51 protein-coding genes and 1 tRNA gene (1 of these 52 only partly in view) are annotated in these 57255 nt (G+C 70.7%); 32 read left to right on the forward strand and 20 right to left on the reverse strand.

Features of this window, described 5'->3' with window-relative positions; all coding sequences use genetic code 11:
* Nucleotides 1–136: 136 nt before the first annotated feature.
* The 16 genes from ABZ477_RS18365 to der all read left to right on the forward strand — a co-directional run bounded on the left by ABZ477_RS18365 (nucleotide 137) and on the right by der (nucleotide 16397).
* A complete protein-coding gene (locus tag ABZ477_RS18365) occupies nucleotides 137–1807 on the forward strand; it encodes a primosomal protein (RefSeq protein ID WP_360136148.1) in 1671 nt (556 codons plus the stop codon).
* Nucleotides 1807–2844, forward strand: a complete 1038-nt coding sequence (locus ABZ477_RS18370) for an HAD-IIA family hydrolase (protein ID WP_360136150.1) — start codon at nucleotides 1807–1809, stop codon at nucleotides 2842–2844. Before ABZ477_RS18365 ends, ABZ477_RS18370 begins: the two co-directional genes overlap by 1 nt.
* A gap of 39 nt (nucleotides 2845–2883) precedes the next feature.
* Nucleotides 2884–3045 carry a hypothetical protein gene (locus ABZ477_RS18375; protein ID WP_360136152.1) on the forward strand — a complete coding sequence of 54 codons (162 nt, stop codon included), beginning with the start codon at nucleotides 2884–2886 and terminating at the stop codon, nucleotides 3043–3045.
* Entirely contained in the window at nucleotides 3042–3842 is an 801-nt protein-coding gene (locus ABZ477_RS18380) for a TlyA family RNA methyltransferase (protein WP_360136154.1), read from the forward strand. Before ABZ477_RS18375 ends, ABZ477_RS18380 begins: the two co-directional genes overlap by 4 nt.
* A complete protein-coding gene (locus ABZ477_RS18385; RefSeq protein WP_360136156.1) occupies nucleotides 3839–4792 on the forward strand; it encodes an NAD kinase in 954 nt (317 codons plus the stop codon). The genes ABZ477_RS18380 and ABZ477_RS18385 overlap by 4 nt, the downstream gene beginning before the upstream one ends.
* Complete coding sequence (gene recN / locus ABZ477_RS18390; protein WP_360136158.1) at nucleotides 4789–6486, forward strand: DNA repair protein RecN; 1698 nt, start codon at nucleotides 4789–4791, stop codon at nucleotides 6484–6486. The genes ABZ477_RS18385 and recN overlap by 4 nt, the downstream gene beginning before the upstream one ends.
* A 17-nt stretch (nucleotides 6487–6503) precedes the next feature.
* Nucleotides 6504–8198 (forward strand): CTP synthase, encoded by a 1695-nt coding sequence (locus tag ABZ477_RS18395; protein ID WP_360136283.1) that lies wholly within the window; start codon nucleotides 6504–6506, stop codon nucleotides 8196–8198.
* Nucleotides 8191–8760, forward strand: a complete 570-nt coding sequence (locus ABZ477_RS18400) for an NUDIX hydrolase (RefSeq protein WP_360136160.1) — start codon at nucleotides 8191–8193, stop codon at nucleotides 8758–8760. Before ABZ477_RS18395 ends, ABZ477_RS18400 begins: the two co-directional genes overlap by 8 nt.
* A 4-nt stretch (nucleotides 8761–8764) precedes the next feature.
* Nucleotides 8765–9688, forward strand: coding sequence for a site-specific tyrosine recombinase XerD (xerD, locus tag ABZ477_RS18405; RefSeq protein ID WP_360136162.1), 924 nt, complete (start codon nucleotides 8765–8767; stop codon nucleotides 9686–9688).
* Between the two features lie 148 nt (nucleotides 9689–9836).
* Complete coding sequence (locus ABZ477_RS18410) at nucleotides 9837–10721, forward strand: ParA family protein (protein WP_360136164.1); 885 nt, start codon at nucleotides 9837–9839, stop codon at nucleotides 10719–10721.
* 67 nt (nucleotides 10722–10788) lie between these two features.
* The gene (locus ABZ477_RS18415) at nucleotides 10789–11592 is read left to right on the forward strand and encodes a ScpA family protein (RefSeq protein WP_360136285.1); all 804 of its coding nucleotides are present in this window, start codon (nucleotides 10789–10791) and stop codon (nucleotides 11590–11592) included.
* Nucleotides 11582–12178: an SMC-Scp complex subunit ScpB gene (gene scpB / locus ABZ477_RS18420; RefSeq protein ID WP_360136166.1), complete on the forward strand. Its 597-nt coding sequence runs from the start codon at nucleotides 11582–11584 to the stop codon at nucleotides 12176–12178. Before ABZ477_RS18415 ends, scpB begins: the two co-directional genes overlap by 11 nt.
* The gene (locus tag ABZ477_RS18425) at nucleotides 12175–12981 is read left to right on the forward strand and encodes a pseudouridine synthase (RefSeq protein WP_360136168.1); all 807 of its coding nucleotides are present in this window, start codon (nucleotides 12175–12177) and stop codon (nucleotides 12979–12981) included. The genes scpB and ABZ477_RS18425 overlap by 4 nt, the downstream gene beginning before the upstream one ends.
* Nucleotides 12978–14087: a prephenate dehydrogenase gene (locus tag ABZ477_RS18430; RefSeq protein ID WP_360136170.1), complete on the forward strand. Its 1110-nt coding sequence runs from the start codon at nucleotides 12978–12980 to the stop codon at nucleotides 14085–14087. The genes ABZ477_RS18425 and ABZ477_RS18430 overlap by 4 nt, the downstream gene beginning before the upstream one ends.
* Entirely contained in the window at nucleotides 14080–14874 is a 795-nt protein-coding gene (cmk, locus tag ABZ477_RS18435) for a (d)CMP kinase (RefSeq protein ID WP_360136172.1), read from the forward strand. Before ABZ477_RS18430 ends, cmk begins: the two co-directional genes overlap by 8 nt.
* Entirely contained in the window at nucleotides 14871–16397 is a 1527-nt protein-coding gene (gene der / locus ABZ477_RS18440) for a ribosome biogenesis GTPase Der (protein WP_360136174.1), read from the forward strand. The genes cmk and der overlap by 4 nt, the downstream gene beginning before the upstream one ends.
* Before the next feature lie 24 nt (nucleotides 16398–16421).
* Here the strand turns inward: der and ABZ477_RS18445 are convergent, their stop codons facing one another.
* Nucleotides 16422–16841 (reverse strand): GNAT family N-acetyltransferase, encoded by a 420-nt coding sequence (locus ABZ477_RS18445; protein WP_360136176.1) that lies wholly within the window; start codon nucleotides 16839–16841, stop codon nucleotides 16422–16424.
* Between the two features lie 122 nt (nucleotides 16842–16963).
* Here ABZ477_RS18445 and ABZ477_RS18450 point away from each other — a divergent pair, with 122 nt between their 5' ends.
* Complete coding sequence (locus tag ABZ477_RS18450; protein WP_360136178.1) at nucleotides 16964–17866, forward strand: NUDIX hydrolase; 903 nt, start codon at nucleotides 16964–16966, stop codon at nucleotides 17864–17866.
* A 221-nt stretch (nucleotides 17867–18087) separates the two neighbouring features.
* Here the strand turns inward: ABZ477_RS18450 and ABZ477_RS18455 are convergent, their stop codons facing one another.
* From ABZ477_RS18455 to ABZ477_RS18465, 3 genes are read right to left on the reverse strand one after another with little or no spacing between them, the layout of a single operon-like run.
* Entirely contained in the window at nucleotides 18088–18459 is a 372-nt protein-coding gene (locus tag ABZ477_RS18455; protein ID WP_360136180.1) for an RNA-binding S4 domain-containing protein, read from the reverse strand.
* The gene (locus ABZ477_RS18460) at nucleotides 18456–19151 is read right to left on the reverse strand and encodes a lysoplasmalogenase (RefSeq protein ID WP_360136182.1); all 696 of its coding nucleotides are present in this window, start codon (nucleotides 19149–19151) and stop codon (nucleotides 18456–18458) included. The genes ABZ477_RS18455 and ABZ477_RS18460 overlap by 4 nt, the downstream gene beginning before the upstream one ends.
* A gap of 44 nt (nucleotides 19152–19195) precedes the next feature.
* A complete protein-coding gene (locus ABZ477_RS18465) occupies nucleotides 19196–19780 on the reverse strand; it encodes a GNAT family N-acetyltransferase (RefSeq protein ID WP_360136184.1) in 585 nt (194 codons plus the stop codon).
* Nucleotides 19781–19890: 110 nt separating this feature from the next.
* Here ABZ477_RS18465 and ABZ477_RS18470 point away from each other — a divergent pair.
* Both ABZ477_RS18470 and ABZ477_RS18475 read left to right on the forward strand, forming a co-directional pair.
* Nucleotides 19891–19967: transfer RNA gene (locus ABZ477_RS18470), tRNA-Pro, on the forward strand.
* Nucleotides 19968–20066: 99 nt separating this feature from the next.
* Entirely contained in the window at nucleotides 20067–21530 is a 1464-nt protein-coding gene (locus tag ABZ477_RS18475; RefSeq protein WP_360136287.1) for a SulP family inorganic anion transporter, read from the forward strand.
* A 39-nt stretch (nucleotides 21531–21569) separates the two neighbouring features.
* Here ABZ477_RS18475 and ABZ477_RS18480 read toward each other — a convergent pair whose 3' ends face one another.
* Nucleotides 21570–22394: an expansin EXLX1 family cellulose-binding protein gene (locus tag ABZ477_RS18480; RefSeq protein ID WP_360136186.1), complete on the reverse strand. Its 825-nt coding sequence runs from the start codon at nucleotides 22392–22394 to the stop codon at nucleotides 21570–21572.
* Nucleotides 22395–22962: 568 nt separating this feature from the next.
* On the opposite strand from ABZ477_RS18480, the gene ABZ477_RS18485 reads away from it, so the two are divergent.
* A complete protein-coding gene (locus ABZ477_RS18485) occupies nucleotides 22963–23172 on the forward strand; it encodes a hypothetical protein (RefSeq protein WP_360136188.1) in 210 nt (69 codons plus the stop codon).
* 16 nt (nucleotides 23173–23188) lie between these two features.
* Here ABZ477_RS18485 and ABZ477_RS18490 read toward each other — a convergent pair whose 3' ends face one another.
* Complete coding sequence (locus ABZ477_RS18490) at nucleotides 23189–23833, reverse strand: TetR/AcrR family transcriptional regulator (protein ID WP_360136190.1); 645 nt, start codon at nucleotides 23831–23833, stop codon at nucleotides 23189–23191.
* Between the two features lie 73 nt (nucleotides 23834–23906).
* On the opposite strand from ABZ477_RS18490, the gene ABZ477_RS18495 reads away from it, so the two are divergent.
* Complete coding sequence (locus ABZ477_RS18495) at nucleotides 23907–25340, forward strand: cytosine permease (RefSeq protein WP_360136192.1); 1434 nt, start codon at nucleotides 23907–23909, stop codon at nucleotides 25338–25340.
* Nucleotides 25337–26947, forward strand: a complete 1611-nt coding sequence (locus ABZ477_RS18500) for an amidohydrolase (protein WP_360136194.1) — start codon at nucleotides 25337–25339, stop codon at nucleotides 26945–26947. The genes ABZ477_RS18495 and ABZ477_RS18500 overlap by 4 nt, the downstream gene beginning before the upstream one ends.
* Nucleotides 26948–27385: 438 nt before the next feature.
* Here ABZ477_RS18500 and dinB read toward each other — a convergent pair whose 3' ends face one another.
* Entirely contained in the window at nucleotides 27386–28582 is a 1197-nt protein-coding gene (gene dinB / locus ABZ477_RS18505; RefSeq protein WP_360136196.1) for a DNA polymerase IV, read from the reverse strand.
* A gap of 96 nt (nucleotides 28583–28678) precedes the next feature.
* On the opposite strand from dinB, the gene ABZ477_RS18510 reads away from it, so the two are divergent.
* The 3 genes from ABZ477_RS18510 to ABZ477_RS18520 all read left to right on the forward strand — a co-directional run bounded on the left by ABZ477_RS18510 (nucleotide 28679) and on the right by ABZ477_RS18520 (nucleotide 31789).
* Nucleotides 28679–30142, forward strand: coding sequence for a glutamate--cysteine ligase (locus ABZ477_RS18510; RefSeq protein ID WP_360136198.1), 1464 nt, complete (start codon nucleotides 28679–28681; stop codon nucleotides 30140–30142).
* An 83-nt stretch (nucleotides 30143–30225) separates the two neighbouring features.
* Nucleotides 30226–30951 (forward strand): histidine phosphatase family protein, encoded by a 726-nt coding sequence (locus ABZ477_RS18515; protein ID WP_360136200.1) that lies wholly within the window; start codon nucleotides 30226–30228, stop codon nucleotides 30949–30951.
* Complete coding sequence (locus ABZ477_RS18520) at nucleotides 30935–31789, forward strand: ADP/ATP-dependent (S)-NAD(P)H-hydrate dehydratase (RefSeq protein WP_360136202.1); 855 nt, start codon at nucleotides 30935–30937, stop codon at nucleotides 31787–31789. The genes ABZ477_RS18515 and ABZ477_RS18520 overlap by 17 nt, the downstream gene beginning before the upstream one ends.
* 50 nt (nucleotides 31790–31839) lie before the next feature.
* Here the strand turns inward: ABZ477_RS18520 and ABZ477_RS18525 are convergent, their stop codons facing one another.
* From ABZ477_RS18525 to ABZ477_RS18545, 5 genes are all read right to left on the reverse strand, one after another.
* Complete coding sequence (locus ABZ477_RS18525; RefSeq protein ID WP_360136204.1) at nucleotides 31840–32505, reverse strand: class I SAM-dependent methyltransferase; 666 nt, start codon at nucleotides 32503–32505, stop codon at nucleotides 31840–31842.
* A 75-nt stretch (nucleotides 32506–32580) separates the two neighbouring features.
* Nucleotides 32581–33609 (reverse strand): alpha/beta fold hydrolase, encoded by a 1029-nt coding sequence (locus tag ABZ477_RS18530; protein WP_360136206.1) that lies wholly within the window; start codon nucleotides 33607–33609, stop codon nucleotides 32581–32583.
* Nucleotides 33610–33870: 261 nt separating this feature from the next.
* Nucleotides 33871–34974, reverse strand: a complete 1104-nt coding sequence (locus tag ABZ477_RS18535; RefSeq protein ID WP_360136208.1) for a hypothetical protein — start codon at nucleotides 34972–34974, stop codon at nucleotides 33871–33873.
* The gene (locus ABZ477_RS18540; RefSeq protein ID WP_360136210.1) at nucleotides 34971–36032 is read right to left on the reverse strand and encodes a hypothetical protein; all 1062 of its coding nucleotides are present in this window, start codon (nucleotides 36030–36032) and stop codon (nucleotides 34971–34973) included. The genes ABZ477_RS18535 and ABZ477_RS18540 overlap by 4 nt, the downstream gene beginning before the upstream one ends.
* 1 nt (nucleotide 36033) lies before the next feature.
* On the reverse strand, nucleotides 36034–37092 hold the full coding sequence (locus ABZ477_RS18545) for a hypothetical protein (protein WP_360136212.1): 1059 nt from the start codon (nucleotides 37090–37092) through the stop codon (nucleotides 36034–36036).
* Here ABZ477_RS18545 and ABZ477_RS18550 point away from each other — a divergent pair.
* Entirely contained in the window at nucleotides 37091–37519 is a 429-nt protein-coding gene (locus ABZ477_RS18550) for a hypothetical protein (RefSeq protein WP_360136214.1), read from the forward strand. The two genes, ABZ477_RS18545 and ABZ477_RS18550, sit on opposite strands and share 2 nt — an antisense overlap.
* Here the strand turns inward: ABZ477_RS18550 and ABZ477_RS18555 are convergent.
* From ABZ477_RS18555 to ABZ477_RS18585, 7 genes are all read right to left on the reverse strand, one after another.
* Nucleotides 37467–39245, reverse strand: coding sequence for a hypothetical protein (locus ABZ477_RS18555; protein WP_360136216.1), 1779 nt, complete (start codon nucleotides 39243–39245; stop codon nucleotides 37467–37469). The genes ABZ477_RS18550 and ABZ477_RS18555 overlap by 53 nt on opposite strands.
* Before the next feature lie 14 nt (nucleotides 39246–39259).
* Entirely contained in the window at nucleotides 39260–41554 is a 2295-nt protein-coding gene (locus tag ABZ477_RS18560) for a hypothetical protein (protein WP_360136218.1), read from the reverse strand.
* A gap of 25 nt (nucleotides 41555–41579) precedes the next feature.
* Nucleotides 41580–44168: a hypothetical protein gene (locus ABZ477_RS18565; RefSeq protein WP_360136220.1), complete on the reverse strand. Its 2589-nt coding sequence runs from the start codon at nucleotides 44166–44168 to the stop codon at nucleotides 41580–41582.
* A 73-nt stretch (nucleotides 44169–44241) separates the two neighbouring features.
* Nucleotides 44242–44757 carry a hypothetical protein gene (locus ABZ477_RS18570; protein WP_360136221.1) on the reverse strand — a complete coding sequence of 172 codons (516 nt, stop codon included), beginning with the start codon at nucleotides 44755–44757 and terminating at the stop codon, nucleotides 44242–44244.
* Between the two features lie 4 nt (nucleotides 44758–44761).
* Nucleotides 44762–47110, reverse strand: a complete 2349-nt coding sequence (locus tag ABZ477_RS18575; protein WP_360136223.1) for a hypothetical protein — start codon at nucleotides 47108–47110, stop codon at nucleotides 44762–44764.
* A gap of 10 nt (nucleotides 47111–47120) precedes the next feature.
* The gene (locus ABZ477_RS18580) at nucleotides 47121–49442 is read right to left on the reverse strand and encodes a hypothetical protein (RefSeq protein WP_360136225.1); all 2322 of its coding nucleotides are present in this window, start codon (nucleotides 49440–49442) and stop codon (nucleotides 47121–47123) included.
* A gap of 124 nt (nucleotides 49443–49566) precedes the next feature.
* Nucleotides 49567–50442: an LLM class flavin-dependent oxidoreductase gene (locus tag ABZ477_RS18585; protein ID WP_360136227.1), complete on the reverse strand. Its 876-nt coding sequence runs from the start codon at nucleotides 50440–50442 to the stop codon at nucleotides 49567–49569.
* 185 nt (nucleotides 50443–50627) lie between these two features.
* On the opposite strand from ABZ477_RS18585, the gene adhE reads away from it, so the two are divergent.
* Nucleotides 50628–53402 (forward strand): bifunctional acetaldehyde-CoA/alcohol dehydrogenase, encoded by a 2775-nt coding sequence (adhE, locus tag ABZ477_RS18590; RefSeq protein ID WP_360136229.1) that lies wholly within the window; start codon nucleotides 50628–50630, stop codon nucleotides 53400–53402.
* Between the two features lie 169 nt (nucleotides 53403–53571).
* Nucleotides 53572–54792, forward strand: a complete 1221-nt coding sequence (locus ABZ477_RS18595) for a globin domain-containing protein (RefSeq protein WP_360136231.1) — start codon at nucleotides 53572–53574, stop codon at nucleotides 54790–54792.
* Nucleotides 54793–54844: 52 nt separating this feature from the next.
* Here ABZ477_RS18595 and ABZ477_RS18600 read toward each other — a convergent pair whose 3' ends face one another.
* A complete protein-coding gene (locus ABZ477_RS18600) occupies nucleotides 54845–55015 on the reverse strand; it encodes a DUF4287 domain-containing protein (RefSeq protein ID WP_360136289.1) in 171 nt (56 codons plus the stop codon).
* 156 nt (nucleotides 55016–55171) lie between these two features.
* On the opposite strand from ABZ477_RS18600, the gene ABZ477_RS18605 reads away from it, so the two are divergent.
* The 4 genes from ABZ477_RS18605 to ABZ477_RS18620 all read left to right on the forward strand — a co-directional run.
* Nucleotides 55172–56074, forward strand: coding sequence for a L,D-transpeptidase (locus ABZ477_RS18605; RefSeq protein WP_360136233.1), 903 nt, complete (start codon nucleotides 55172–55174; stop codon nucleotides 56072–56074).
* Between the two features lie 5 nt (nucleotides 56075–56079).
* The gene (locus tag ABZ477_RS18610; protein WP_360136235.1) at nucleotides 56080–56655 is read left to right on the forward strand and encodes a mismatch-specific DNA-glycosylase; all 576 of its coding nucleotides are present in this window, start codon (nucleotides 56080–56082) and stop codon (nucleotides 56653–56655) included.
* 110 nt (nucleotides 56656–56765) lie between these two features.
* Nucleotides 56766–57086 carry a hypothetical protein gene (locus ABZ477_RS18615; protein ID WP_360136237.1) on the forward strand — a complete coding sequence of 107 codons (321 nt, stop codon included), beginning with the start codon at nucleotides 56766–56768 and terminating at the stop codon, nucleotides 57084–57086.
* A 66-nt stretch (nucleotides 57087–57152) separates the two neighbouring features.
* Nucleotides 57153–57255, forward strand: the 5' portion of a protein-coding gene (locus tag ABZ477_RS18620) for an aldo/keto reductase (RefSeq protein ID WP_360136239.1). 884 nt of this gene lie beyond the right edge of the window; the window shows 103 of its 987 coding nt (coding positions 1–103); its start codon is at nucleotides 57153–57155; the stop codon falls past the right edge of the window.

Raw genomic sequence — 57255 nt, forward strand, 5'->3', positions numbered from 1 at the left:
GGTACTGCAGGGGGGACCCTGTGGGAGAGTAGGACACCGCCGGACTTCTTTCGAGAAATGGCCACCCAACGCTGGGTGGCCATTTCACGTTAACGACGTGGTCGCCCGCCAGGCCAGCAGCCGGGAGGACCCAGACATGACAGATTCACATTCGGCAGGCGACGAGCGCGAGCCTCGCCCCCGGACGAATGATCGCGCCGATCGCGCGTCGCGTCCGTCGGGCTCGACGGGCGGACAGAAGCGCCCGTACGGGAAGAGCAGCGGCGACAAGAAGCCGTATCCCAAGCCCGACGGCGATCGGAAGCCGTACGGCGCACGAGACGCCGACCGCAAGAGCTACCCCAGGCGCGATGGCGATTCGAAGCCGTACGCCAAGCGGGATGGCGAGCGTCCTTACGGCAAGCGCGACGACGATCGGAAGCCGTACCCGAAGCGCGACGGCGAATCGAAGCCGTACGCGAAGCGCGACGGCGAATCGAAGCCGTACGCCAAGCGGGACGGCGACCGCAGGCCCTATGCCAAGCGGGATGGTGACTCCAAGCCGTATGCCAAGCATGACGGCGACCGTCCCTACGGCCGGCGCGACGACGACCGGAAGCCTTACGCGAAGCGCGAGGGGGACCGCCCGTACGCGAAGCGGGACGGCGACCGTCCGTACCGCCGGCGCGACGACGACCGGAAGCCTTACGCGAAGCGCGAGGGAGACCGCCCCTACGCGAAGCGCGACGGCGCTGCGCGCGACGGCGCTGCGCGCGACGGCAAGCCGCCGCGCCCGACGCGCGGCGGCGCGGACCGTCCCGACCGCGCGACCAGACCGGAAGAGCTGCGGCCGATCCGCGAGCGGCACGACGATCCCGTCATCCCCGAAGAGATCACACCGAAGGACCTGCACCCGAGCGCCCGCAACGAGCTCAAGACGCTGAGCAAGGAGAACGCGGAGTGGGTCGCCCGTCATCTCGCGATGGCGGCACAGCTGATCGACGAGGACCCCGAGCTCGCCCACCGCCACGCCATCTCGGCGTCGCGCCGCGCCGGCCGCATCGCTGTCGTCCGCGAGACCGTCGCGATCACGGCGTACGCGACGGGCGACTACGCCCTGGCCCTCCGCGAGCTGCGGACCTACCGTCGCATCTCCGGACGCGACGACCAGATCGCGCTCATGGTCGACAGCGAGCGCGGCGTCGGCCGCGCCGATCGGGCGCTCGAGGTCGGTCGCGCGGTTGACCGCAGCGCGCTCTCGCTCGAAGTGCGCGTGCACCTCGCCATCGCGATGTCGGGTGCGCGGCTGGATCTCGGCGAGCCCGAGCGCGCCCTCGCCGAGCTCGACCTTCCCGAGGTCGACCCGGACCGCGCCTTCGAGTGGAGCCCCGCGCTCTTCGCGGCGCGCGCGTCCGTGCTCGAGGAGCTCGGTCGCCAGGACGAGGCGCATGAGTGGCAGCGGCGCGCGGTCGTCGCGGCCGACGCGCTCGACGAGGCGTCCGGCGCCGGCGATCTCGAGGTCGTGTTCGTCGACGAAGTCTTCGAGGAGTCGGACGACGACGCCTCGGCCGAAACCGACGGTGAAGACGACGAGGCCTCGGGCGAAACCGACGGTGAGGACGACGAGGACGAGGACGAGGGCGGGGCCGAGGACGAGGACGAGGACGAGGGCGAGGCCGAGGACGAGGGCGCACTCCAGGAGCCCGAACACGAGGACGCGGCCGGGGGACAGCATCCGTCCGCCCCTGAGCCTGAGCCGTCGATCGAGGACGAGGTGCACGAGCTGCTCGTCGAGGCGGGCGTCGAGGACGCCGACGAGGAGGACTGATGGCGCTCTTCTCGCGCCGGGCCGCCGAGCGCGCCCCGCTCGACGATGTCGACGTCGTGCTGGCCGATCTGGACGGCGTCGTCTACGCGGGAGCGGGTGCGCTTCCCCACGCCGTCGAGAGCCTCAATCGCGCGCGCGACGGCCGGCGCCTCGGGTACATCACGAACAACGCATCCCGCACCGATGCCTCGGTCGCGGCGCACTTGAGCGAGCTCGGTCTCCCGACCGCCGCAACCGAAGTCGTGACGAGCCCGCAGGCGGCGATGCGCCTGCTCGTGCCGCTCGTTCCCGCCGGCTCGACGATCCTCGTCGTAGGCGGCGAGGGCCTGGTGAGCGAGGTCGAGAAGGCGGGATTCGTCGTGACGCGCAGCGCCGACGACGCTCCGGCGGCCGTCGTGCAGGGGTTCGCACCCGAGGTCGGCTGGCTGCAGCTGGCCGAGGCTGCCTACGCGCTGAAGGTCCCCGAGGACGAGGGCGGCATCCCGTGGATCGCGACGAACACGGACTGGACGATCCCGCAGGCGCGGGGCGTCGCACCGGGGAACGGCACGCTCGTGTCCGCCGTGCACACGGCCGTCGGCCGGCTCGCGACCGTCGCGGGAAAGCCGGAGACCCCCATCTTCGATGAGGCCGTCGCCCGCTTCGGCGCGGCCAACCCCCTGTTCCTCGGCGATCGGCTGGACACCGACATCCTCGGCGCGAATCGTGCGGGGCTGCCCTCCGCCCTCGTGCTGACGGGGATCGACCGGCCGAAGCACATCCTCGCCGCGGGGGCCGACTCGCAGCCGACGTATCTGCTGAGCGACCTGCGCGAGCTGCACGAGCCGTACCCCGAGGCGCGGGTGCGCGACGGGGTCGTGACGGTGCGCGGTGCGAGCGTGCGGATCGACGGGCCCGATGTCCGGATCCTCTCCGAAGGCGACCGGCCGATCGATCTGCTGCGCGCGGGTGCCAAGGCGATCTGGGACACGGGTCGCGCGATCTACGGGTTCCGCGTTCCCGAGCGGCTCTACGCGGATCCGTTCCACCGCCCGTGACTCCCCGGCGATCGGGGGCGGGCCACGTATCCTGAACGCATGGACCATCCCGAGCCTCCGTCCGATGCGCGCGCCGATCTGGTCTCGGCGCTCGAGGTGATCGAGGCGCAGCCGCTGGCGACCCGGGCGACGGCGTACGAAGCGCTGGCCGAGGGGCTCGCACGGCAGCTCGACTCGGGGCCGACAGCATCCCGTCCATGACACGACGTCTGGATGCTGCGCTCGCGGAGCGCGGTCTCGCACGGTCGCGCACGCACGCAGCGACGCTGATCAGCGGTGGACTCGTATCGGTCGACGGCCGAGTCGTCGTCAAGGCCTCCACTCCCGTCGCCGACGACGCGGAGCTCGTCGTCGCGGGTGCCGACCACTACGTCAGTCGCGCCGCGCACAAGCTCATCGCGGGGCTCGACGCATTCGAGGTCGACCCGCGCGGGCGGCTCGCGCTGGACATGGGCGCCTCGACGGGCGGCTTCACGCAGGTGCTGCGCGAACGCGGCGCTGACCCCGTCATCGCGGTCGACGTCGGGCACGGCCAGCTCGCGCCCGAGATCGCGGAGGATGCCGGGGTCATCTCGGTTGAGGGGTTCAACGTCCGGTACATGACGCGCGAGGCACTCGCGGAGTCGAGCGGCATCGAGGGACCGCCGTCGGTCGTGACCGGCGATCTGTCCTTCATCTCGCTCGAGCTCGTCCTTCCCGCCGTCGCGGCGGTCTGCGCCGAGAACGCGGATGTCGTGCTCCTCGTCAAGCCGCAGTTCGAGGTCGGGCGCACAGCCGTCAAGGGCGGCCTGGTGACCGACCCGACGCTGCGCGTCGACGCGGTCGAGCGCGTCCTGTGGGCGGCGTGGGATGCCGGCCTGGGCACGCTCGGCCTCGTCTCCTCCCCGATCGCCGGGACGCACGGCAACTCCGAGTACGTCGCCCACCTCGCGCCGGGGCGGGGGAGCAATCCGACAGAATGGTTGAGCACGGTGAACCGACTGGCGGGAGCCCGATGACCGACGCAGATCGCAGCATCCTCGTCGTCGCGCATGCCCATCGGCCGGAGACCGTGGAGGCCGCCCAGCGCGTCCTGACGGCGCTGCGCTCGGCGGGCGCTCGACCCGTCCTGGCGCCCGAGGACGGGGCCGAGCTCGGCCCGCTGCTCGACGATCTCGACGGTGTGGCGACGCTCGGCGAGGACGTCCGCATCGACGAGATCGAGCTCGCGATCGTCCTGGGCGGCGACGGCACGATCCTGCGGGCCGCCGAGCTCGTGCGCGAGGGCACCGCGCCCGTGCTGGGCATCAACATGGGACACGTCGGCTTCCTCGCCGAGATCGAGCGCGACGACATGGACGACGCCGTGCGGCGCGTCATCGCGCGCGACTACAGCGTCGAGGAGCGCATGGCGCTCCAGGTGCGGGTGAAGGATGCCTCGGACCGGGTCCTGTACGAGACGTGGGCTCTCAATGAGGCGACGGTCGAGAAGGCGAGCCGGGAGCGCATGCTCGAAGTCGTCATCGAGATCGACGGCCGGCCGCTCTCGACATTCGGGTGCGACGGCGTCGTCGTGTCGACCCCGACAGGCTCGACCGCCTACAACTTCTCGGCGGGCGGACCCGTCATCTGGCCGACCGTCGAGGCGATCGCCGTCGTGCCGCTCTCGGCGCACGCCCTCTTCGCCAAGCCGCTCGCGGTCGGGCCCGAGCACGCCGTCGCGATCGAGCTCCTCCAGCGCAACCTCGGCATGGGGGTCCTGTGGTGCGACGGGCGCCGCTCACTCGACCTGCCCCAGGGTGCCCGCGTCGTCGTGCGCCGCTCCGAGCGACCCGTGCGACTGGCACGGCTGCACCCTGCGTCGTTCACCGACCGGCTCGTGCGCAAGTTCCGGCTCCCCGTCGAAGGCTGGCGCGGCCCGTCGGCCCTCACCGCCCCCGTCTCCACGGAGCAGGAGGGGCGCGAGTGATCGAGGAGATGCGCCTGCGCGACCTCGGCGTCATCGCAGAGGCCACCCTGCCCATCGGCCCCGGGTTCACCGCGATCACGGGTGAGACCGGCGCCGGCAAGACGATGGTCGTGACTGGCCTGGGCCTGCTCCTGGGGCAGCGGGCCGACTCCGGCGCCGTGCGCGCCGGGGCGGGACAGGCATCCGTCGACGGCGTGTGGCTCGTGCCTGCCGAGGGGGCCGTCGCCGATCGCGTCCGAGAAGCCGGCGGCGACCTCGAGCCCGTCGGCGCCGACCGCGCCGAGCTCCTCGTCGGGCGCACGATCTCGAGCGAGGGCCGCAGCCGCGCGACCGTCGGCGGACGGTCGGCTCCGGCGGGAGTGCTCGCCGACCTCGCCGACGAGCTCGTCGTCGTGCACGGCCAGTCCGACCAGCTGCGGCTGCGGTCCGCGACGGCGCAGCGCGACGCGCTCGACCGCTTCGGCGGCGACGCCGTGCAGCGGAGCGTCTTGGCGTATCGCGGCGCGTACGAACGGTTCCGCGCGGTCGACCACGAGTTGCATTCCCTCACGACGGACCGCGACTCGCGTGCCCGTGAGGCGGACGAGCTGCGCTCGGCGATCGCCGAGATCGAGCAGGCGGCACCTGTCGCCGGCGAGGACGCCGAGCTCGCGGCTCGCGCCGAGCGGCTCGCGAACGCCGAAGAGCTGCGCCTTGCCGCGGCGACCGCGCACGACGCCCTGTCGGGCGAGCGGGACGAGCCCGATGTCGGCACGCTGCTCGCGGAGGCGCGCCGCGCGCTCGAGCGGGGCGCCGCGAGCGACCCCGCACTCGACGAGCTCTCGTCGCAGGCCGCCGAGCTCGGCTACCGCGCTGCCGACCTCGCCGCGTCGCTCGCGGGCTACCTCGCCGACCTCGACGAGTCCGGCCCGCACGAGCTCGCGGCCGTCGAGGAGCGTCGTGCCGTGCTCGGGGCGCTCGTCCGCGCGCACGGGTCGCTCGACGCCGCGATCGCGCTCCTCGAGACCGGCTCCGCCCGGCTCGCCGAGCTCGACGACGACGGTGATCGCGTCGAACGGCTCACGGCGGAGCGGGATGCCGCGGCATCCGCTCTCGACGAGGCCGCAGCGTCGCTCACCGCGGCGCGCACGGAGGCCGCGGAGCGCCTCGGCGCCGCGGTCACGACCGAGATGCGCGCGCTCGCCATGCCCGACGCTCGGGTCGTCGTCGCGGTCACGCCCGGGCCCGAGTCCTCGTCCGGGCGCGACGACGTCGCGATCCTCCTCGCCCCGCATCCGGGGTCCGAGCCGCGCCCCGTCGCGCGCACGGCGTCCGGCGGCGAACTCAGCCGCGTCATGCTCGCGATCGAGGTCGTCATCGCCGGGGTGGACCCCGTCCCGACGTTCGTCTTCGACGAGGTCGACGCCGGGATCGGCGGCGCCGCGGCGATCGAGGTGGGCCGGCGCCTCGCGCGCCTGGCCGAGGCATCCCAGGTCATCGCCGTGACGCACCTCGCGCAGGTCGCCGCCTTCGCGGGCAACCACCTGACGGTCGTCAAGGCGAGCGACGGGTCGGTGACAGCATCCGATGTCCGCCGCATCGACGGCGCCGACCGCGAAGCCGAGATGGCTCGACTGCTGTCGGGCATGCCCGATTCGGATGCCGCGCTCACGCACGCCCGTGAGTTGCTCAGCCTTCGCACGGACTCGGCCTGATAGGGTAAAAGCCCGTGATGCAGACTTCAGGCGCAACGGGAACGACTTCGAACGACACCACCAAGCACATCTTCGTGACGGGTGGTGTCGTTTCCTCGTTGGGCAAGGGTCTGACCGCGGCGAGCCTCGGCAACCTCCTCACGGCGCGCGGTCTCCGGGTCGTCATGCAGAAGCTCGACCCCTACCTCAACGTCGACCCCGGAACGATGAATCCGTTCCAGCACGGCGAGGTCTTCGTGACGGACGACGGCGCCGAGACCGACCTCGACATCGGCCATTACGAGCGCTTCCTGGACATCGAGCTGAGCCAGGCCGCGAACGTCACGACGGGCCAGATCTACTCCCAGGTCATCGCGCGCGAGCGCCGCGGCGAGTACCTCGGCGACACCGTGCAGGTCATCCCGCACATCACGGACGAGATCAAGCGCCGCATGCGCCTGCAGGCCGACGAGACGCCCAAGCCGGACGTCATCATCACCGAGATCGGCGGCACGGTCGGCGACATCGAGTCGCAGCCCTTCATCGAGTCGGCGCGTCAGATCCGCCACGAGCTCGGCCGCGCGAACGTCTTCTTCGTGCACGTCTCGCTCGTCCCGTTCATGGGCGCGTCGGGGGAGCAGAAGACGAAGCCGACGCAGCACTCCGTCGCGGCGCTGCGCAGCATCGGCATCCAGCCGGACGCGCTCGTCCTGCGCAGCGACCGGCCCGTCACCGAGGCCAACAAGCGCAAGATCGCGCTCATGTGCGACGTCGACGAGGACGCGGTCGTCAACGCCGTCGACGTCCCGAGCATCTACGACATCCCGTCGATGCTCAACGAGCAGGGCCTCGACGACTACATCGTGCGCGCGCTCGGCCTGTCGAAGGCGGACGACGTCGACTGGTCGCGCTGGCAGCGCGTTCTCCAGGCCGTGCACAACCCCAAGCACGAAGTGACGATTGGCCTCGTCGGCAAGTACATCGATCTTCCGGATGCCTACCTCTCGGTGACCGAGGCGCTCAAGGCCGGCGGGTTCGCGCAGGAGACCCACGTCAACATCCGCTGGATCCCCTCGGACGAGTGCGAGACGCCCGAGGGCGCCGAGAAGGCCCTGGGGACGCTGGACGGCATCGTCATCCCGGGCGGGTTCGGCATCCGCGGCATCGAGGGCAAGATCGGCGCGCTGAAGTTCGCGCGCGAGCAGGGCATCCCGACCCTCGGCATCTGCCTCGGCCTCCAGTGCATCGTCATCGAGTACGCGCGCCATGTCGCCGGGATCGAGGGGGCCTCGTCCAGCGAGTTCGACCCTGACACCGAGCATCCCGTCATCGCGACGATGGAGGAGCAGGTCGACATCCTCGAGTCGGGCGACATGGGCGGCACGATGCGCCTGGGCCTGTACCCCGCGGCGCTCGCCGAGGGTTCGATCGCTGCCGAGGTGTACGGCTCGACGACAGCATCCGAGCGTCACCGCCACCGCTACGAGGTCAACAACCGGTACCGCGACCAGATCGCCGAGGCCGGGCTCGTGTTCTCGGGCCTGAACCCCGATCTCGACCTGGTCGAGTACGTCGAGCTGCCGCGCGACGTGCACCCGTACTACATCGCGACGCAGGCGCACCCCGAGCTGCGCTCGCGTCCCACCGACGCGAACCCGCTTTTCCGCGGTCTCGTGGGCGCCGCCCTCGAGCGCCACCGCGCGAGCGAGCTGTTCGAGGTCGAGAGTGACTGAGGCGCTGCGCGACGAGCCGGTCGAGGCCGAGGTCACCGCCAGCGACCTCGTGTACGAGGGCCGGGTGTGGGACGTCCGCAGCGACTCGTTCCGGTACAACGGCGCGGAGCTCGTCCGGCAGTACGTCGACCATCCGGGCGCCTCGGCGATCGTCGCGGTCGATGACGACGAGCGCGTGCTGCTCATCCAGCAGTATCGGCATCCCATCCGCCATCGCGACTGGGAGATCCCGGCCGGACTGCTCGACATCGACGGCGAGACGCCGCTCGAGACGGCGCAGCGCGAGCTCGTCGAGGAGGCGGACCTCCACGCCGACGACTGGCAGGAGCTCGTGAGCATCTTCACGACCCCCGGCGGCAACGACGAGGTCGTGCACCTCTTCCTGGCGCGGGGACTGCGACCGGTCGGAGAGGCGCACGCGCGCGAGGCGGAGGAGGCCGACATACGCGTCGAGTGGGTGCCGCTTCAGGATGCTGTCACCGGCGTGCTCGAGGGGCGCTTGCGCAACGGCATCCTGTCGGTCGGAGTGCTCGCGGCCGCGGAGAAGCTCCGCCGGGGCTGAGTCGGTGAGGCTCGAGCGCGCGGTCGACACGTATCTGCGGCACGTCGCGATCGAGCGCGGGCTGTCCGACAACACCGTCGGCGCCTACCGACGCGATCTCGCGGCGTACGTCGAGTGGCTCGCGGCCCGCGGGTGCGAGGACTCCGACGACATCACGCCGACGCTCGTCGCCGAGTTCGTCGCCGACCGGGCGTCGGCGCTGCCCCGGCCCGCGGCATCCTCTGTCGCCCGCCTGCAGTCGTCGGTGCGCGGCCTGCACCGCTTCCTCGCGCGGGAGGGCATCGAGACCGACGATCCGGCGGCGCGGCTGCGGCCGCCGAAGCTCCCGCGGCGACTGCCCAAGGCACTGACGATCGAGCAGGTCGAGCGCCTGCTGAACGCGTCGGGGCCTGCCCCGTCGGAGGGTGTCCTGAGCGATGTGATCGGCATCCGGGATCGCGCGCTGCTCGAGCTGCTCTACGCCACCGGCGCGCGGGTGTCCGAGGCGGTGCAGCTCGACGTCGACGATCTCGCGCACGGCGACGTGCTCCGTGTGCGCGGCAAGGGCTCGAAGGAGCGGATCGTCCCGATCGGGTCGTACGCGCGCGCCGCCGTCGACGCGTACCTCGTGCGGTCGCGGCCCGAGCTCTCGCGAAGGGGGACGGCGACGCCCCGGCTGTTCCTGGGGGCGCGCGGCGCACCGCTGTCGAGGCAGAGCGCGTGGCTCGTCATCCAGCACGCCGCCGACCGCGCACAGCTCACGGCGCACGTCTCGCCGCACACCCTGCGCCATTCGTTCGCGACGCATCTGCTGCAGGGCGGGGCGGACGTCCGGGTCGTGCAGGAGCTGCTCGGCCACGCCTCGGTCGCGACGACGCAGATCTACACGCACGTCTCGGTCGACGCCTTGCGCGACGTCTACGCGACGTCGCACCCTCGCGCACGCTGACCGCGCCCGCGCGGGCTGAGCACCTCTGCCGCGAGACTTCGCGAATGTCACGCGCCGGGCGCGATTCGCGGACATTCGTGAAGTCTCGCGGGCGGTGAGCGGCCGCGTGGGTAGAATCAACCGGATAACCGTGAGAGCAGGAGATTCGGTGGCGGGCACAAAGACGGGCGCAGCGAAGGCCTTGAAAGAGGACACGCCCATCGGCCCCACCGGTCGCCCCTATCAGGGCTTCCCCACGCCCCCGAAGCTCGACTCCCACGGCCCCGCCCGCATCATCTCGCTGTGCAATCAGAAGGGCGGCGTCGGCAAGACCACGACGACGATCAACCTCGCGGCCGCGCTCGCCGGCTATGGCCGCAAGGTGCTCGCGGTGGACTTCGACCCGCAGGGTGCGCTGTCGGCGGGTCTCGGCATCCCGACGCATGACGTTCTGACCGTGTACGACCTGCTCGTCGACGGCAAGCGCGACCCGCGCGACGCGATCGTCTCGACGGCGACGCCGAACCTCGACCTCATCCCGGCGAACATCGATCTGTCGGCCGCCGAGGTCCAGCTCGTCAACGAGGTCGCGCGCGAGACGATCCTGTCGCGGGTCCTGCGCAAGGTGTCGCCGGACTACGACGTCATCCTCATCGACTGCCAGCCGTCGCTGGGCCTGCTCACCGTCAACGCCCTGACCGCGAGCCACGGCGTGGTCATCCCGCTCGAGTGCGAGTTCTTCGCGCTGCGCGGCGTCGCGCTGCTCATCGAGACGATCGACAAGGTGCGCGACCGCCTCAACCCCACCATCACGCTGGACGGCCTGCTCGCTACGATGTACGACCCGCGCACGCTGCACTCGCGCGAAGTGCTCGAGCGCGTCGTCGAGGCGTTCGGCGACGATGTGCTCGAGACCGTCATCGGGCGCACCGTGAAGTTCCCGGACGCCTCGGTCTCGGGGATGCCGATCACGGAGTTCGCGCCCGAGCACGCGGCCGCCCAGGCCTACCTGAGGCTGGCCCGGGAGCTGGTCGCTCGTGGCGCTGTCGCCTGAGGACCCTTCGACGAGCTCAGAGACCGAGGACTCGCGCGGCGCCGAGGACGCGCCCGCTGTCGAGGGTGTGCCCGGCGCGGGCGAGGACGACCGCGGTTTCCGCGTCTCGCTCGGCGTCTTCGACGGACCGTTCGATCTGCTGCTGACCCTCATCTCCAAGCACGAGCTCGACATCACCGAGGTCGCGCTGTCGAAGGTGACGGACGAGTTCATCGCGTACCTGCGCCAGCTCGATCCGGAGGAGGAGCTCGAGCGGGCCTCCGAATTCCTCGTCGTCGCCGCGACGCTCCTCGACATGAAGGTCGCGGGGCTGCTGCCGCAGGGCGAGCTCGTCGATGCGGAGGCCGTCGCGCTCCTCGAGGCGCGCGACCTGCTGTTCGCCCGGCTCCTGCAGTACCGCGCCTTCAAGGAGGTGTCGGCGTGGTTCGAGCGGTGCCTGCGGCGCGAGGACCGGCGGCACACCCGTTCGGTGCGACTCGACGCGAAGTACCGGAACGCCCAGCCCGAGCTCGTCTGGACCCTGAGCGTCGACGACTTCGCCGCCCTCGCCGTGCTCGCGATGACGCCGAAGGAGGTGCCGCACGTCGGACTCGATCACCTGCACGCGCCGCTCGTGAGCATCCGCGAGCAGGCTGCGGTCGTCGTGACGCTGCTGCGCGGTGCGGGAGCGATGAGCTTCCGCGAGCTGATCGCGGGCGTGTCGCAGCCGGGCGTCGTCGTCGCGCGCTTCCTGTCCGTGCTCGAGCTGTACCGGCATTCCGCTCTGTCGTTCGAGCAGCTGGAGCCGCTCGGCGAACTCACGCTGCGCTGGACCGCCGACCGGTGGTCCGACGAGAACCTCGCGACCCTGGGAGCCGACTATGACCGATGACGCCGTGCCCGACGAGGCGGTGACGGATGCCGCGACCTCCGTCAGTCGCCGGCTCGAGGCGATCCTGCTGATCGTCGACGAGCCGCAGAGCCTCGTGGCTCTCGCGACCGCCGTCGGCGCACCGGTGCCGGCCGTGCGCCAGGCGATCGAGGCGCTCGTGGAGGACTACGACGGCCTCGCGGGCGGCCCGCGCCGCGGGTTCGAGCTGCGCGAGGTCGGCGGCGGGTGGCGGCTGTACGTGCGCGAGGAGCACGACGACCTCGTGTCGGAGTTCGTCAATGCCCAGGCTCCGTCCCGGCTGTCGCAGGCGGCGCTCGAGACGCTCGCCGTCATCGCCTACAAGCAGCCGGTGACGCGTGGGCAGGTCGCATCGATCCGCGCCGTCAATGTCGACTCCGTCGTGCGCACGCTCCTCGCGCGCGGCCTGATCACGGAGGTCTTCACTGACCCCGAGACGGGTGCGATCCACTACGGGACGACGGACGCGCTGCTGGTCAACCTCGGGATCAACTCGCTCGACGAGCTCCCGCACATCTCGCCCCTCCTCGACGACGGGGCGAACGGCTTCGACGAGGTGGTCCGGTGAGCGACAGCATCCGGGATCCCGAGGGGGTCCGCCTGCAGAAGGTGCTCGCGAACGCCGGCGTCGCGTCGCGACGGGTCGCCGAGCAGCTCATCGTCGAGGGACGCGTGCGCGTCAACGGCGCGGTCGTGACGGAGCTCGGCTCGCGCATCGACCCCGAGAACGACCTCGTCGACGTGGACGGCACGGCGATCCAGCTCGACCAGTCCAAGCGCTACGTCATGCTCAACAAGCCCCGGGGCGTCGTGAGCTCGATGAAGGACGAGCGCGGCCGTCCGGATCTGCGCCGCTTCACGAAGGAGTGGCCCGAGCGCCTGTACAACGTCGGGCGACTGGATGCCGACACGAGCGGCCTGCTCGTCCTGACGAACGACGGAGAGCTCGCGCACGTCCTCGCGCACCCGTCGTTCGGTGTGACGAAGGTGTACATCGCGAAGGTCGAGGGCCGGGTGGCTCCGCAGACGATCCAGCGGCTCACGAAGGGCATCGAGCTCGAGGACGGGCCGATCGCGGCCGACAAGGCTCGCCTTCTGTCCGCCTCGACACGCTCGGCGACCGGGGCGGAGGACGGTGCGTCCCTCGTCGAGCTGACCCTGCACTCCGGCAAGAACCGCATCGTGCGGCGCATGATGGCCGAGGTCGGGCATCCGGTGATCGAGCTCGTGCGGCGCCAGTTCGGCCCGCTGCACCTGGGAACCCTCCCAGCGGGCCAGGCCCGCGAGTTGACTAAGGTGGAACGCGGCGCGCTCCTCACTCTCGCGCGCCAGGCGGCCGACGGGCCGCCGGGGGAGCAGGAGACACGGTGAGCGAATCCACGGGCGTGCGGTCTGCCCGGGTTCAGGGCACGGTGCGCATCGTCGGCGCGGGGCTGCTCGGCGCGAGCATCGGCCACGCGCTGAGCGCCAACGGCATCGACGTCGCACTCGACGACACGTCGCCTGCGCAGCTGCGCCTCGCGATCGACTACGGCGCGGGCCGCGCCGCGCGCGAAGACGACCGACCGTCGCTCGTCGTCGTGGCGGTGCCGCCAGACGTGACCGCGGATGTCATCGAGCGCGAGCTCGCGCGCTTCCCGGATGCTGTCGTGACAGACGTCGCCAGCGTCAAACTCGAGCCGCTCCGGGCCCTGCGCGAGCGCGGCGCCGACCTGCGACGGTACATCGGCTCGCACCCGCTCGCCGGGCGTGAGCGCGGCGGAGCGATCGCGGCGCGCGCCGACATCTTCATCGGGCGCCCGTGGGTCGTCTGCCGCGACGAGGAGACGTCGGCCTCGGATCTCGCGCTCGTCGAGGCGCTCGCGCTCGACCTCGGCGCGACGCCGATCGAGATGAGCCCCGAGGAGCACGACCGCGCCGTCGCGCTCGTTTCGCACGTCCCCCAGATCGTCGCGAGCCTCCTCGCGGGGCGCTTCGTCGACGCGCCGGACGGGTCGCTCAGGCTCGCGGGCCAAGGCGTGCGCGACACGACGCGCATCGCAGCATCCGCCCCCGAGCTCTGGGTGCAGATCCTCGGCGCGAACTCGGCACCCGTCGTCGACGTGCTCGACGCGCTCTCGGCCGACCTCGCCGAAGTGGCTGCGGCGCTCCGCGACGTCGACATGCCGGGGGCCCGCCGCGCCGTTGCCGACACGATCCGCCGCGGCAACGACGGCGTCGAGCGACTCCCCGGCAAGCACGGGCAGAACCGCCGGTTCGAGACCCTCGTCGTCATGGTCGACGACACTCCGGGCCAGCTGGGACGACTCTTCGGCGAGCTCGGCGAGCTCGGCGTCAACGTGGAAGACCTGCGCCTGGAGCACTCTCCGGGCGCACAGTTCGGCCTCGCGGAGATCTCGGTCGTGCCGAGCGCCGTGCGGGCTGCGACCGAGGGGCTCGAGGCCCGAGGTTGGCGGATTGCGAGTATCAATGACTGACCCTTCGACCAGCACGCGGACCGTGTTCAAGCAGCCCGCCGACGCGCCTGCGCAGGACCCGGTCGTCGTCGCGATCGACGGCCCTGCCGGCAGCGGTAAGTCGAGCGTCGCGAAGCAGGCGGCGCGCGAGCTGGGCTACGGCTACCTCGACACGGGCGCGGCGTATCGCGCGCTCGCCTGGCATGCGCTTCAGCACGGTGCCGACACGTCGGACTCGACCGCCGTGCTCGAGGTCACCGGCGACTTCGACTACGCCATCTCGCTCGACCCGGACGCCTTCTGGGTGCGGGTGGGCGCGACCGATGTCACGGACGCGATCCGCGAGCCGCGGGTGACGGATGCTGTCAGCGGCGTCGCCCGCGTGGCACCCGTGCGGGAGTTCCTGAACGCGCTGTTCCTGTGGCTCGTCGAGCACTCGGGTCGTCGCGGAGTCATCATCGAGGGTCGCGACATCACGACCGTCGTCGCACCGGACGCGCCGGTGCGGATCCTGCTGACCGCGGCGCCCGAGGTGCGGGCCGCGCGGCGCAGCGCCGAGCTCACCTCGCACGATGCGGCCTCGGTCGCCGAAGCCCTGCACCGCCGTGATGCGTCGGACTCGAAGGTCGTCGACTTCCTGACGGCGGCACCCGGGGTGACGGTCGTCGACTCGACCGAGCTCGACTTCGACGCGACGGTCGCGGCGGTGCTCGAGGTCGTGGGTGCGACCCTTCGACAGGCTCAGGGATCGGCGGCGGCTCAGGGACCGGATTCTCAGGGACCGGACGCAGAGGAGGGCGCTCGATGAGCGGCGAAGAAGAGTACGAGGGCACGCCCGACCACCTGGCCGACAAGCTCGCCCACCTCGACGAGGATCTCGCCGAGCAGCGGGCCGAGACGCTGCGCGCATCGCTCGGGGCCGACTACGAGCTCGACGACGAGGATGCCGCGCTCCTCGCCGGCGTGACGCTCGGCGAGGACGGCATCGAGTTCCTGCCGGCGCTTCCCGTCGTCGCGATCGTGGGGCGGCCGAACGTCGGCAAGTCCGCGCTCGTCAACCGCATCCTCGGCCGCCGCGAGGCCGTCGTGGAGGACACCCCCGGTGTCACGCGCGACCGCGTGACCTACAAGGCGGAGTGGCTCGGCCGCCGCTTCACGATCGTCGACACGGGCGGCTGGGAACCCGACGCCCGTGGGATCGACCGCTCGGTCGCGGCGCAGGCGGAGGTCGCGATCGACCTGTCCGACGTCGTGCTGTTCGTCGTCGACGCGATGGTCGGTGCGACCTCGACCGACGAGCACGTCGTGAAGCTCCTGCGCAAGAGCGGCAAGCCCGTCTTCCTCGTCGCGAACAAGATCGACGACGCGCGGCAGGAGCCCGAAGCGGCCGCCCTCTGGAACCTCGGCCTCGACCAGCCCTGGCCCGTCTCGGCGATCCACGGACGCGGCGTCGCGGACCTCCTCGACGAGATCATGAAGGTCCTGCCCGAGACCTCGGCCGTCGCGAAGCAGGAGATCGGCGGCCCGCGCCGCGTCGCGATCCTGGGTCGCCCCAATGTCGGCAAGTCGTCGCTGCTCAACAAGGCCGCGGGCGAGGAGCGCGTCGTCGTAAACGAGCTCGCCGGCACGACCCGCGACCCCGTCGACGAGATCGTCGAGCTGGGCGGCAGGCTGTGGCGCTTCGTCGACACCGCCGGCATCCGCCGCCGCGTGCATCTGCAGCAGGGCGCCGACTTCTACGCCTCCCTGCGCACGTCGGCCGCGCTCGAGAAGGCCGAAGTCGCCGTCGTCGTGCTCGACGTGAGCGAGCCCGTCAGCGAGCAGGACGTCCGCATCATCGACCTCGTCCTCGAGTCGGGCCGCGCGCTCGTGCTGGCCTACAACAAGTGGGATCGCCTGAACGACGTCGACATGGAGAACATCGATCGGCGCAGGTATCTCGAGCGCGAGATCGAGCAGGACCTCGCGCACGTGTCGTGGGCGCCGCGCGTCAACATCTCTGCGCGCACGGGACGTCACCTCGACAAGCTCGTGCCCGCGCTCGAGACCGCCCTCGAGTCGTGGGATCAGCGCATCCCGACGGGCAAGTTCAACGCGTTCCTGTCCGAGCTCGTCGCCGAGCACCCGCACCCCGTGCGGGGCGGCAAGCAGCCGCGCATCCTGTTCGGGACGCAGGCCTCGACGCGGCCGCCGACCTTCGTGCTCTTCACGACCGGCTTTCTCGACCCGGGCTACCGCCGGTTCATCCAGCGGCGCCTGCGCGAGCTGTACAGCTTCGAGGGCTCGCCGATCGTCATCAACATGCGGGTGCGCGAGAAGCGACAGCGCTGATCGGGAAATCCGGGATGCTGCGATTCAGCGCATCCCGGATGCGGCCGGTCGCACCATCGCGGCGGCGTCGGGCGCCTGGAACCCGAACTTCTCGTAGAGCGTGTGCGCGTCGCGCGTGAAGAGCGTCCAGCGGAAGTCGCGCCCCGGACCCTCGTCGATCATGAGCGACAGCATCCGCTGGGCGACGCCCTGCCCGTCGTGGCCCGCCGCGACGTACACATCGGCGAGATAGGCGAACGCGACGCCGTCCGAGACGGCGCGCGCGAAGCCGACCTGCTCGCCCGTGTCGGAGCGGTAGGCGCCGACCACGCGCCACGCCGAGTCGAGCTGCGCGTCGAAGTCGGCGCGGTGGCGCCAGCGGCCCCAGTACGCCTCGGCCGAGAGCCAGGCCCAGACGGCGTCGCGCTGGATGCGGGCGGGGTCGGCGTCGAGCTCGTGGTCCATCGGATCATTCTGCCGATCCACCGCCCGATCGGCGCCGGGCCGCGGGGTCACTCGTGGCCCGAACGCGGTCGCCCTGTGTCGGCGCCCGCGTCGCGCGGGGCCGCGTGTGAGAGTGTGGACGGGTGACGATCGAGCCGCCCGCCCCCGGTGAGCCGCGACGGCCTTTCGGACCGCGCGATCCGGGCGACGCGTGGGTCGTCGCCCCCGACGGCGCCCGGTACTGGGGCCGCTTCGGCGCGGCGGGCCTGCTCGCGGTGGATCCGGCCCAGGGCGTGCTGCTGCAGCATCGCGTCTCGTGGAGCCACTTCGGCGACACGTGGGCGCTGCCAGGCGGTGCGCGTCACGAGGGCGAGTCGGCGACCGACGGGGCTCTGCGCGAGGCCGCAGAGGAGGCGGGCGTTCCGGATGCCGCCATCCGGCCGCGCTTCGTGAGCGTCCTCGACCTCGGCTACTGGAGCTACACGACCCTCGTCGGCGACGTCGTGACGCCGTTCGAGCCGCGGATCGCCGATCCGGAGAGCCATGAGCTCGCGTGGGTGTCGCCCGCCGAGGTCGTGACCCGGCCGCTGCACCCGGGGTTCGCATCGTCCTGGACGGGCCTCGAGCCGCTGCTGAGCCTTCGGCCCGCGGTCGTCGTCGACGTCGCGAATGTCGTCGGCTCGGTGCCGGACGGCTGGTGGCGCGATCGCGCCGGCGCGGCAGGGCGGTTGCTGTCGCGCGTCGCGCGGCTCGGCGAGGCGGGCGTTCCCGCAGAGGCCATCGGACTTCCGGCTCACACATGGTTCCCCGAATGGGTCGCGGTCGTCGAGGGGCAGGCACGCGGGGTCGAGGCGACCGGCGATGTCGAGGTCGTGCGGGCCGCGGCATCCGGAGACGACGCCATCGTGGACGCGGCCGAGCGCCTCGTCGCGGAAGAGCGAGCCGTGACGGTCGTGACGAGCGACCGCGGACTCGCTGCGCGGGTGCAGGATGCCGGGGCTGCCGTCCGCGGGACGCGTTGGCTGCTCGACCTGCTGCCGGAGTGATCCGCGGGCCCGTGCGTCGAGAAGCCAGAAGTTCTGGCATCTCGGCAGTGGGATGCGCGAACTTCTGGCTATTCGCTGAGCGACACGGGTCGTCCGAAAGGCGCCGTGCGTGACGCCGCGCGTCGAGAAGCCAGAAGTTCTGGCATCTCGGTGTCGGGTAGCGCGAAGGAGTGGCAGCTCGGTGAGCCGGGCGGCTCAGCGCACGAGCCCAGTCTCGGCCGCTACCCGGCGTCGCGGCCGCGGAGGCGGTCGATGTCGCGACGTTCGCGCTTCGTCGGGCGGCCGGCGCCGCGATCGCGGACGGGGACGAAGGCCGTCATCTCGCGCGGCGGCGGCGGAGGCGTGCGGTCCTCGACCGCCTCTGCGGCGAGCGTGGCACCCACGCGCTTGGAGATGGTCTGCTTCACGACCAGGATGCGGTCGAATCCCGAGATGCGCACGCGCAGCTCATCGCCCGGCCGCACCGGCTGCGCGGCCTTCGCTCGCTCGCCGTTCACGCGGACGTGGCCGGCGCGGCAGGCCGCCGTCGCGGCCGAGCGCGTCTTGTAGATGCGGACGGCCCAGAGCCAGGCGTCGACGCGGGCGCCCGTCATGCGCCGGCGACCTCGGTCTGCGGTGACCGCCGTGCACGCAGGCCGTCGGCGACGACGACGCCGGCCGCGATGAGTCCCTGGCCGAGGCAGTAGGTGATCATGACGAGCGGGCTCGTCCAGTCGGGCATGGCGTCGGGCGTGAAGAGACGGAACGCGAGGATCGTGTCGGAGGCGAGGAAGAACGCGCCGCCCCACGCGATGAGCGGATGGCAGCGGGATGCCGCGGCCGCCGTCCCGCCGAGCACGAGGCCGTAGAGGGCGACCGGGATGAGCAGCGCCCCGAGGTTCGGCCACAGGATGAGCAGGAGCCCGATCCACCACACGGCGTAGACGGCCGCCCACGGCGGGAGCGGACGTTCCGCGAGCACCCGCCAGAAGAGCCAGATGTAGCAGAGGTGCGCGAGCCCGAAGCAGAGGAGCATCATGGGCAGCTCGGGTGCGAAGGGGAAGAACGTGCCTGCGCCGTCGCCGAGCCACGAGAGCGCGAGGGCGGCGAAGAGCAGCGTGTAGGCGAGCCCCCAGCGCGAGCCGCGACCGGCGACGAACACGCCGACCGCGAGGGCGGGCATCAGGAGCAGCTTGGTCGGGGCGGCGACGGCATCGGCGCCGACGGCGAGGGCGGCGATGTGGACCAAGGCGATCGCGGCGTACAGCGCGAAGCCCCACCACCGAGCCCAGGGAAGGGATGACACGCGGTCCATCGTAGGTCGCGCCGGCGCTCGCTCTGCGAGTTCGTTCAGGTGACGTCGAGTGCGACGACGACCCGATCCGGCTTGGGGCGGGCGACTTCGACGAACCCGGCATCCCGGAAGGTCGAGAGGACGCCGTAGTAGAGCTCGTTCGACGGCTTCTTGGGGGACTCAGAGGTGTCGACAGGGTAGGCCTCGATGAGTCGTGCGCCGTTCTCGCGGGCGAAGTCCACCGCCGCTGCGAGGAGCCGAGCCGTGAGCCCTGAACCGCGATGCTCCTTTCTCACGACGAAGCACGAGACCGCCCACACCGACTCGTCCTCGAGCGGCTCGCGGGTGCTCTCGTTGATGATCCTCGTGCGCGCGATGCGGATCTGGCTCGTCCTCGGGCCGATGCGCACCCAGCCGGCGGCCTCGCCGTCGACGTACGCGATGAGCGCGGGCGGTGGCCCCGCCGTGACCTCGTGGCGGAGCAGCTCCTGACGCTCGGCCTGCGAGGTCTTCTGCCACTCGGCGTTCGTCAGCGTCCACCACTGGCACTGGCAGCTGCGGCCGTCGCCCCCGCCGGTCAGCGCGTGCTGGGCGTCGTCGAAGCGGTCGGATGTCGCGGGCTCGATCGTCACGGTGGGCATGCGGGCACGCTACCCGCGGCCTCCGACACCGGCAAGGCGCGCACCTCGGTTCGCGAGCACTCCATCGACCGGGTAGGATAGGGGAGTTGCCCGCGCTCCGGCTCGGGCATCGGGATGTGGCGCAGCTTGGTAGCGCACTTGACTGGGGGTCAAGGGGTCGCAGGTTCAAATCCTGTCATCCCGACCACAACGAAGAAGGGGTCGGCCGAAGGCCGGCCCCTTCTTCACGCATCGGCGCAGTGCGGGGCGGTCCGAGACCGACGCCGGCGCTCGGTAGCCTGGATACATCGACACTCTGACCGCCTTCCGGAGCCCCGCTCTGCTCAGCCGCGAGGTGCTCGCCGGCATCGTCACGACTCTCGCGCTCATCCCCGAGGTGATCTCTTTCTCGGTGATCGCGGGCGTCGACCCGAAGGTGAGCCTCATCGCGTCGGTCGTGCTGGCTCTGAGCATGTCGGTCCTGGGCGGACGCACCGCGATGGTGACGGCGGCGGCCGGCTCGGTCGCGCTCGTGGTCGCGCCGCTCGTGAAGGACCACGGGGTGCAGTACCTTCTGCCGGCGGTGGTCCTCGCCGGCATCGTGCAGATCGCCTTCGGAGCGCTGGGACTGGCCCGGCTCGCCCGGTTCATCCCGCGGAGCGTCATGCTCGGGTTCGTCAATGCGCTCGGCATCCTGATCTTCGTCGCGCAGGTGCCCCACCTGATCGACGTGCCGTGGGTCGTCTACCCCCTCTTCGCGCTCACCGTCGTGATCGTGCTCGTGCTCCCGCGCTTCACGAGGGCCGCGCCCTCGCCTCTCGTGGCGATCGTCGTGGTGACCGCGATCGTCATGATCGCGGGGCTCAGCGTGCCGAACGTCGGCGACGAGGGTGAGATCGGCGGTGCACTGCCCGGCATCACCCCCCTTCTCGTGCCGCTGAACCTCGACACCCTGCAGCTCATCTGGCCGACGGCCCTCAGCATCGCGTTCGTCGGGCTCATGGAGACCCTTCTCACGGCGAAGCTCGTCGATGACATCACCGACACCCGGTCGCACAAGAACCGCGAATCGTGGGCGCTGGGGATCGCGAACATCCTCGCGGGCTTCTACGGGGGCATCGCCGGGTGCGCCATGATCGGCCAGACGATCGTGAACGTGAAGATGGCACGCGCGCGCACGCGCATCTCGACGTTCGTGGCCGGCCTCGCGCTCCTCGCCTTCGTGACGCTTCTGAGCGATCTCATGGCGCAGATCCCGATGGCGGCGCTCGCGGCGGTCATGATGATCGTCGCCCTCACCACGGTCGACTGGCACAGCGTGCGCCCGTCGACTCTGCGGCGGATGCCTGTTCCCGAGACGCTCGTCATGGTGGTGACGGTCGTCGCCGTCGTCGCCACCGGCAACCTCGCGATCGGTGTGGTGGTCGGCGTCGTGCTGGCGATGGTGCTCTTCGCCCGTCGAGTCGCGCACGTCATCACCGTCGACCGCACGGTCGACGGTGAGGTCGCCCGGTACGCGGTGCACGGGCCGCTCTTCTTCGGCAGCAGCAACGACCTGGTTGAGAGGTTCTCCTATGGGGTCGACCCGCCCAAGGTCGTGATCGACTTCAGAGACTCGCAGATCTGGGACGCGTCGAGCGTCGCCGCCCTCGACGCGGTCGTGACCAAGTACCAGCGCCACGACATCGACGCCGTCATCGAGGGGCTCGATCAGCGCAGCGCCTACTTCCACGGCCGGCTGTCGGGGCACCTGGGGATCACCCCGGGGTGACGGTGCGCCGCGGTCGTCAGCATCCCCGTCAGCGGCACCTCACTCGCCGTCGGCGGCGGCCGAATCCGGAAACTGCAGCGCGCCGCTCGCATCGCCGCCCGCGATGACCGGCACCCCGGAATCCTCGAGCACGTTGCCCAGCGCATCGGTGACACGGAACGAGAGCGTGCCATCGCCGGGGCTGGTCGTCTGGACGAAGTAGTTCCCTGCGTCCCGTGCCATCGCCACCCAGTCGCCCCCCTGCTGCACGTGGACAGACGCGATGGCGTGGCGATGGTTCCGGACCTGCACGGAGGTCCAGTACGGATTGCATGCGTCGCTGAAGTGGTAGACGATCGGGCCGGACACCGGGCTCGGGATGTACTGCCAGGTGATCGGGACCCGTCCGGCCACGAGTGAGGCGATTCGGGAGAACGCGGCTGGGTTGAGGTCGATGCCGCCCGGCGCGCAGCCGGGGCACTCGTCGATGATCTGGATGTCGACCGAGCCCTCCGGACCGTGGATGCGTATGCAGCTGCCGCACGCCATGGAACCGTTGAAGTCGGCGGAGTTCAGCGCTCCCACCAGCGCGTCGTCATGCGGGTCGGGAAATCCGCAAATGCCCTTCAGGAAGCTCAGGCAGGTGGCGACGCCCTCATGCAGCTCCGGCCACGGGCCGCCGTCAGGCGCCGAGCCGTCAGGAGTGATCGGAACGGGCACCGGGGGCGGGTCGTCCGGGGTCGGGGCCGGGTCATCCGGTTGCGATACCGGCTGCGGCGTGACCCCCTGCGGACCGGACGGCGAGATCGGTGACCCGCTCAGCTCGGCGGCCACCCGCAACTCCAGCGAGAGGTCGACCCCCGATGTGTGCAGGACGACACTCATCTGCGGAGTATTCCCCCGCTCATCTGCGCCGGGCGGGAACCTGGCGACGACCCTCAGATCGAAGGCGGCAGCTCCAGAGCCTTCCGCCGACTCCCGCACCTCCGGCCCGTGCGAAGCGATCGTCACCTCCGCGCCCGAGTCCGCACCCGGCGCCATACCTCGGCTCCTCCCCGCGGGCTCGTCCGCGCCTCCTGTGTCGTCCGGCATCGATCTCCCCGATCGCTCGCGCTGCACCGCAGACTCTCTCACCCCATCGCTGCGTTGGGCGTCAAAGTACTCCCACCTGCGCCCACCGTGCCAGTGGGCGCGGCGACCAGGCGAGGAGGCCGAGGCTGCGGGGGAGGTGGTCAGGAGGGGCGGGTCGTGGTCGTCCTGTTCGCCACCCTCATCGGATGGGTGCTGACACCGCGCCGTGACCGCCAGGCCGTCGCCCCAGCGACGCGCGTCCGTCGCGGAGTGCGCGTCCTCGGAACCCGCGCGTCTCACAGCGGTAACACGGTTGTCGTAGCATCGCGCCAGCAGTGTGATCCCTTGTGCGAGTTCCGTCCCGGGATGAGGTGAGGATGGCGTGACGGCTCCGGGTTATGAAGTCAGCGTCTGGGAGCGCTACGCCACCGAATTCGCTCTCGCCTACGCCGACAATCCCACCCGCATCCGGGCGGTGCGGGAGGCATATGTCGTGCACGGGTTCGACGTCGACCTGATAGCCGAACTCAGCGGCTTCCCCGTGTGGAGGATCCGCCAGGCGATATCCGACGGGCTTAGACAAGGGGACTGACGAGTCGTCGGGAGGGTCAGCTCTGGGCGGCGATCGCCGTTCGCAGCGTTCCAGCCGGCAGCCCGAGAGCCCAATCGGTGATGTCGGCGACGGCGTGCGTGTGCGCGGGATGCGGGTTCTCGACCGCGCTGTTGACGTAGGAGCCGACGCCGTCGACGGCGATGAGGATCCGGATGCAGGCGGTCTCGGCATCCGTCATCGGGAAGTCGCCCGTCGCGATGCCGTCCTCGATGATGCCGATGAGGCGCTCGCGGTCCAGGGCGTCCTGCTCCTGCAGCGCCTCATCGAGGGCAGGGCTGAAGCGCGAGAGGTGCCGCGCGTTGAGCCACATCCGGGCGAGCGGCAGGGATGCGCCGCTCTCGATGTGGCCGATGAAGTGCGCGAGACGCCCGAGCGGATGACCCGACACGGGGAAGAAGTGCTCGCGCTCGACCACCGCCGCGCGCACGAAGGCCTCGATGACGAGGTCCTCCGCGGCGGGGAAGTAGTGCGTTATCAGCCCCGGACGCACCCCGAGCCGCTCGGCCACGGCGCGCAGCGTGATGCGCTCGAGCCCTTCGTCGAGCGCGATCGCGGCGGCGTGCGACAGGATCTCCTCCCGTCGCTCCTCGGGACGCTTGCGGGTACGGACCGCTGCAGGACTTGACGTCACGCGTCCCATGCTATTGAATGTGTGACCAATAGTCCATTGGGCATGTGACCAATAGCAACGACGCTTCCCCGAGAGGAACACCGTGACCCACACCGAGCCTCAGGTCGACGACGAATACGTCGACACCGCCTCCCGACCCGAGACGCGGGGGATCGAGCTCGTCAGCGACGCCGAACGCCATGGCCGCGCGCGCGATCTCTTCTTCATCTGGGCGGCGCCGAATGTCAGCATCCTGAATCTGACGATCGGTGCGACGCTCATCCTGCTCGGTCTCGAGGTGTGGCAGGCGATCGCCGTCATCATCGCCGCCGCGCTGCTGTGGGTCTTCCCCGGCATCATCGCCGGCAGCGGGCCCGCGTCGGGGACGTCCGGCTCGGTCGTGACGCGCGCGATGTACGGGATCCTCGGCAACAAGCTCTTCGTGGCGTTCGTCGGGTGGTTCATCGGCGCCGTGTTCCTGTCGCTGACGTGGCTCGCGTCGTCCTTCATGGGCGCGGACCTGCTGCGGCGGCTGGGGCTCGAGGATCCCGTGTGGGTGCCGATCGGGGTGACGGTCGTCGTCGCGACGATCACGATCCTCGTCGCGATCTTCGGCCACGGCCTGATCGTGCGCGCGTACTCCTACATGGCCGCCGCGCTCTTCGTCATCTTCCTCCTCGTCACCGTGTTCATCCTGCCGACGGTCGACTGGCAGTACGCGGCGCCCGAGCCCCTGAGCGGGGTCGCGCTGTGGTCGTCGATCGCGATCGGGTTCACGATCCTCGCCTCGACGCCGCTGTCCTTCATCAACAGCCCCGACATCGCGCGGTACCTCCCGCGCACCACCAAGCCCTCCCACATCGCGCTCGCGACGGGGCTGGGCGGCGGCATCCCGTTCGTCGTCTTCACGACGGTCGGCGTGCTCCTGGCGACGGGGCTGAGCGGCGAGGCGTTCGAGGCCGGGATCGACGCGGCGCTGCTCGACCTGCTGCCCGCGTGGCTCGGCCCCGTCCTCGTGATCGGCGTCGTCATCAACACGATCGCCCTCAACGCCATGACGACGTACACGTCGAGCATGGCGCTGCAGGCGATCGGGTTCCGGCTGCGTCGCATCCCCGCCGCGATCATCGTGGGCGTCGTGGGCACGGCGCTGACGATCTACCTCGTCCTGTCGTCGAGCCTCCTCGAGGCGGCGAACCTCATGCTGCAGTTCCTCGTGATCGTGTCCGGCCCCGCGATGGCGATCTTCGTCGTCGACGTGCTGCTGCGCCGCTACGCCTACGACGGACTCGAGCTGTTCGACGACCATGCCGGCGGGCGGTTCTGGTACACCGGTGGGTGGAGCATCCCCGGGTTGATCGCGCTGCTCGCCGGCGGTCTCGCGACGGCCGCGTGCCTCGCGACGAGCGTCTGGGCCGGACCGATCGCGGAGGCGACGGGGTACATCGACCTGTCCGTCCCGGTCGGCATGCTCGTCGCCGCCGCGCTCTACGCAGGCCTCCTGCGCACGCCGCTCGGAAAGAAGGGCCGAACGTGATCACGCGCTACGTCAACGGCCGGGTGTTCACGGCAGACCCCGCTCCAGACAAGGCCTGGGCCGACGCCTTCGCCGTCGACGGCGACACCATCGTGTTCGTCGGCGACGCCGAGGCGGCGCCGGAAGGGGCCGCGACCGTCGACCTCGAGGGCCGGCTCGTGCTGCCGGGCTTCACCGACGCGCACACGCACCTGCTCATGATGGGAGCGGCTCTCGGGCAGGTCCATCTGACCGACGCCCGGTCGCTGGACGAGATCCAGGCGCGACTGCGCGAGGCTCGGGCCCAGAATCCGGATGCTGTCGTCCTCCGCGGCCGCGGATGGCTCTTCGACTCCCTGCCCGACGGAGCGCCGACGGCGGCCATGATCGATGCGGCGGTGTCCGACATCCCCGTCTACCTCGACGCGAACGACTACCACTCGTGCTGGGTCAACAGCGCGGCGCTCGCCGAGCTCGGCATCACCCGCGACACCCCTGATCCGCTCGGCGGCGAGATCGCTCGGGATGCTGTCGGCCAGCCCACCGGGATGCTCTACGAGACCGCGGCCACGCAGTACGCGTGGGCCCACCGCGACGCGACAACCACCGACGCGGACCGTGACGAGGATGTGCAGCGCGCGATCGACGCGTATCTCGCGAGCGGCGTGACGGGCGTCGTCGACATGGCGTTCGACGAGTTCGGGCTCGAGGCCTTCGAGCGCGCCCGCACACGTCACGGCGGGGAGCTTCCCCTGCGGGTCGCCGCGCACTGGATCATCACCAACACGGGAGACGACGCGGCGAACCTCGCCCAGGTTGCGCGCGCGGCCGAGCTCGCCGCCGCGCCGTCGTCGGCCTGGCTGCGGGTCGTCGGCATCAAGCTCATCCTCGACGGGGTCATCGACGCGTGCACGGCGGCGCTCCGCCACCCCTACGCCGACGGATCGAACGCCGAGCCCATCTGGCCGCTCGCGCAGCTGAAGCCGGTCGTCGCCGCAGCCGACGCCGCCGGCCTGCAGATCGCGCAGCACGCGATCGGCGACTACGCGAGCGAGATCGCGCTCGACGCCATCGAGCACGCCGTCGCCGAGAACGGCCCTCGAGCGCGACGCCATCGCGTCGAGCATCTCGAGTACGCGGCGCCCGGGACGGCCGAGCGGATGGCGCGGCTCGGGGTGACGGCATCCATGCAGCCGGTGCACTCCGACCCCGCCATCTTCGCCAACTGGGCCGAGATGCTCGGCGACGAGCGCGTCGAGCGCGCCTTCCCGTGGCCCGAGTACGAGGATGCCGGAGCGCTGCTCGCCTTCTCGACCGACGCCCCGACCGCGCCGCACGACGCCCTGGCGAACATGTACATCGCGTCGACTCGCGCCTCCGCGCTCGACCGGTCGGTCCCCGCGACCCACCCGCAGTACGCGCTGCCGCTCGACCGGGCCATCGGCCACGCGACGCGCGACGCGGCGGCATCAGTCGGCGACGGCGGCTGGCGCGGCCGCATCGCTCCCGGATTCGCCGCCGACGTCGTCGTGCTCGACACCGACCCGTTCGAGGCCGGCGCCGCGTCGCTCCTCGAGGCGCGGGTCGTCGAGACGATCGTGGCGGGACGCACGCGGTACCGGAGCTGACGCCGCCGCTGGTCAGCCCGACGGCCGGCGTTCGAAGCAGCGCAGCCGCGCCCGCTCGTCCCATGACGGCACCTCGACGAAGCCGGGGTCGAGGCGGGCCCCCGGCCGATCCAGAGCGTCTAGGACGCTTCCGCACTACTGGCAACCCCGGTGCGCGAGCGGCCCACCTCTGTTCGACTGGTCGCACAGGTGCGGACCGGCGCTCGCCGAGCAGCATCCCGAATGCGCGCCGCCGGGCGACCGAGATCGAGGAGGAATCATGCAGCGAGACCCGAATCACTCGAGCCAAGCCGAAGGCGAAGATCCGGAGCGCCCCGCGGAGGGCTCCGCAGAGCTCCAGAACGGCCGTCCCTCACAGGCGGAAGGCGAGGATCCGAACGCCTCGAACGCCTCGACCGGGGACGATCGCTGAGCGACGCCGGGATCGGCATCCGTCGGTCACTCGTGCTCCGGGAGCACGGGCGTCGACCAGCCCGGATCGCGACCGAGCTGCGCGGCGCGCGCGACGGAGGTCGCTCCGAACCGATCGCGGACCGCGTCGAGCACCGTGTCGAGCCGGGCCCCGTCCTCGAAGTCGATGGGCAGCTCGGGCGGAGCGTCCTCGGCGCGCCCGAGCTGGGAGAACGTGACGCCGATGAGGGTGATGCCGCGCTCCTCGATCTCGGGCAGCGCCGCCGCGAGCAGGCCCTGGGCGACCGCGAGCAGCACCGCGGTGCGCTCGGTCGGGAAGCGCAGACTCCGCGACCGGGTCGCTCTCGCGAAGTCGCCGTAGCGCAGGCGCAGCACGACGGTGCGGCACACCCGATCCTTGTCGCGAAGGCGGCGGGCGAGCCGGTCGACGATCTGGGTCAGGATGACCTCGATCTCCTCGGGGGAGCGCGGCCGGCTGCCGAGCGCACGCTGCGATCCGATCGATCCGCGCCGTCGTGTGGTGTCGACCGGACGCGGGTCCCGCAGTCGGGCCAGCGCGTGCAGGTGCGCGCCGGCCGCCCTGCCCAGGAGCCGCTCGGCGGTCGCCTCCTCCAGTTCGGCCAGCTCGCCGACGGTGTGGATGCCGAGCCCGTGCAGCTTCTCGGCGGTCTTGGCGCCGACGCCCCACAGGCGTTCGACCGGCAGGGGGAGCAGGAACGCCTCCTCGCGCTCGGGCTCGACGATGAGCAGTCCGTCCGGCTTGCTGACGGCGCTCGCCACCTTGGCGAGGAACTTCGTGCGCGCGATCCCGACCGAGATGGGGAGCCCGACCTCCGCACGCACCCTCTCGCGCAGGCGCACCGCGATCTGCTCGGGGGTGCCTGCGATGCGCCGGAGGCCGCCGACCTCCAGGAACGCCTCGTCGATCGAGATGCCCTCCACGAGCGGAGTCGTGTCGCGGAAGATGTCGAACACGTCCTTGCTCGCCGCTGAGTACGCCTCCATGCGCGGCGGGACGACGATCGCGTGCGGGCACAGGTCCCGCGCCTGTCGGCCGCCCATCGCGGTCCGCACGCCCCAGGCCTTCGCCTCATAGCTCGCCGCCAGCACGACGCCGCCGCCGACGATGACGGGCCGGCCCCGCAGCTCGGGCGCGTCGCGCTGCTCGACCGACGCGTAGAACGAGTCGAGGTCGGCGTGCAGCACGGTCGCCTCGCCCCGCATCCCGCCCTCCTGCCGATCGCATGTCCTGCGAATCGTCGCACGCACCGCGGACATCCACCCATGCCGCTCGAGCAGGGCGCTCGCTAGAGTGCCGTCATGGGGGAGGACGTCCCGGCACAGGAGTTCACCCGCGCCGACCGCACGCGTCACCGTGAGAAGGTCCGGCGCAACCTCGACGTGTTCGCGCGGATGCTGCGCGAGGCGCATTTCGACACCGACGACCCGCTGACGGGCCTGGAGGTCGAGCTGAACCTCGTCGACGAGACGGGCGATCCCGCGCTGCGCAACGCCGAGGCGCTCGAGGCGATCGCGGACCCGGCGTTCCAGACCGAGCTCGGACAGTTCAACATCGAGATCAACGTGCCACCCGCCCGCTTGCGCGAGGGCGGCCTCACGACCTTCGAGGAGGGACTGAGGCGCAGCCTCAACAACGCGGAGGAGCGGTCAGCGAGCGTCGGCGCGCACCTGGTGATGATCGGCATCCTGCCGACCCTCGCCGAAGGGCACCTCCGGCCCGACAGCATCAGCGCCAATCCGCGCTACCGGCTGCTCAGCGAACAGATCCTCAACGCGCGCGGGGAGGACATCTCGATCTCGGTCGACGGGCCTGAGCGGCTCGTGACCACGTCGGAGTCGATCCTTCCCGAGGCCGCGTGTACGAGCACGCAGCTGCATGTGCAGACCTCGCCGGAGGACTTCGCAGCCTACTGGAACGCGTCGCAGGCGATCGCGGGCGTCCAGCTGGCAGTCTCGTCCAACTCCCCGTACCTGCTCGGGCGGGAGCTGTGGCGCGAGACGCGGATCCCGCTCTTCGAGCAGGCCACCGACACCCGCAGCGAGGAGCTGAAGGCCCAGGGCGTGCGACCGCGCGTGTGGTTCGGCGACAGCTGGATCACCTCGGTGTTCGACCTGTTCGAGGAGAACGTCCGGTACTTCCCGGCCCTCCTGCCGATCGTCCACGACGACGATCCGATGGAGGTGCTGGAAAGCGGCGGGATTCCGGCCCTCGCCGAGCTGCGACTGCACAACGGCACGATCTACCGATGGAACCGGCCGATCTACGACATCGCGGGAGGGGTGCCCCATCTGCGCGTGGAGAACCGGCTGCTCGCGGCCGGCCCTACGGTGGTCGACATCATGGCCAACGCGGCGTTCTATTTCGGGCTCGTGCGCGCGATCGCCGAGAGCGAGCGGCCGCTGTGGTCGCAGCTGTCGTTCACCGCCGCCGAGGACAACTTCCACACCGCCGCACGCGACGGCGTCGATGCGCAGCTGTACTGGCCCGGGGTCGGACAGGTCCCGGCGACTGAGCTCGTGCTGCGACGCCTGCTGCCGATGGCGCACAGGGGGCTCGAGGCCTGGGGGGTCGAGGCATCCGTCCGCGACCGACTGCTGGGCATCATCGAAGGGCGCTGCCTGACTGGGATCACCGGCGCCGGCTGGTTCGTCGACCGGATGCATCGCCGCTCCGGCATGGAGCGCTACGACGCGCTGCGCGCCACGCTGCTCGAATACCGCGAGGCGATGCACACGAACGAGCCCGTCCACACGTGGGAGTGAGGCCCCCGGCGCTGTCGCTAGGGCCTCGGCCCGCGGGATGTCAACCCGTTCGCCGCCGGCCGTCCGCCGCCTAGCCTGATCGGATGGCAGTGACCGAGCTGTGGTTGGTGAGACACGGCGAGAGCGTCGCGAACGTGGCCGCGACCCAGGCGGAGATCGACGGCCTGACCGTCATCCCCATCGACATCCGCGATGCCGATGTGCCGCTCTCGCAGACCGGTCGCGACCAGGCGGCCGCGCTGGGGGCGTGGTGGGAGTCGAATCGGGCGGCGGTCGACGTCTGCTGGGTGTCGCCGTACGAGCGTGCGCGCGAGACCCTGGCCATCGCCCGGGGCGCCGCCGCGGAGGATCCCGCCACCGTGGTCGACGAGCGGCTGCGCGACCGCGAGCTCGGGATCCTCGACCTCCTCACGCGTCGTGGCGTCGCCGAGCTCCATCCCGAGGAGGCCGAGCGCCGGCGTCACCTCGGCAAGTTCTACCACCGTCCTCCGGGCGGAGAGTCGTGGGCGGATGTCGCGCTCCGCCTGCGCTCCTTCCTCCGGGACGGCCTCGCCGCCGACCATACGTCCGCGCTGATCGTCGCGCACGACGCGGTCGTCATGCTGCTGCTCTATCTGCTCCTGCCGCTCGACGAGGCTCGGCTGCTCGAGTTCGCGGCATCCCATACGGTCCTCAACGCGTCCGTCACGCACCTCGTGAGGAACGGATCCGCGTGGGAGATCGTCGAGTTCTCGGATGTCAGCCACCTTCAGGTCGAGGGCGCGCCGGTCACCGTGCATCCCGGGAGCCCGGATGTCGAACCGGAGTGACATCCTCGTCTCACCGGAGCTCCTGCGTGAATGGGGGCTGCCGGATCCGGGCGAGTCCAAGAAGTCCCGCGGCCAGGTCGTCGTGGTGGGCGGCTCGCGGCGTTCACCGGGCGCGGTGTTCCTCGCCGGCGAGGCGGCACTCCGCGTCGGCGCCGGGAGGCTGGCGGTCGTCGTGCCCGCCTCGATCGAAGGCCAGCTGGGCGTCGTCATGCCCGAGGCCGCCGTCCACTCGCTGCCCGACCAGGCTGACGCCCCTCTGGACGAGGGGCCGAGGGATGCTGTCGAGTCCGCCGACGCCGTGCTCGTGGGGCCGGGCTTCGACGATCCGGACGAGACGCGCCACACGCTGCGGGCGGTGTCGCGGCTCGAGGTGCGCTGCCTGATCCTCGACGCCTTCGCCCTCGGCATCCTTCCGACGATCGACCGGGGCGAACTGCCGACGAACCTCATCCTGAACCCCAACCGCGAGGAGGCGGCGATCCTGCTCGGGTGGGATCCCGCCGACGGGCAGGACCCCGACCTGGGGGAGATCGCGCGGCGCTACGACGCGGTCGTCAACTGCTACGGACACGTCGTGACGCCCGCCGGCGAGTCATGGCGCGTCCCGGCAGGCGGGCCTGGCCTGGGGACCTCGGGGAGCGGCGACGTGCTGGCGGGCGCGATCACGGGGTTCGCGGCCCGCGGCGTCGGGCCCGCCCGGGCGGCGGTGTGGGGCAGCTGGGCACATGCGCGAGCGGGCGATCGCCTCACCGGACTCGCGGGCATCGGATTCCTCGCGCGGGACATTCCCCCTGAGCTGACGCGTGCGATCGCCGAGGTGATCGCGCCCCCGGGCTGACGGGGAGAGCCGCCTCCCGCACACCCCTGGCCGCCGGGGCGGACTGCGCGCTACGCGCGTGCGATGCCCGCGATATGGGTGTTGAACGGGAGGAACGGCGTGTGGATCCGGTAGCGATCCACCGTGACGCTCGCGAATCCGGCGGAGCGGATCTCACGCTCGAGGTCTCGTTCGCACGAGCAGCCCTCGAACGTCCACGCCCACGGACGGCGGAGGATCCGCTGCACCGCTCTGGTCGCCGTCCCCGACGGTGCGACGACGTGTTCGAGGAAGCGGAAGGCGCCACCCGGGCGGAGGATGCGCCGGATCTCGGCGAGCACGACCGCCGGATCCCGCACGGAGCACAGCACGAGCGACGAGATCACGCAGTCCGCGCTGCCGTCGGGGAGGCCGGTCTGCTCGGCCATGCGCTCACGCAGGTCGAGCTCGACGCCATGCCGGCGCGCCGCCTCCTGCAGCTGCTCGTGCATCGATCGATTGGGTTCGATGGCCACGAGGGTGCTGCCCGGGGAGAGATAGCGCAGGTTGGCGCCGACGCCCGGCCCGATCTCGACGACTTCGTGGGGAAGGCCCGCGTAAACGCGTCGCTTCCGGCTGCGCAGGTTGAGGTCGATGTACGGGTCCATCAGCCGGAAGAACGCCGCGTTGAACGGACCGCGCAGGGGATGCTGCTCGAAGGCGATCCCGGTCGGGCGGGTGATCTTGGTGGTGGTCATGTCTGCTCCTGGGGCGTCGTGGTCGATGACCCCAGCGTCGCCCGCTCCGCCTGCCGGCGCAGGCGGGGAACTACCTCACTTCCGGCCCGGACCCCCTCGCTGAGAGGCGTACCAGGTCGCGATCTGTGCTCGTGACCGGAAGCCGAGGCGCACGCGGATCCTCTCGACATGGCCTTCGGCGGACCGCTCGTCGATGCCGAGGCGGAGGGCGATCTCACGGTTCGTGCAGCCGGCGCTGACCAGGGCGGCCACCTCGATCTGCCGCGGGGTGAGCGCTCGCGGTGCACGCCGCAGGCTGCGCAGGCCGAGGAACCGGCGGATCGGTGCCACGAGGCTCTGTGCGTCACCCGCGTACGGAAGATGCGAGCGCCCGGGCAGCACCATGAGGTCGGCATCCGGGATGCCGTCGGCCAGCGCTCCGGCCTGCTCGACCGGCGCGGCCCGGTCCTGGGCGCGGTGCAGCACGAGCGTCGGAGCCCGGACCTGCCCGAGGAGGTCGGTGACGTCCAGGTCGTAGCTCATCGCGAGCAGAGTCCGGGCGGTATCGGCGGTCGAAGCAGCACGCTGGTAGCGGCCGAAAGCGCTGCGCATCGCGGAGTCGGCGTCGGGAGCGAAGATGTCCGTCAGCACGTCCGCCCCCAGGCCCCAGTGCGACTGGACCAGGCCGAGGATGTGGTCCCGCGCACCCGGGGACGAGATGTCCGCGCCGCGGGCCCAGCCCCCGTAGAGGACGAGGCGCCGGACGGTTTCGGGGTGCCCCCCGGCCCAGGCGACCGCGACCAGCGCACCAAGGGAGGCGCCGATCACGTCGAAGGGCTCAGGGCCGAGGAGATCCGCGAGCGCGGCGAGCTGCTCGAGCTCGTACGCCATCGAGGGCGGTCGATCCGAGCCGGGAGACAGTCCGCACCCGGCGCGGTCGTACCGCACGAGCCGGCAGCCCTCGGCGAGACTCTCGTAGAAGGCGCGCTCTTCCGGCAGGTCCCAGCTCAGCTCGAGGTGACTGAGCCATCCGCTGACGTAGACCACGGCGCGCCCGGAACCGACCGAGGCGTACGCGATCGCGGTTCCATCGGTGGTCGTCACCCGGCCGATGTGCTGCTGCACACGCTCATTATGGCGAGGGCATGCGTCGACCACAGTGTCGAGGAAAACCACGATGTCGCACCCTCGGCGGCGTGTCCGTGCAGCGTTGTGGTTTTCTGCGACGTTGTGGCGCGGAGGCGGATGCTGGGCGTGCGGGCCGCCCCCGACAAGCTGGGAGATCGGGGCGCCGAAGGGCGTCGGCGGCGCCGGAGGGACAGCATCCGTTCTGCCCGCGCGGGGGTGGACGGCCGGGCGGCCCCCACGCCGCCCGGCCGCTGATGCTCAGAACCCCGTCACGATCCCGAACATGCAGTTCTCGAAGTGGTCGAGCGACAGGTCGAGCGAGTAGATCTGACCCCACGAGTAGACGTTGAACTTGATGCGTCCGCCGCTCTCGTCGAGGCCGCCCGCGTAGACGACCCAGTGGTCCGGCCAGGGCGGCACGATCCCGTTCGGCGCCGAGAAGATGTCCGAGTGGACCATGACGAACGAGCTGCCGCCGCCGGCCCACACCTGGTGCGCGTAGCGGATGGCGTCGAACTCGCCCCAGACGAAGGTCGTGCTGTTCGAGACGTTGTCCTTCAGCAGGAGCTCGCTCGTCCAGCCCTCCATCTCCCAGGGCGTCGTCATCCCCTCGACCATGCTCTGGACGCCCGTCGAGGTCGGCGAGACCCCGAAGATGGCGTTCTCGTCGTTGCGCATCGTGGCGATCAGCATCCAGTCCGCGGGCTTCATGTTCTGGCCGGCCTGCGTCGCCCGCAGGCCCTCCGGAGCATCGACCCGGTGCGTGCGTGACCAGAAGCCGCCCGTCTCGAACAGCTGGCGGACGATGTCGACGTAGCGCCGCGGCTGCGTGCGCGCCATCTCGTACGTGATCGACGTCGGCCCGCAGAAGTTCGAGTTCACCTGGTTGATGGAGGTGGGGTTCCACCGCCGCTCGCGCAGGTCCGCGATGATCTGGGCCTTGTCGAGCCCCGGCCACATCGACGGCGCCGTGGACGCCTCGAACTGGTCGATCGCGAACGTCGCCAGGTCGCTCTCGGTGATGTCGGGCCGGTCGACGACCGAGTACGTCAGCGTGTAGTCGGCGTCGTCCTCGCGGAACGTCACCGTCGCGTGCTGCGTGTCGACCGCAGCGATCGCGGCGATGCCCAGGGCATCGTCGTCGTCGCCGGGGAAGTCGCCGTCCTCGTCGAACAGCCGCAGGGTGCAGCTGCTCGAGAAGAGGAGCGAGGCGTTCAGCGCCCAGTCCTGGTCGTTGTTGAGGTCCTGGCGGTAGGCGAAGTGCAGCTCGCCGTCGTTGTAGACCTCGAGGCGGCATTCGTCGGAGCCGAGCCAGTCCTCGGTCTTCGTGCAGTGGAGGTTCTCCAGGGTGATCTGCTTCATGATCCTTCTCCTTGTTCTCGTTGTTCTCGTGTGAGGGATGCCGGAGAGCCCTCGCTCCGGCGCGGTCGTCCGGGTGGCGGCGGTGCCATCCCGACGTGGTGGACGATCTCGGGGCGCCCCGCGACGGCGACGTCGGAGAGCGCGGTGTGGAAGGGCCGTTGCAGCGGGACGGCTTCGGCCAGGGGGAGGGATGCCGCGGCGTACACGTCGGCGGAGGCCCACTCGTCGCGGCGGGCCTGGGCGAGTACGGCCTCGCGCACGCGGTGGTCGCGGCGCAGGCGCTGGTGCGCGGACGTGAACGCGGCGACCGCAGTGACGCGGTCCGCGGCCGATGCGACGCTCACGGCGAGATTGCGGCCGGAACCCGCTCCGTCCGTGCCGACGGCGGCGTCCGCGAGCGGCCCGGCGAGTTCGGCCATCCCGGCGCGGGCGCACAGGACCCGCAGGAGGTCCCCGTCGGTGTGCGCCGGCCGCGCGTACAGCTCGACGGCGTGAGGGTCGTCGAGCCCGATGCCGATGAACCGCAGGGCTCCGGCTCCCGCCAGCGCGCGCCAGGCCTCGGGCGCGAGAGCCTCGGCGAGCTCGCGGGCCCTCGCAGGGTCGGGATCGACCTCGACGTACAGCTTGTGCGCCGTCGACACGGCGGCATGCCGGCTGCCGAGCCAGGCCCCGAACCGCAGGGGCAGTCCGTGCTGGTGACGCCGGAGGAGGTCCGCCGTCTCGGGGTCGAGCCCGGCCGAGCCGAAGAGCCGGCCGATCCGCGCGGCCTCGTCGAGGGCCGTGCGGCGGTCGTCCTCGGGTGCGATGACGTCCACGGCCGTCCGCAGCTCGTCGGTCGCGGAGGTGAACGCGACCTCGACGGGGTAGCGGGTGGGGGTGAGACAGCTCGATTCCCACGCGAGCGCGCCCACGGCCGAGCTGCGCATCGCGGCGAGCGAGACGTCCAGTTCGCGTCTCGCGCGCTCGGCGTGCGCCGGGCGCACCTCCCCGACGCGATCGAGGAGATCCGCGATGCGGCGCTCCGCGGTCGTCGTCCGGGTGAGGATGCCGGCGCTCATGTCATGCCCCCGTGACGGTGCCGTCTTCGGCCACGGTGAGGAACTCGGCCTCGCCGGTGAACGGTGCGCCGCGGACGACCTCGCCGCCCGTGCCCAGGAGCGCGGCCTGCGTCGTCGTCTCGCGGTGGGTGGGATCCACGATGCCGAGCTGGACGCGGGCGGGTGCGAGGCCTGCTCCGTCGAGCTCGAGCCGGCGCGCGATGCGGTGCGAGCCGTCGTCGTACGTGACGTCGAGCACGACCGAGGCGAACCGGCCGGCCGGCACCGAGAAGTCGATGCGGCGTTCCAGGTGGTCGGCGAACGGCGACCCGACGACGACGGTCGTCGCGGTGGCGTTCACAGGGTCGAGCGTGATCGTGCCGCCGTCGACGAGGTGGTACGTGCTCTGCACCGTGTACGGGATCTGGTCGACGTGCTCGGTCCGGACACGCCACGTCTGCGCCGCGCTGTCGGGACGCACCTCGAACCGGCGCGTGGAGGTCCAGCCGCTGCTCGACGTGTGGGTCAGCGCGACCTCGACGGACGACACCTCGAGCGGATCCAGCCGCTCGGGACGCAGCTCCACCTGGAGGAACCCGACGTGCTGCGTCGGGTCGAGCTGCAGCGTGCGGTCCTCGATGCGCCCCGGCTCGACGACGACCTCGTTGCGCTCGGCATCCCATCCGCTCTGCGGATCGAAGTGGTACTCGATGCGCGGGCGGTAGCCGAGGTCGTAGTCGGTCGCGATGGGGACGATCCAGTGCTGCGGCTGCGTGCGCGTCGCGTCGAACACGAGGTCGGTGTGGCGGTGCTTCTGCGGATGATCCGCGTCGCCGTAGTCGAGTCCGACCGCGACCGACTGCAGCCCGATCGGCTCGAAGGCGCTGGTCAGAGACACCTCGACGTCGAGCGAGCGGAAGAACGGGTCGTCGAGGTCGACCTCGAGGAAGTGGCCCGGTCCGGTGAGGTCGTCGAGCATCATGCCGATGAGCGACTGCGGCGCGTACTGCCGCGTGACGGCCTGCCGGCGGTGGTACTCGTACACGAGGGTCTTCCGCTCGACCTGCTTGATCGCCTTCATGGCGAAGGTCAGGATCGCGCCCGAGCCCGCCGTGCTCGCGCCCGGAGCCGTCGCGCCCGCGCCGGGGGCGCCGGTCGCGGGTGCGCTGGGCGCCGTGGCCCCCGGTGCCGCGGTGGTGCCCGGGGCGGCGGGCGGCGTGGCCGGCCGGGCTCCGCCGGGAGGCGTCGGCGGCGCGGTGGGCGGCGTGGTCGGCGGTGTGGCCGGCCTCGGCGGCGAGGCCGGCGCGCCCGTCGTTCCGGAAGTTCCGGGAGCGCCCGGAGCCGTCGGCGGTGCGGCGGGGGGCGCGGCAGGCGGTGCAGCGGGAGGTGCCGCGGGCGGAGTCGCGGGAGGTGCGGCGGGAGGTGCCGCAGGGGTGCCGTCGGGGCCGTTGCCGCTCATGGTGTTCCTCCAGTGGGGGTTTCGAAGATCCCGGGCACGTCCGGGATGATCAGCTCGAAGTCGTTCGTGCCGGCGATGCGCCGGCAGTCGTAGATGCCGGGCTGCACGAGCTGCCCGCCGGGGAAGACCGCCGCGACGAGGGCGTCTGGCGAGCTCGCCGACACGACGGTCTTGGTGACCGGGATGCGCACCGTGAGCGACGTGACTGCGGAAGCCGCGGCGGTGATCTCGTCGAACGCCTGGTTGCCGCCGGCTGCCCGCTGTCCGCTCGCGAGGATGCCGACTCCCGTGGTCGCGTGGGCGCGGAGCTGATCGGCGTCGGCGAACGTGAGCTCGGGGAGCGACTTGATCTCGGCCGCGATGGGTCCCGTGAAGCCGGTGGGAAGCGCGACCTGGAGCTGGCTCGAGCTCCCGGGAGGCGTCGCCGTGTCGGTCCACGTGTCGCCCACCTGATAGCCGAAGGAGTAGACGCCGTTGACGCCCTGGTTGCCGCCCTCCTCGATGAAGTGCACGAACACGTCACGCGTGGCCGGGGCGCCGGGCGCGGGCGGCGTGGCTGTTCCCCCCGGTGCGGGCGGCGTCGGAGTGCCCGTGCCGCCGGGCCTGGGCGGCGTCGCACCGCCGCCAGGCGCCCCCGGAACGGGAGGCACGGCAGGCGCCCCCGGAACGGGAGGCACGGCAGGCGCCCCCGGCGCGCGCGGCGCACCGCCCGTCCCCGGCGTCGGCGGCGTGGCGGGTGCTCCCGGCGTCACCGGTGCGCCGGGCGCCCCCGGCGGCCGCGCGGGCCCGCCGGTCGGCGGCCTCGGACCACCGGCGGGCGGCGGTGCGGGCGGCGTGGGCGGAGTCTGCCCTCCGCCTCCTGCGCCGGGACGCGTCGGCGTCCCGGTCGCGGGCTTGCCCTCGTTCTTCGGGCCGAAGAGGGCCGCGCCGCCGCCCGCACGCGGAGCCGTCGCCATCCCGCCCTGGAGCGTCCCGGGCGTGAGGGTCGGCGTGAACCACTGCGTGAGGAGGTTCTGCGTGAAGAAGTCGATCGCGGCCTTCTCCTGGTCCTGCTTGTCCTGCGCCGTGCTGAAGTTCGTGACCTCGACCTTGATGGCGCCGTTCTGCACGAGCTCTTCGATGCCGGCCTGGATCGCGACCTCGACGTAGTAGACGTTGGCGTTCAGGCCCGCGCTGAAGTGCTGGTAGATCCGCTCGAAGTCGGCCGTGATGCGCACGTCGAGCGAGGGCTGCATGGCCGTGAACGTCATCGTGTAGATGACGCCGATGGGGGCCGCGCCCTGGGCGAACGCGGCTTCGAGCAGCGTCGCGCCCTCCTGGCTGAGCGTCAGGCTGAAGACGGCGTTGTTGTCGCCGAAGAGCGACGGGACGCGCGCCCCGAGGATCGTCTGCACCGCCGTGAACGTGCCGGCGTCGCTCACCGTCGCCGTCGTCCCGCCCGGGCCCTGGAGGTTGAGCGCGACGCACTCGACGGTGCCGGAGTCGAACGGCACGGCGGTGAGCACGGCGTTGCCGGGCAGCTCGGCGCGCACCTTGCGCTCGATCTCCTCCGGCAGCGTCAAGGCGACCGTGAACATGAGGAACCCGCCGCCCGTGACGCCCTCCGCGGAGGCCTCGCGCTTGAACTTGATGAAGCTGAACTGCGGCCAGTCGTCCGCAGGCCGGCGTGCGATCTCGAGGTGGGCGGGCAGGTACCAGAACTGGTTCTCGTCCGCGTGGTCGGGGAAGACGGTGACGCCTTCCACCGTCTTCATCCCGGTTCCCAGCTGAAGCATGGTGATCTCCTCGTTCAGTCGACGCGCGCGACGATGACGTCGCCGCTCGTGGTGGTCCAGGGGGTCTCGCGCTTGAGGCCGTTGTCGAGCGTGTGGATGACGCGGTACGACAGGTCGGGGTCGCCCTCCGCGAAGTCGTACTCGACGGATGCTGTTCGCTTGTCCGGCCGCAGAGTGACCGAGTCCGCGAACCGCAGGCCGAGGGCCGTCCGCTCGTAGAGCGTCTCGACCGTCGCCTCGCGGATGCCGGAGCCGACGAGATCCACGCCGTCCGTCGTGACCGTGACGGTGCGGTGCCCGCGCATCGCCGCCGAGATGAAGATGCGGTCCTGCTCGGTCGTGGACTCCGGGATGTCGATCACGATGCCGTCGCTGCGCAGGATCGACACCGTGAACGTCACGCGCCGGCGGCTGGGGTCGGCCAGCTCCACGGCGAAGCGCTTGGTCGCCGGGTCTGCGGCGCTCAGCTCGAACGACTCGCGCTTGTGGATGCTGTTCGCCTCGTCGTCATACCGGACGTCGACGAAGACGCGGTCCACCTGCGTGCCGAACATCGCGCTCGGAGCGACGATGTCGACGACCCGGCGCGTGCCGAACGGGTCGGTGATCCGGATCTGGTCGTCCTCGGTCGTGAGGTCGCCGCTGTCGTGGTCGCGGCCGTCGATCCCGTGCAGGATGAGCCGGTAGCCGACCATCCGCTTCGTGGGATCGAGGGCGAACACGGGCCAGGCGCCGGCGCTCGCCTCCTGCGTGAGGCCGTACTGGTTCGAGATGCGGATGCCGTTCGCCTCGTCCTCGTACCGGCAGTGGATTTCGATCGTGTGGTACACGTCCCATGGGAAGTCGATGACGGTGAAGCTGACCCAGCGCAGCTCGTACCCGGCGCCGTCGCGCGGCGCGATCTGCACGACGTCGCCGTCGACCTGCATCGGGCCCGCTTTGACGCTGCGCGGCCTGCCGACGGCGGCGGTCGAGAACAGCACGTCGTACGAGACGGTCACGGGAGCCCGCATCCGTCCGCCTTCCAGCGAGCTCATCCACTCGACGGTCTGCTCGCCCTTGGACGGGTCGAGGATGACGTTCTTGACCGATCCGTCGTAGTCGAGCGAGACGTTGATCGCCTCGATCTGGTCCGTCGCGTAGTCGGCGCGGGGGATGACGCGCACGGTGCGGCGCTGGAAGAACGGGTCCTCGAGCGAGACCGAGCTGATGAAGCGGTCCCAGTCCAGGCCCTGCGTCTCGATCGACCGCACGATGCCCGGCAGGTGCCCCTGCGGATAGATCTGCCGGATGACCGACGTCCGCTCGCTCATGTCGATGTTGAGCTTCTTGCGGTCGATCCGCGTGATGTCGACCTGCTTGCGCTCCCACACCGACGACATGCCGTGCGTCGCGATCGTGCGCAGCACCCGTCCGAAGTCGTCGATGCCGTCGCCCGTCTGTCGTTCGATCGGCTCGAGGCTCGGCGTGAAGAAGTTCTCGAAGACGAGCTCGCGCACCTGCGCCATCGCCGACTCGTACCGGCCCGTCGCGCCGCCCGAGTCGTCCTCGTCCGCGACGAGGAGATCCCCCTCGATCTTGATGTACTGCTTCTCGACGAGCTCGTCGATGACCGTCTCGATCGTGGAGCTCGCGATGAGCGGAACGTTGACCGACTCGGTCTCCTCGAAGTGCTTCTGCACGCGGTCCCAGTCGGCCTCGACGTGGACCTTGTACGCGGGCCTCAGGCCCACGTACTCGAGGCTGTAGACGACGCCGATCGGCAGCATCTCGTCCCGGATCGCCTGGTCGATGACCGTCGCGCCCTCCTGGTCGAGCCGGACCGAGAAGGCGGCCTGGTTGTCGCCGTAGAGGGAGGGGGATGCCGAGTGCACGATCTTCTGGACGAACTGAGGCCCCGCGATCTCCTCCTCCTCGCGGCGGCCGGGCAGCCCCGTCTCCTCCTTGGGCGACTCCTTGCCGAAGAGCATCATGCGGACGGTCCCGCCGATGAGCGGCACGGGCGCGAGACGGGGCAGGTCGCTCAGGCCCGCCTCGCCGCGCAGCTGGTCCGCGATCGCCGCGAGCCGCTCGGGGTCGATCCCGAGGTTGCAGTCGAAGTCGAGGAAGCCGCCCGAGACGATGTCGGCGTCGGGGGTGGGCCGGCCGGTGAACTTGATGACCTGGATCTTCGGGATGCGCAGCTCGCCCTCCTGCATGACGCTCAGGTGAGGCGACATGGGCATGAAGTAGAACTGCAGCGGGTCCTCGTGGTCCGGCATGAGGCTCACGCCGTCGATCACGTAGTAGGGCGGGTTGAGGTAGAGCATGATCTCCTCGCTCGGCTCGTAGCGGTCACGCGCCGGGGATCGGCGGGGGAGGCGGGGTCGCGCCCGGCATGGGCGGCGGCGGAGGCGTGGCACCGGGCGTCGGCGGCGCGGCCGGAGTCGGAGCCGGCGCGGGCGTCGCGACCGGGGTCGGTGCTGGCGTCGGGGCGGGCGTCGGCGTCGCGACGGGCGTCGGCACGGGCTCGGGCGTCGGCGCGGGCGTCGGCGTCGCCACGGGCGTCGGCACGGGCTCGGGCGTCGGCGCGGGCGTCGGCGTGGCCACGGGCGTCGGCACGGGCTCGGGGGTCGGCGTGGCCACGGGCGTCGGAGCCGGCGCAGGCGCAGGCGTCGGACCCGGCACAGGAGCGTCGACCGGCGTGGGTGTCGGTGTCGCCACCGGTGTCACCGGCGACGCCGGCACGGCGCTCGCGGGAGGCTGCAGCACGAGCGACGGAGCCGTCGAGTCCGTCGGGCCGGCCGCCGCCTGGGTTCCGTCGGTGAAGAAGTAGACGGCGCTCCACGAGTAGGACGTCGACTCGCCTTCGCCAAGCGGCAGCTCCCAGCGCTGCGGGGCGGGCGTCTGCGGCGAGAAGATCATGTCCTTCGCCTGACCGCCGGGCTGGGGCCCGTGCCGCAGGGCGACCTGCACGAGCCGCACGCGGGTCCAGTCGACGAGGTCGGCCACGACAGTCACGTCGAGCTTCTGCGACACGACGTCGCCGACCATGATCGTGCCGTCCGCGACGGTGAGCGGGATCTCCTTGACGGTCCCGTCCTTGTAGCGGATCGATCCGCTGTACCGCACGGTCCCGCCGCCCTCGCCGAGCACGGCGTAGGGCTGCGAGGCAGCCTCGGTACCGGCCGCCAGGACGACGGACTGCTCGACGGTGTACTCGTTCGCGGCATCCTCGTAGACCAGATCGAGGAAGATCTGCGCGATGCGGTTCGTGAAGTCGCCGACCCCGCGCACCTCGAACTTCTGGGTCCGCCCGAGCGGGTCGTTGATGAGGATGGGTGAGCGCTCGGTCGATTCCTCGGGCGCCTTGATGCGCCGCCCGTCGGTGAGGAAGTACTCGACCTCGTAGCTCAGCGGCTTGCGCCGCGGCTGGAACAGGACGTGCTGCACGCGGTGCGTCGGCTGCTCGGAGGTGAGGGCGAACTGCTCCTCGAACTTCTCCACGCCCGTGTCCTGGTAGCGGACCCACACCTGCGCGGAGGCGACCTTCGTCCAGTCGATGTCGCCCGCCTGCACGACGGCGTCGAGCAGGCCGATGTCGTCCACGTTGACGGTGAGCACGGTGTCGTCGGTCTTGACCGGCGGCGCCGTGAAGGTCTTCGACGAGCCGACGTAGTTGACCTGGTACGAGTAGGTGTACTCGCGGTCGCCGGCCTCGATGAAGGTCTGGAACTCCTGGACGCCGTCGGGGCTCGTGAAGGAGTACTCCTCGATCTTGTGCTGCGACCCGTGGTCGTACTCGAGCTTGACCTCGATGGAGTGGATCGGCAGGGTCGCGAAGTCGGCGTTGACGCCGACCTTGACGTGCAGGGTCTGGAAGAACGGGTCGTTGAGGTCGACCTCGGTCGCGTGATCCGCCCACAGCACGGGCTTGCCGTCGCCCGAGACCATGTTCGTGATGTTCGGCAGCGTGCCCTGCGGGACGATGTTCCACTCGATCGCGGAGTTCTCGCGGTACGTCTGCTCGAACGTCGAGACGCGGGATGTCGAGAACGACCGCTTGAGATGCTCGATGTCCTCCGGCATCCCGCGGGCGTCCTTCGGCACCGCCTCGATGTCGGGGATCATCTTGCGCAGGACCGCGTCCTGAAGCGCGCGCTCCATCATGGAGCGGACCTTGTCCTTGAGCTTCTGGTCGGCGACCGGGTCGGGGAGGACGGCGTCCAGGTGCAGGTCGACGCCCATCGTCTCGGCATCCATGAACTGCTCGGTGATCTTCTCGACGTACTCGTCGTCTCCCCAGAAGGACCAGTCGATGTCGATCGTCTGCTCGTAGGAGTAGAACTTCTCGGCGTAGAACCACGCCCGCGCCGAGATCTCGGGCAGCTTGGCGACGAAGTTGAGGTCGTACACGACCTGCACGACGCCGCCCTTGCCCTGCAGCGCCTGCTCGAAGAGGGTCGCGCCCTCGGGTGTGAACTCCACCATGAACGAGGCGATGTTGCGTCCGAACAGCGAGGGCTTCCCGGCGCCGCGCACCGCCTCGATGAGCGTGCCGCCGTCTTCTTTGAGGAGGAGGTTCGCTGTGCCGCGCGTGTAGGTCATCGTCCCCAGGTGCGCCTCGGGTGTGCCGGGCACGGACGCGCGGAAGCCGGGCTTGCCCGCCATCCCCTGCACCTTCGTGTCGAGGGTCTCCTTGATCTTCGCGAGCTGGGCGGGGGTGAACGTGAACTCCGTGTCGAAGAAAGCGAACCCGCCGCCGCGCTTGCCGTCCTCGCGCTCGAGGGGCATGCGGTACTTGAGGTACTTGAAGACCGGGTCGCCGTTGTCGTCCGTGCGGAACCGGGGGACCTCGGGGATGGGGTAGAACACGTCGTCGAACGTGTCGTCGCCGAAGACGGTCACCCCGTCGATGAGCTCCTGCTTGCTGATCTTCAACATCTGCTGCTCCCTTTTCTTTCTGAGTCGGTGGTCTGTCTTGTTCCGTCGTCCCGAGTCCGTCGTCGACCGGGGGTCAGCCGATCCGTGTCCAGTCGGCGAGGTCCGCGTTGATGCGCGCCGGACCGCGATCGGTCACGGCCTGGTACGTGATGGCGACGCGTCCGGTCTCGCCGCGCAGGGCGGCCTCGAACGCTTCGCGGTCGGCCGCGGTCGCCTGGACGGCGAACACGGCGGTGAAGGGGGCGTAGCCGCTGCCGGCCGAGGTGGCCACGACGCGCGACTCGCCGTTCGACGTGACGGTCACCTCGACGGAGGTCACGGCCGATACGCCGCTCGTGAGGGTGACGGATGCCGCGTCCCGATCGCCGGCGACGGCTCTGCGTGCCTGCTCCAGCGCGCCACCGGGCGGGTCGAGCTGCGCGCTCAGCTGGACGAAGGCGAGGTCGCCCGCCGCGAGCACGGAGACCATCGGCGTCCCGTCCGGCGAGAGCTGCGGCCACGGCGCGACCGAGACGTAGGTCCAGGCATCCTCTCCGATGCGGCGGAGTTCGACGCCATAGGCGATCACGCGGTCCTGTGCGGCGAACATCGCGTCACATCCCCGTCGGCGAGACGAACAGCTGACGGCCCGTGATGGTCGCCCACTCCGACCACTCGCCGTTGCCCGATCCGCTCATGTTCCGCCGCCGCCACTCGAACGTCGGCTGCTCGGGACGGGCGCCCGCGACGATGTCGCTCAGCGAGAACGACACCTGCACGTCGAGCTTCGGCTGGTCCGTCGTGAGGAAGACCGTGACGGGCTTCGCGTCGGCGGAGCGGCGGATCTCGACCTCGAGGCCGAAGACGTCGGCGAGCGCGGGCGGGCGGGTCTCGGGGTGCTCGAGCTGGTAGCTGCGCACCTCGACGGAGCTCGAGACGGATCCCGAGGTGCCCGTGTCGTAGGCCTTCGCGAGCACCTTCTGGGGATCGATGTCGATCGCGATGCCCTCGAACGACACCCCGACAGACCCGAAGATCCTGGGCTGGTCGCTCGCCGCGGCCGTCAGCACGATGTCGAGCGTCGACGGCGCGTCCGTGGCTGCCGGCAGCGTGAAGGAGGACGGCTCCGCCTCTGCGGCGACCGCCCCGATGGGGCTCGGCAGGTCGGCGTCGCGCTCGAGGAGGCTCGCGACGGTGCGTGCGACGGTGACGGCGTAGGGGAGCGGGTTGCTCACCCGGAGCACGGAGGGCCCCGGCGGCGCCGGCATCGGCTCGGGGACCGGCTCGCCCTCAGCGGGCGCAGGCTCGCCTTCAGCGGGTGCGGGCTCGCCCTCGGCCGGAGCAGGCTCGCCCTCCGCCGGAGCGGGGGCTCCAGCATCCGGAGCCGGCTCGGCGGGGGGCGCGGGCAGTGCCGTCGGTGCCGGCGGTATGAGCGTCGCCGAGAGGACGTCGGTCGCGGGCCGGTCGAGGCGGAGCTTGACGGGCACGGTCGCCGTCCGCGGGTGCTCGGCGTCCGAGACGAGCGTCGCCTTGACCTGCGCCTCGACGCCCTCGGTCACGAGCAGGTGCGTCAGCGTGTTGTAGAACTCGCTCGTGCAGTCCAGCACGAGGTCGAAGCCGAGGCCGTCGACCGAGGTCGCGCCCTCCGTGCCGACGATCGACGAGCCGAGCTCGTGCAGCACCGTCGACAGCTCGCACGTCGCCTCGCGGATGCCGCCGACGAGCAGGTCGGGGTACGCGACCCGCGCGTGCCGCGCGATCTCCGCACGCAGGCGCTCGCGGCGGGCGGGGTCGATCCACGGCACGACGCTGAAGCGCGTGCGCAGCTTGTAGTCCGCGCCGAAGCTCGTGGGCGCGACCTCGCCCTCGGCCCGCTTCGGCGGCACGAGGAGGACCATCATCGCGGGCTGCTTGGTCTCCTGGTCGAAGGCGAGGCGGTACTCGTCGGGCACGACGTAGAACTGGTCGGGCAGCGGCGAATCCATGAACAGGCCGTTGGGCGAGTCGACCCACTCGGACCACGGCTCGGATCCGAAGCCGGATGTGACCTGGGAGTAGATGGCGCGGTTGCTCATGATCGAAGGAGGGAAGCTCGCATCGACGCTGTAGTTGTCGGCGCCGAGCTTCAGCCGCGCCGTCTTGGACGCCCAGGTCGGCTCGCCCGTCGGCGTCGTCGCGATGGCGTCGACGACGGCGGCGTCGAGGATCCGGTGATCCCGGATCCGGGGCCTCGCAGCGACCCGGTGGTCGCGCACGACGGGCGCCGCGGCCATCATGAGCGGGATGTCGGGAAGCCGGATGGCACGCGCCGGGGTGTCGAAGACGCGGAGTGGGCCCGCGGGGCTGACCCGGATGCCGCCGGCAGGCGAGTCGGCGGAAGCGCCCTCCTGCACGGTGTAATGCACGTCGCCTTCGATCCGGAAGCGCGCTCCGCCGTTCTGGAGGATCGGCACGACGATGTTCGGATTGACGGACGTCTCGCAGTAGAGCCGCGAGAGGACCGCAGGGTCGTCCTGGTCGCCACGCGGCAGATCGTCGCAGCGCTCGAACCGGATCTCGTCTCCGGACGGGGGAACGAGCGACACCGAGTAGTTGTCGACGGGGAGTGGCTCGGCACCGGTCGCGACCGAGGGGTGCTGCACCAGATCGAACCACACCCGCAGGGTGACCCCGTCGCTGCCCGCCGCGAAGAACACGTTGGGAGCGCGTGTCGCCTTCGAGCGCTCGGCGACGCGCGCCTGCGGCACGAAGTACGTCTTGCCGTCGGCGCCGGCCACGCCTGCGCTGACGATCGAGGGCGCCGACGTGACGCGCGGCGCGTTCTCGACGAGGCCGGCGATCGTGATGCCACGCAGCATCGAGAGGTTGAGGGCCGTGGCTCGCGTCAGCTGCGTCACGATCTGCGGCCGGAGCTGCAGGGTCGGCGCGGCGATCGCCATGGCGGTGAACTGGGCGCTGGGCATGATCGGCTCCTCAGAACTCGAGGACGAGCAGGGGATCGGTCGTCGACGTGGGATCGACCAGGTGCTTCTCGCCCGCGTTGCCGTAGGCCTGGATCTGATACGAGTACGAGCGCTTGCTCGCGTCCGTGATCGGCAGCGTCCACTTCAACGTCGCCGGGTCGGGCGGCGCCGCCGTGAGCTGCACGATGTGCTCGCCGCGCGTGCCGTCGCCGTCGTCGTACGTGAGGCGGACGATCACGAGCTTCCACTTCGTCATGTCCAGCAGCGCCGGCACGACCTCGACGTTGAGCATGTCGCGGGCGACGTCCCCGACGAGGATCGTCCCCTCCGTGCCGGGCTGCTCCTCACCCGAGTCCGACGAGCCGTCGGCGTAGGTGACGTCGACCTTGTACGTGAAGTCGCGCTTCTGGCGGTCGCGCAGGTCGATGCTCCACTCCCATGTCTCGGCGGAGTTCGTGAAGGAGTGCACGTCGCTCTTCTCGTAGTCGCCGTCCTTGTACTTCGCGGTGACCACGATCGACGCGACGGGCGGGAAGCTGCCCTGCGGCACGAAGGTCGCGCGGAGCTTGTCCTCGAACGGCGCGTTGATGATGAGCCGCTGCGTCGACGACCGCTGCGTCGGCAGCGTGACGCGCTGCCCGTCGGTCATGAAGAATGTGACGTCGTACTCGTACTCCGTCGAGCGCTGGTCGCCCGTGTAGGTGAACCAGCTGGCCTGCGGCGCGTCGAGCCGCAGCACTGCTTCGGCCGTCGCCGACGGAAGGTCGACCCCCGGATAGCGGAACGACACCTGCACCTGCTGGACGGCATCCGTCGGAATGGCGCCCCAGTAGACGGCGACGTTGACGCAGTTGAGCTGGTCGTAGCCGATGATGAGGTTGCGGTCGTTCGTCGTGACGGGAGCGAGGTCCTCGGACTTGGCACTGGCTTTGTAGATGATCTGGCTGCGGTAGGTGTACTCGTCCTTCGGGGTGCCGTCGGGGTGTCGTGCCATCACGACGCGGAAGAAGTAGCGGTCCTCGTTGGAGTCGAAGAGGAACTCCTCGACCTGGCGCTTGCGCCCGCCGCCCTGCTCGTCCATCTGGTCGTACTCGAGGAACACCTTGATCGCGGCGATGGGATCGCGATCGAAGTCGGCCGTGACCTGCACAGGAACGTCCAGGAGCGTGAAGTACGGCTTGCTGAGGTCGGCCTCGATGATCGACTTCTTGACCTGCTCCTTGTCGATGACGGCGAACAGCTCCGAGTTCGGGTGCTTCTCGACCACGAAGTTCGTCGAGCCCTCGAAGGTGAAGTCGATGGAGACGTCCATGCGCTGCTCGAAGTCCTTGAGCCACAGCTGGTTGCCCCCGGGCATCTTGGCGCCGTCGCCGTGCGCGAGGGGGTCCGTGCCGAGCTTCTCGGCCTTGAGGCCCGGCTCGAACCCGGGGCTCAGGAACTTCTGCATGACCATTTGGTTCACGATCTGGAACACGAGGTCCTCGACCGCCTTCGTCGGACTCTCGCCGCCCTCGGGCGCCGCGCGGAAGTCCTCTTGGTTGTACTCGATGTGCAGGTTCGTCGAGATGTCGCGCAGCTCCGACAGGCTCGACACCTGCGGGTACCGGTAGGTGCGCGTGCTGTTGCCGTTGCGATAGGTCTCGGTGACGGTGCAGTGCTCTTTGATCTCGTTGTAGACGTCGTGCGACTCGCCCCAGACGTGCACCTTGAGGTTCGGGATGCGGGCCACGAACGAGACCGAGTAGTTGATGGTGCCGGGGCTCCAGCCGTCCTCGATCGCGTTGCGGATGAGTCGGACGCCCTCCTGGCCGAGCAGCGCCGTGTAGGACGCGAGGTTGCTGTTGACGAGCGACGGCTTCGAGGAGCCCTCGAGCGCCTTGACGAAGGTGTCGCCGCCGCTCGGGAAGAGGTGGAACGCGACAGTGCCGTCGACCCACGTCGGATAGGTGAGCTTGATGTCGCCGCCGGCGAGCGCCCCCGCCCGCATGAGCAGGATCCGCTTGCCGTTGAGACGCGGGAACGCGAACTGCCCCATGCCGCCGGCGATGTAGGCGCGGATCTTCTTCTGATCCTCCTGGCTCACCTCGAGGCTCGTCGTGAGCTGGAGCAGGCCGCCCTCCGTCTCGCCCGTCGGCAGCGCGGTGGCCTTGTCGGCCAGCAGCGTGAAGTCGCGGGCGAACGAGATGAGCGCGAACGACGGCGTGCCGTCCTCGCGTTTCAGGAGCGACGGCAGCTCCGGGACCATGTAGAAGAGCTTGGGATCCTGGTCGTCATTGAAGATCGTGACGTGCTCCACGCCCGGGACCGTGAAGTGGTTCAGGAAATTGAGCACGACGGGCTCCTTCGTCCGAGGGTTGGCCGCGCAGGCCCGAAGGACCCGCGCGCGTCAAGGTGTGTCGGACAGGAAGAGCAGGTTGCGGCGTGCCTGATACACGCCGTGCGAAATTACCTCCGGGTCAGGAGGTGACGAGCCGCGCGACCTCGCCGACGCCCGCCATGAAGTCCGTGAGGTCGTCCTCGCCGAAGCGCGGCTGCAGGATGACAGAAGTCGCCCCGGCCGCGAAGAACGGCTCGATCGCCTCCGCGACGGCCGCGGCGTCGCCGGCGACGAGCAGCGCGGGATCGACCGATCCGCTCTCGCTCGCGAGCTCCTCCGCGAGCGCGGACCTCGCCTCGTCCCCGCCGAAAGCGCTCGGGACGAACACGACGAGCTCGTGCGCGTCGTCGCGGCCGGCCGCGGCGCGTCCCTCGAGCGCCATCGCCAGGGTGCGGGCGACGCGGTCGGGGTTGCTCCCGCCAGGCAGGATCGTCCCGTCGCCGACCTCGCCCGTGAGGTGCACGGTCTTGGGTCCCTCGCCCGCGACGAGGATCGCGGGCGCCTGTGCGGGCGGCCAGTCCAGTCGAACGCGATCGAGCGAGACGTATCGACCTGACGTGCTGACCTCGTCGCCGGCGAGCAGCGACTTCAGCGCCGGCACGTACTCGCGCATGAGCGTGAGGGGCGAGGCCGCCCGGGCGCCCACCTGCGCCATCCACGGCAGCACGCCGTGGCCGACACCGGGGATGAGCCTCCCCGGGAACATCCGCTCGATCGTCGCGATCTCCATGGCCGTCAGCGCGACGTTGCGCAGCGGCATGGGGGCGACCCCGATCCCGACCTTGAGCCGCGTCGTCCAGGCGAGGACGGCGGATGCTGTCGCGAACGCCGATTCGCGGAAGCAGTCCTCCCACAGCCACAGCTCGGGGACTCCCGAGTCCTCGGCGGCCTGCGCCGCGTCGCGCAGTGCCTCAGGCGGGGAGGCGGGAGTGAAGATCGCACCGTTGCGTCGCATTGGCCCAGCCTGGCACGCACCTCGGACACACAGCATCCTTCGCCCTCGAAACAGTTCGCGGAACGGATCTTGTGTGGTCAGACCACATGCGGGATACTGGTTTCCATACGGGGTGCGGAAACCAGATCCGGGCCCAGCGAGCAAGGGTGCGGATGTCGCATCCGGCCCTGGGTAGGAGATACCAGATGTCCACGTCCGTCGATGAACTCGTCGCCAGAGCGCAGGGCGCGCTCGCCGAGTACAGCTCGTTCAACCAGGAGCAGGTCGACCACATCGTGCGCAAGGCATCGGTCGCCGCCCTGAGCAAGCACGGCGATCTCGCCGTCATGGCCGTCGAGGAAACGGGCCGCGGCCTCTTCGAAGACAAGGCCGTCAAGAACATGTTCGCGTGCGAGCACGTGACGCACTCGATCATCAATCAGAAGACCGTCGGTGTCATCTCCTACGACGAGATCACCGGGATCACCGAGATCGCCGACCCCGTCGGCGTGATCTGCGCGCTGACCCCGGTCACCAACCCGACCTCGACGGCGATCTTCAAGTCGCTCCTCGCGCTGAAGACGCGCAACCCGATCGTCTTCGGCTTCCACCCGTCGGCGCAGAAGTCCTCGGCCGAGGCCGCCCGCATCGTCCGTGACGCAGCCGTGGCCGCCGGCGCCCCCGAGAACTGCATCCAATGGATCGAAGAGCCGTCGATGGAGGCATCCGGCGCCCTCATGAACCACCCGGGTGTCGCGCTCATCCTCGCCACGGGCGGCAACGCCATGGTGCGTGCCGCGTACTCGTGCGGCAAGCCCGCCCTCGGAGTCGGCGCCGGCAACGTCCCCGCCTTCATCGAGCGCACCGCGAAGGTCGGTCGCGCCGTCAACGACATCGTCCTGTCGAAGTCCTTCGACATGGGCATGGTGTGCGCGAGCGAGCAGGCCGTCATCCTCGACGAGCCGATCGCGGAGGAGGCGCTCGCCGAGTTCGAGCGGCTGCACGCGTACCGCGTGACTCCGGCGGAGAAGCGGATGCTGGAGGAGTTCATCTTCGGCGTCACCGCTGACGGCACCAACTGCGCCCTCGCCAAGCTGAACGCGAAGGTCGTCGGCCAATCACCGGTGTGGATCGCGGAGCAGGCAGGGTTCACCGTTCCCGAGGACACCTCGATCCTCCTCGCCGACGTCGACAGCGTCGGCCCGCAGGAGCCGCTCACGCGTGAGAAGCTCGCCCCCGTGCTCGCCGTGCTGCGGGCCGCGACACCTGCCGAGGGCATCGAGCTCTCGCGTCAGATGGTCGAGTTCGACGGTCTCGGACACTCGGGTGCGATCCACTCGAACGACCAGGAGGTCATCGCGAAGTTCGCGGAGGTCGTCCGCGCGGTCCGCATCATCGAGAACTCGCCGTCGGCTCTCGGCGGCATCGGCGACATCTACAACGCCTTCCTTCCGTCGCTGACCCTCGGCTGCGGCTCCTATGGCCACAACTCGGTCTCCAACAACGTCTCGGCGGTGAACCTCCTCAACGTCAAGCGCGTCGGACGCCGCAACAACAACATGCAGTGGTTCAAGATCCCGGCGAAGACGTACTTCGAGCCGAACGCCGTCCGCTACCTCGCCGACATGCGCGGCGTGGAGCGCGTCACGATCGTCACCGACGAGACCATGACCAAGCTCGGCTACGTCGACAAGATCGTGGACGTGCTGAACCGTCGCGAGGACCGCGTCCAGGTGCAGCTCATCAACACCGTGCGCCCCGAGCCGAAGGTCTCTGAGGTCAAGGCCGGTGCAGAGCTCATGCGCCAGTTCAAGCCGGACACGATCATCGCGCTCGGCGGCGGCTCGCCGATGGACGCCTCGAAGGTCATGTGGTTGCTCTACGAGAACCCCGAGATCGAGTTCTCGGACATGCGCGAGAAGTTCTTCGACGTGCGCAAGCGCGCGTTCACCTTCCCGGAGCTCGGCAAGCTCGCCAAGCTCGTGTGCGTCCCGACGACGTCCGGCACGGGCTCGGAGATGACGCCGTTCGCGGTCATCACGGACGACGAGACGGGCATGAAGTACCCGCTCGCCGACTACGCGCTGACCCCGTCGGTCGCGATCATCGACCCCGTCCTGACGCGAGTCCTCCCGGGCTTCCTCGTCGCCGACGCCGGGTTCGACGCGCTGACCCACGCGACGGAGGCGTACGTGTCGGTCTACGCGAACGACTACACCGACGGCCTGTGCCTGCACGCCATCAAGCTCATCTTCGAGAACATCGAGCGCAGCGCCAAGGCGCAGCCGAACTCGACGGACGCCGCAGACATCCAGGCCCGCGAGAAGATGCACAACGCGGCGTCCATCTCGGGCATGGCGTTCGGAAACGCGTTCCTCGGAATCGTGCACGCGATGGCGCACGTGACGGGTGCGACCTACCACCTGGTCCACGGCCGCACGAACGCCGTCTACCTTCCGCACGTGATCCGCTACAACGGCAAGGTTCCGACGAAGCTCACGAGCTGGCCGAAGTACGAGCGGTACGTCGCGCCGGAGCGCTTCCAGGAGATCGCCCAGCACCTGGGGCTCCCGGCTTCGACCCCGGAGGAGGGCGTGGAGAGCTACGCCCGCGCCGTCGAGGAGCTGCGCGCCAAGGTCGGCATCGAGCGGTCGTTCCAGGAGCAGGGTGTCGATGAGGCCGAGTTCATCTCGAGCCTTCACGAGCTCGCGATGGCCGCCTACGGCGACCAGTGCGCGCCGGCCAACCCGCGGATGCCGATGATCGCCGACATGAAGACGCTCATGGAGGCGGCGTACTACGGCACGTCGTTCGACGAGGTCCGCGCCCACCGCGGTGAGGCCGCCAAGGCCGCCGACGCCAAGGTCGCGCCGAAGCAGGCCGCGAAGCCGGCCGTCAAGCCGGCCGTCAAGCCGGCCGTCAGGGCCGCTGCCAAGGTCGCCGCGAAGCCGGCCGCCAAGCGCGCCACCAAGGCCGCGTAACACAGCCCGCCGACGCCCCGTCCCACCTCGCTGGGGACGGGGCGTCGTCGCGTTCGCGGACGCCCGGCACCCATGCCGGCCGTGAATAAACACGGTGAGATCCGGGGCATCCGATCCCCTCCGCCCGACAGGCTCGAAAGGCCGCGACCGGCACGAGAGAGGGAACGACATGAAGCTCACACCGGAGTCCGAAGCCATCGTCCGAGCCACGGCGGGAGTCGTCGCCGCCCACGCCGAGGAGATCACGAAGGTCTTCTACCCGGCGATGTTCGCCGCCCACCCCGAGCTGCTGCGCGTGTTCAACCGCGCCAACCAGGCGATCGGCGAGCAGCCCAAGGCGCTGGCCGCCTCCGTCGTCGCCTTCGCGGTCCAGCTCATCGACCCGGAGGCGCCCGACTTCACGCCCGTCATGCGTCGGATCGCCCACAAGCACGTCTCGCTCGGAATCCAGGCCCGCCAGTACACGGTCGTCGGCCACCACCTGCTCGACGCCGTCGGCACAGTGCTCGGGGATGCTGTCACGCCCGAGGTGCGCGCCGCCTGGGACGAGGTCTACTGGCTGTTCGGCTGCTCCCTCATCGCGGAGGAGGCGAAGCTGTACGCGCTGGGCGGCACGGACCCCGAGAACCCGTGGCGGCAGTACCGCGTCGTGGAGCGGTTCGAGGAGTCCGACGACGTCTTCTCGCTGCTGCTCGCGCCGGTTTCGGGCCTCGTGCCCTCGCACCACACGGGGCAGTACATCGCGATCGGGGTCGACCTGCCCGACGGCTCGCGCCAGCCGCGGCAGTACACGATCTCGTCAGGGCCGCGCGGCGATTCGATCCGCGTGACAGTCAAGCGCGTGCGCGGCGTCGACGGCACCCCCGACGGTCAGGTCTCGACGTGGCTGCACGAGAACGCGCAGCCGGGAACGCTGCTCGATGTATCGCAGCCCGCGGGCGACGTCGTCCTCGACGAGTCCGAGCGACCGCTCGTGCTCGTCTCGGCAGGTATCGGCATCACGCCGATCGCGGCGATCCTCGAGGACTTGTCGCGGCGCCAGCCGGCCCGCACCGTGCGCCTCTTCCACGCCGACCGCGCGCACGACACGCACGCTCTGTACTCGTCGCTGCGGCGTCAGGTGCTCGCGATGGAGGACGCGAAGGCGCAGAACTGGTACGAGGAGGACGCCGAGCAGGCTCCGACCCTCCACCCGGCGCGTGCCGGGCTCATGGATCTGACCGATGTCGACCTGCCCGACGACGCGACGGTCTTCATGTGCGGCCCGCTGCCGTTCATGCGCGCGAGCCGCGCGACGCTCATGGCGCGCGGCATCCCGAGCGAGCGGATCCACTACGAGGTGTTCGGCCCCGACCTGTGGGCGCAGAACCCCGAGAGCGAGGCCGCCTGAGCATCTCGGCCGCCTGGGCATCGCGGGCTGGGGCGCGTGTTGGGGACGCGCTTCAGCCCGCGAGCTTCGCCTTCGTGTAGCCCACGATCGCCTGGGCGTGGCCGTGCCCCATGCCGTACTCCGACTTGAGGTACTCGACCACCTCCATGTGCTTCTTGGTGTCGAGCTGCTCGGCGGCGATGTCGAGCCAGTCCTGGATGGGCCTGCCGTAGTTCTTCTCGATGCTCGGGAAGTACGAGGCGGGACCCTTGGGCTTCTCTCGTCCGACGGCGGCGGGGGCGTCACGCGATGTTCCGGCATGCTCGCGATGCTAGCGGCGCGGCACGACACAGCACCCTCCGGGTTGCGGCATCGGGATGCCGCGACCGACGATGGAACGATGCAGACGCGTCGCCGGCGGACAGTGTGGATCGCATCCGCAGCCGCCGCCGCGCTCGTCGTCGGGCTCGGCATCGCGTGGTCCGTGCGTCCCGCGGAGCCGACGGCATCCGCCCCCTCGCCGACGCCCACGCTGACGCAGACCCCGACGCCGACCCCCACACCGACGCCGACTCCCACGCCCACCGGGTTCCCCGCGAACACGGCCGGGTACGACCTCCAGGCGCTGCCGTCGACCGATGTCTTCGCGGTCAACGCCGCGATCCCCGTCGACGACGCCCCGGACGCCGAGTTCACGGGTGCGGCGGCCCAGGCGCGCGACTGGGCCGCGCCCGTCTTCGCGGATCCGCTGGGCCAGCCCGTCGCGCGCCTGCAGCGCGAGTTCCCCTACGGCGGGACGATCGTGCCGGTCGTCGAGCGCCAGGACCACTGGGTCAAGGTGCTCCTCACGGGGCGTCAGGCCGTGCCGTCGCAGGGCAATCCGGCGCAGGTGACGGGCTGGCTGCGCGTCCAGGATGTCGAGCTCATGCCGCTGGACCGGGTCGTGACGGTCAGCATCTCGGCGCGGACGGTCGACATCTGGCACGGCGGAACCTCGGAGCGCATCGCGACGGACTTCGCGTGGGGCCGCGGCGAGACGCCGACGCCGATCGGCCGCACGTTCGTGATGATGGTGCGCGCCGATCCGTCGCTCTGGTACACGCGTGGGCACCCGATCGTCTACCTCTCGGTGCAGTCGCCGACCCTCGACGGCTTCGGGGGCGCGAACGTCGCCGTGACGGCCTTCCACTACCACGACGACCACTCGGGGCAGATCTCCAACGGATGCCTCCGCATGGACGCCGCCGGCATCGAGCGACTCGCCCAGCTCCCCGCCGGCACGCCCGTCTACATCCGGGCCTGACGCGCATGGGGTTCACGCGCGCCGAGCTGGAGTCCTTCCGCGATGCCGTCATCGACGACCTCATGCCCGAGCATCCGCTGCTCGTCTTCGTCGGGATCAACCCCGGCCTGTGGACGGCGGCGACCAACACGCCGTTCGCCCACCCCGGCAACCGCTTCTATCCCGCGCTCGCGGCGGCCGGCGTCATCCCGCGCGTCCCCGCCTTCGCCGAGGGCTTCACCGACGACGACCGGCGGCTGTTCCTCGACCGCGGCATCGGGATCTCGAACCTCGTGCGCCGCGCGACCGTCCGCGCCGACGAGCTCACCCGCGCCGAGCTGCGAGCCGGTGCCGAGCGGCTGGAGGCGGATGCTGTGCGCTGGCGCCCGCGCGTCGTCGCGGTCGTCGGGCTCACGGCATACCGCCTGGGGTTCGGGCGGCCCAGGGCCGTGCAGGGCCGCCAGGACGAGCGGATCGCGGATGCCGAACTCTGGGTCGTGCCGAATCCGAGCGGCCTCAACGCACACGACACGATCGCGACGCTCGCCGAGGCCTACGCGGGGCCGGCGCGCGCCGCGGGCGTGCTTCCGGCGCTCGGCTGACAGCATCCCGCCTGTGTGACTGCCGGGCTCTGGCGGGTCGCGAAAGCCGGGCGTAGATTGCGGGTGGCCGTGGGGATCGGCCCCGCGGAACGACCCTTGGGAGGTCGATCATGACCGATTATCTGGTCCTCTATCGCGCGCAGGAGACCGCCGCCGAGCAGATGGGCGGACAGGACCCCGAGGCGGCCGCGGCCAGCATGAAAGCGTGGACCGACTGGCAGGAGAAGGCGGGCGACGCCGTCGTCGACTTCGGCTCGCCGACCCAGCCCGTCGCGGGCGCCGACGAGGGCTCGACGACCTCGATCGGCGGCTACTCGCTCATGCGAGCGGACTCGCTCGAAGACCTCGAGCGGCTCCTCGCCGACCATCCGCACAAGGCATGGGGCGGCTCGATCGAGATCCTGGAGCTGCTGAGCATCCCCGGCATGTGACCCGGTGCCACCGGGCTCCTGAACGGGCAGGATGGAAGCATCCCCTCGAACCATAAGGAGCCCTTCATGCACGAGCGTCCGCTGGGCCGCACCGACCAGCACGTCTCTCCGATCGGCCTCGGCACCTGGCAGCTCGGCGCCGACTGGGGAGACGTGAGCGAAGCCGACG

This window comes from Microbacterium sp. NPDC019599 (assembly GCF_040632175.1).
In the GTDB taxonomy this organism is placed as follows: Bacteria; Actinomycetota; Actinomycetes; order Actinomycetales; family Microbacteriaceae; genus Microbacterium.

Excerpts from the sequence above, each read along its gene's own strand:
- ABZ477_RS18395 (WP_360136283.1), top strand. The coding sequence starts at position 6,504 with ATGCAGACTTCAGGCGCAACGGGAACGACTTCGAACGACACCACCAAG.
- ABZ477_RS18510 (WP_360136198.1), top strand. The coding sequence starts at position 28,679 with ATGGGGGAGGACGTCCCGGCACAGGAGTTCACCCGCGCCGACCGCACG.
- ABZ477_RS18445 (WP_360136176.1), bottom strand. The coding sequence starts at position 16,841 with ATGGACCACGAGCTCGACGCCGACCCCGCCCGCATCCAGCGCGACGCC.
- ABZ477_RS18525 (WP_360136204.1), bottom strand. The coding sequence starts at position 32,505 with ATGACCACCACCAAGATCACCCGCCCGACCGGGATCGCCTTCGAGCAG.
- ABZ477_RS18565 (WP_360136220.1), bottom strand. The coding sequence starts at position 44,168 with ATGTTGAAGATCAGCAAGCAGGAGCTCATCGACGGGGTGACCGTCTTC.
- ABZ477_RS18455 (WP_360136180.1), bottom strand. The coding sequence starts at position 18,459 with ATGACGGGCGCCCGCGTCGACGCCTGGCTCTGGGCCGTCCGCATCTAC.
- ABZ477_RS18535 (WP_360136208.1), bottom strand. The coding sequence starts at position 34,974 with ATGAAGCAGATCACCCTGGAGAACCTCCACTGCACGAAGACCGAGGAC.
- cmk (WP_360136172.1), top strand. The coding sequence starts at position 14,080 with ATGACTGACCCTTCGACCAGCACGCGGACCGTGTTCAAGCAGCCCGCC.
- ABZ477_RS18370 (WP_360136150.1), top strand. The coding sequence starts at position 1,807 with ATGGCGCTCTTCTCGCGCCGGGCCGCCGAGCGCGCCCCGCTCGACGAT.
- ABZ477_RS18595 (WP_360136231.1), top strand. The coding sequence starts at position 53,572 with ATGAAGCTCACACCGGAGTCCGAAGCCATCGTCCGAGCCACGGCGGGA.
- ABZ477_RS18385 (WP_360136156.1), top strand. The coding sequence starts at position 3,839 with ATGACCGACGCAGATCGCAGCATCCTCGTCGTCGCGCATGCCCATCGG.
- ABZ477_RS18605 (WP_360136233.1), top strand. The coding sequence starts at position 55,172 with ATGCAGACGCGTCGCCGGCGGACAGTGTGGATCGCATCCGCAGCCGCC.
- ABZ477_RS18540 (WP_360136210.1), bottom strand. The coding sequence starts at position 36,032 with ATGAGCGCCGGCATCCTCACCCGGACGACGACCGCGGAGCGCCGCATC.
- ABZ477_RS18615 (WP_360136237.1), top strand. The coding sequence starts at position 56,766 with ATGACCGATTATCTGGTCCTCTATCGCGCGCAGGAGACCGCCGCCGAG.
- ABZ477_RS18365 (WP_360136148.1), top strand. The coding sequence starts at position 137 with ATGACAGATTCACATTCGGCAGGCGACGAGCGCGAGCCTCGCCCCCGG.
- dinB (WP_360136196.1), bottom strand. The coding sequence starts at position 28,582 with ATGCGGGGCGAGGCGACCGTGCTGCACGCCGACCTCGACTCGTTCTAC.
- ABZ477_RS18610 (WP_360136235.1), top strand. The coding sequence starts at position 56,080 with ATGGGGTTCACGCGCGCCGAGCTGGAGTCCTTCCGCGATGCCGTCATC.
- ABZ477_RS18570 (WP_360136221.1), bottom strand. The coding sequence starts at position 44,757 with ATGTTCGCCGCACAGGACCGCGTGATCGCCTATGGCGTCGAACTCCGC.
- adhE (WP_360136229.1), top strand. The coding sequence starts at position 50,628 with ATGTCCACGTCCGTCGATGAACTCGTCGCCAGAGCGCAGGGCGCGCTC.
- ABZ477_RS18575 (WP_360136223.1), bottom strand. The coding sequence starts at position 47,110 with ATGCCCAGCGCCCAGTTCACCGCCATGGCGATCGCCGCGCCGACCCTG.
- ABZ477_RS18550 (WP_360136214.1), top strand. The coding sequence starts at position 37,091 with ATGGCGAAGGTCAGGATCGCGCCCGAGCCCGCCGTGCTCGCGCCCGGA.
- ABZ477_RS18375 (WP_360136152.1), top strand. The coding sequence starts at position 2,884 with ATGGACCATCCCGAGCCTCCGTCCGATGCGCGCGCCGATCTGGTCTCG.
- ABZ477_RS18555 (WP_360136216.1), bottom strand. The coding sequence starts at position 39,245 with ATGCTTCAGCTGGGAACCGGGATGAAGACGGTGGAAGGCGTCACCGTC.
- ABZ477_RS18490 (WP_360136190.1), bottom strand. The coding sequence starts at position 23,833 with ATGGGACGCGTGACGTCAAGTCCTGCAGCGGTCCGTACCCGCAAGCGT.
- ABZ477_RS18585 (WP_360136227.1), bottom strand. The coding sequence starts at position 50,442 with ATGCGACGCAACGGTGCGATCTTCACTCCCGCCTCCCCGCCTGAGGCA.
- ABZ477_RS18560 (WP_360136218.1), bottom strand. The coding sequence starts at position 41,554 with ATGCTCTACCTCAACCCGCCCTACTACGTGATCGACGGCGTGAGCCTC.
- ABZ477_RS18480 (WP_360136186.1), bottom strand. The coding sequence starts at position 22,394 with ATGAGTGTCGTCCTGCACACATCGGGGGTCGACCTCTCGCTGGAGTTG.
- ABZ477_RS18545 (WP_360136212.1), bottom strand. The coding sequence starts at position 37,092 with ATGAAGGCGATCAAGCAGGTCGAGCGGAAGACCCTCGTGTACGAGTAC.
- scpB (WP_360136166.1), top strand. The coding sequence starts at position 11,582 with ATGACCGATGACGCCGTGCCCGACGAGGCGGTGACGGATGCCGCGACC.
- ABZ477_RS18520 (WP_360136202.1), top strand. The coding sequence starts at position 30,935 with ATGTCGAACCGGAGTGACATCCTCGTCTCACCGGAGCTCCTGCGTGAA.
- ABZ477_RS18515 (WP_360136200.1), top strand. The coding sequence starts at position 30,226 with ATGGCAGTGACCGAGCTGTGGTTGGTGAGACACGGCGAGAGCGTCGCG.
- ABZ477_RS18465 (WP_360136184.1), bottom strand. The coding sequence starts at position 19,780 with ATGCCCACCGTGACGATCGAGCCCGCGACATCCGACCGCTTCGACGAC.
- ABZ477_RS18380 (WP_360136154.1), top strand. The coding sequence starts at position 3,042 with ATGACACGACGTCTGGATGCTGCGCTCGCGGAGCGCGGTCTCGCACGG.
- der (WP_360136174.1), top strand. The coding sequence starts at position 14,871 with ATGAGCGGCGAAGAAGAGTACGAGGGCACGCCCGACCACCTGGCCGAC.